Annotated in this window: 53 protein-coding genes, 1 rRNA gene and 1 pseudogene (1 of these 55 running past the window's edge); 39 read left to right on the top strand and 16 right to left on the bottom strand. The window is 69.6% G+C overall.

The window, feature by feature from the left end; all coding sequences use genetic code 11:
• From ACTMVF_RS40355 to ACTMVF_RS40315, 9 genes are all read left to right on the top strand, one after another.
• Nucleotides 1-456: the 3' portion of a winged helix-turn-helix transcriptional regulator gene (locus ACTMVF_RS40355; RefSeq protein ID WP_441276077.1), read on the top strand. Its footprint begins 324 nt before the window's first position; the window shows 456 of its 780 coding nt (coding positions 325-780); the start codon falls outside the window, past its left edge; its stop codon occupies nt 454-456.
• 127 nt (nt 457-583) lie between these two features.
• The gene (locus ACTMVF_RS40350; protein WP_441276076.1) at nt 584-1606 is read left to right on the top strand and encodes a LacI family DNA-binding transcriptional regulator; all 1023 of its coding nucleotides are present in this window, start codon (nt 584-586) and stop codon (nt 1604-1606) included.
• Nucleotides 1607-1874: 268 nt separating this feature from the next.
• Nucleotides 1875-2951, top strand: a complete 1077-nt coding sequence (locus ACTMVF_RS40345; protein WP_441276075.1) for a S1C family serine protease — start codon at nt 1875-1877, stop codon at nt 2949-2951.
• Between the two features lie 24 nt (nt 2952-2975).
• On the top strand, nt 2976-3182 hold the full coding sequence (locus ACTMVF_RS40340) for a hypothetical protein (protein ID WP_441276074.1): 207 nt from the start codon (nt 2976-2978) through the stop codon (nt 3180-3182).
• Nucleotides 3183-3265: 83 nt separating this feature from the next.
• On the top strand, nt 3266-4003 hold the full coding sequence (locus ACTMVF_RS40335; RefSeq protein WP_441276073.1) for a response regulator transcription factor: 738 nt from the start codon (nt 3266-3268) through the stop codon (nt 4001-4003).
• The gene (locus tag ACTMVF_RS40330; RefSeq protein WP_441276072.1) at nt 4000-5439 is read left to right on the top strand and encodes a HAMP domain-containing sensor histidine kinase; all 1440 of its coding nucleotides are present in this window, start codon (nt 4000-4002) and stop codon (nt 5437-5439) included. Before ACTMVF_RS40335 ends, ACTMVF_RS40330 begins: the two co-directional genes overlap by 4 nt.
• A 540-nt stretch (nt 5440-5979) precedes the next feature.
• Complete coding sequence (locus tag ACTMVF_RS40325; RefSeq protein ID WP_441276071.1) at nt 5980-6837, top strand: hypothetical protein; 858 nt, start codon at nt 5980-5982, stop codon at nt 6835-6837.
• 106 nt (nt 6838-6943) lie between these two features.
• Entirely contained in the window at nt 6944-9016 is a 2073-nt protein-coding gene (locus ACTMVF_RS40320; protein ID WP_441276070.1) for a pectinesterase family protein, read from the top strand.
• Nucleotides 9017-9158: 142 nt separating this feature from the next.
• Nucleotides 9159-9950: a carbonic anhydrase gene (locus tag ACTMVF_RS40315; RefSeq protein WP_441276069.1), complete on the top strand. Its 792-nt coding sequence runs from the start codon at nt 9159-9161 to the stop codon at nt 9948-9950.
• Nucleotides 9951-10078: 128 nt separating this feature from the next.
• Here ACTMVF_RS40315 and ACTMVF_RS40310 read toward each other — a convergent pair.
• From ACTMVF_RS40310 to ACTMVF_RS40290, 5 genes and pseudogenes are all read right to left on the bottom strand, one after another.
• Nucleotides 10079-10297 (bottom strand): annotated as a pseudogene (locus ACTMVF_RS40310) (ATP-binding cassette domain-containing protein); the annotation flags it as partial.
• Between the two features lie 212 nt (nt 10298-10509).
• On the bottom strand, nt 10510-11745 hold the full coding sequence (locus ACTMVF_RS40305) for an LmeA family phospholipid-binding protein (RefSeq protein ID WP_441276068.1): 1236 nt from the start codon (nt 11743-11745) through the stop codon (nt 10510-10512).
• A gap of 112 nt (nt 11746-11857) precedes the next feature.
• Nucleotides 11858-13660, bottom strand: coding sequence for an Hsp70 family protein (locus ACTMVF_RS40300; RefSeq protein ID WP_441276067.1), 1803 nt, complete (start codon nt 13658-13660; stop codon nt 11858-11860).
• Nucleotides 13650-14942 (bottom strand): KAP family P-loop NTPase fold protein, encoded by a 1293-nt coding sequence (locus ACTMVF_RS40295; protein ID WP_441276066.1) that lies wholly within the window; start codon nt 14940-14942, stop codon nt 13650-13652. Before ACTMVF_RS40295 ends, ACTMVF_RS40300 begins: the two co-directional genes overlap by 11 nt.
• 272 nt (nt 14943-15214) lie before the next feature.
• A complete protein-coding gene (locus ACTMVF_RS40290) occupies nt 15215-17038 on the bottom strand; it encodes a bifunctional metallophosphatase/5'-nucleotidase (RefSeq protein ID WP_441276065.1) in 1824 nt (607 codons plus the stop codon).
• A gap of 155 nt (nt 17039-17193) precedes the next feature.
• On the opposite strand from ACTMVF_RS40290, the gene mshD reads away from it, so the two are divergent.
• From mshD to ACTMVF_RS40220, 14 genes are all read left to right on the top strand, one after another.
• Nucleotides 17194-18120, top strand: coding sequence for a mycothiol synthase (mshD, locus tag ACTMVF_RS40285; RefSeq protein WP_441276064.1), 927 nt, complete (start codon nt 17194-17196; stop codon nt 18118-18120).
• Between the two features lie 124 nt (nt 18121-18244).
• Nucleotides 18245-18631 (top strand): GntR family transcriptional regulator, encoded by a 387-nt coding sequence (locus ACTMVF_RS40280; RefSeq protein ID WP_441276063.1) that lies wholly within the window; start codon nt 18245-18247, stop codon nt 18629-18631.
• Nucleotides 18628-19515 (top strand): ABC transporter ATP-binding protein, encoded by an 888-nt coding sequence (locus tag ACTMVF_RS40275; RefSeq protein WP_441276062.1) that lies wholly within the window; start codon nt 18628-18630, stop codon nt 19513-19515. The genes ACTMVF_RS40280 and ACTMVF_RS40275 overlap by 4 nt, the downstream gene beginning before the upstream one ends.
• Nucleotides 19512-20516, top strand: a complete 1005-nt coding sequence (locus ACTMVF_RS40270; protein ID WP_441276061.1) for an ABC transporter permease — start codon at nt 19512-19514, stop codon at nt 20514-20516. The genes ACTMVF_RS40275 and ACTMVF_RS40270 overlap by 4 nt, the downstream gene beginning before the upstream one ends.
• Nucleotides 20513-21457 carry a hypothetical protein gene (locus tag ACTMVF_RS40265; protein ID WP_441276060.1) on the top strand — a complete coding sequence of 315 codons (945 nt, stop codon included), beginning with the start codon at nt 20513-20515 and terminating at the stop codon, nt 21455-21457. The genes ACTMVF_RS40270 and ACTMVF_RS40265 overlap by 4 nt, the downstream gene beginning before the upstream one ends.
• 288 nt (nt 21458-21745) lie before the next feature.
• Entirely contained in the window at nt 21746-23983 is a 2238-nt protein-coding gene (locus ACTMVF_RS40260; protein WP_441276059.1) for an RNA degradosome polyphosphate kinase, read from the top strand.
• Nucleotides 23964-25217, top strand: coding sequence for a CHAD domain-containing protein (locus ACTMVF_RS40255; protein WP_441276058.1), 1254 nt, complete (start codon nt 23964-23966; stop codon nt 25215-25217). Before ACTMVF_RS40260 ends, ACTMVF_RS40255 begins: the two co-directional genes overlap by 20 nt.
• Nucleotides 25218-25275: 58 nt before the next feature.
• A complete protein-coding gene (locus ACTMVF_RS40250; RefSeq protein WP_441276057.1) occupies nt 25276-25701 on the top strand; it encodes an NUDIX hydrolase in 426 nt (141 codons plus the stop codon).
• Between the two features lie 247 nt (nt 25702-25948).
• Nucleotides 25949-27076, top strand: a complete 1128-nt coding sequence (gene pstS, locus ACTMVF_RS40245) for a phosphate ABC transporter substrate-binding protein PstS (RefSeq protein WP_441276056.1) — start codon at nt 25949-25951, stop codon at nt 27074-27076.
• A gap of 132 nt (nt 27077-27208) precedes the next feature.
• Complete coding sequence (pstC, locus tag ACTMVF_RS40240; protein ID WP_441276055.1) at nt 27209-28213, top strand: phosphate ABC transporter permease subunit PstC; 1005 nt, start codon at nt 27209-27211, stop codon at nt 28211-28213.
• On the top strand, nt 28210-29274 hold the full coding sequence (pstA, locus tag ACTMVF_RS40235; RefSeq protein WP_441276054.1) for a phosphate ABC transporter permease PstA: 1065 nt from the start codon (nt 28210-28212) through the stop codon (nt 29272-29274). Before pstC ends, pstA begins: the two co-directional genes overlap by 4 nt.
• Nucleotides 29275-29322: 48 nt before the next feature.
• A complete protein-coding gene (gene pstB, locus ACTMVF_RS40230; RefSeq protein WP_274240520.1) occupies nt 29323-30099 on the top strand; it encodes a phosphate ABC transporter ATP-binding protein PstB in 777 nt (258 codons plus the stop codon).
• A gap of 432 nt (nt 30100-30531) precedes the next feature.
• Entirely contained in the window at nt 30532-31368 is an 837-nt protein-coding gene (locus ACTMVF_RS40225) for a hypothetical protein (RefSeq protein WP_441276053.1), read from the top strand.
• Nucleotides 31369-31490: 122 nt separating this feature from the next.
• Entirely contained in the window at nt 31491-31667 is a 177-nt protein-coding gene (locus tag ACTMVF_RS40220) for a hypothetical protein (RefSeq protein WP_441276052.1), read from the top strand.
• 57 nt (nt 31668-31724) lie between these two features.
• Here the strand turns inward: ACTMVF_RS40220 and ACTMVF_RS40215 are convergent, their stop codons facing one another.
• Nucleotides 31725-32087 (bottom strand): metal-sensitive transcriptional regulator, encoded by a 363-nt coding sequence (locus ACTMVF_RS40215; protein ID WP_441276051.1) that lies wholly within the window; start codon nt 32085-32087, stop codon nt 31725-31727.
• Between the two features lie 236 nt (nt 32088-32323).
• On the opposite strand from ACTMVF_RS40215, the gene ACTMVF_RS40210 reads away from it, so the two are divergent.
• The 3 genes from ACTMVF_RS40210 (at nt 32324) to ACTMVF_RS40200 (ending at nt 35816) form a co-directional block, all read left to right on the top strand.
• A complete protein-coding gene (locus tag ACTMVF_RS40210) occupies nt 32324-32944 on the top strand; it encodes a DUF47 domain-containing protein (protein WP_272119415.1) in 621 nt (206 codons plus the stop codon).
• A 9-nt stretch (nt 32945-32953) separates the two neighbouring features.
• Nucleotides 32954-33952: an inorganic phosphate transporter gene (locus ACTMVF_RS40205; protein WP_301999551.1), complete on the top strand. Its 999-nt coding sequence runs from the start codon at nt 32954-32956 to the stop codon at nt 33950-33952.
• Nucleotides 33953-34232: 280 nt separating this feature from the next.
• On the top strand, nt 34233-35816 hold the full coding sequence (locus ACTMVF_RS40200) for an FAD-binding oxidoreductase (RefSeq protein WP_441276050.1): 1584 nt from the start codon (nt 34233-34235) through the stop codon (nt 35814-35816).
• Between the two features lie 110 nt (nt 35817-35926).
• Here ACTMVF_RS40200 and ACTMVF_RS40195 read toward each other — a convergent pair whose 3' ends face one another.
• The 4 genes from ACTMVF_RS40195 to ACTMVF_RS40180 all read right to left on the bottom strand — a co-directional run bounded on the left by ACTMVF_RS40195 (nt 35927) and on the right by ACTMVF_RS40180 (nt 40420).
• Nucleotides 35927-36637: a phosphatase PAP2 family protein gene (locus ACTMVF_RS40195; protein ID WP_441276049.1), complete on the bottom strand. Its 711-nt coding sequence runs from the start codon at nt 36635-36637 to the stop codon at nt 35927-35929.
• A gap of 200 nt (nt 36638-36837) precedes the next feature.
• On the bottom strand, nt 36838-37845 hold the full coding sequence (locus tag ACTMVF_RS40190) for a C40 family peptidase (protein ID WP_441276048.1): 1008 nt from the start codon (nt 37843-37845) through the stop codon (nt 36838-36840).
• Nucleotides 37846-37881: 36 nt separating this feature from the next.
• Nucleotides 37882-39627, bottom strand: a complete 1746-nt coding sequence (locus tag ACTMVF_RS40185; RefSeq protein WP_441276047.1) for a serine/threonine-protein kinase — start codon at nt 39625-39627, stop codon at nt 37882-37884.
• 22 nt (nt 39628-39649) lie between these two features.
• Complete coding sequence (locus ACTMVF_RS40180; RefSeq protein WP_441276112.1) at nt 39650-40420, bottom strand: trypsin-like peptidase domain-containing protein; 771 nt, start codon at nt 40418-40420, stop codon at nt 39650-39652.
• 281 nt (nt 40421-40701) lie between these two features.
• Here ACTMVF_RS40180 and ACTMVF_RS40175 point away from each other — a divergent pair, with 281 nt between their 5' ends.
• The 3 genes from ACTMVF_RS40175 to ACTMVF_RS40165 all read left to right on the top strand — a co-directional run bounded on the left by ACTMVF_RS40175 (nt 40702) and on the right by ACTMVF_RS40165 (nt 41509).
• Nucleotides 40702-40827, top strand: coding sequence for a hypothetical protein (locus tag ACTMVF_RS40175; RefSeq protein WP_441276046.1), 126 nt, complete (start codon nt 40702-40704; stop codon nt 40825-40827).
• Between the two features lies 1 nt (nt 40828).
• Nucleotides 40829-41059, top strand: a complete 231-nt coding sequence (locus ACTMVF_RS40170; RefSeq protein WP_441276111.1) for a DUF397 domain-containing protein — start codon at nt 40829-40831, stop codon at nt 41057-41059.
• A 102-nt stretch (nt 41060-41161) separates the two neighbouring features.
• Nucleotides 41162-41509: a DUF1330 domain-containing protein gene (locus ACTMVF_RS40165; RefSeq protein ID WP_441276110.1), complete on the top strand. Its 348-nt coding sequence runs from the start codon at nt 41162-41164 to the stop codon at nt 41507-41509.
• 329 nt (nt 41510-41838) lie between these two features.
• On the opposite strand, the gene ACTMVF_RS40160 is transcribed toward ACTMVF_RS40165, so the two are convergent.
• Entirely contained in the window at nt 41839-42330 is a 492-nt protein-coding gene (locus tag ACTMVF_RS40160) for a hypothetical protein (protein ID WP_441276045.1), read from the bottom strand.
• A gap of 469 nt (nt 42331-42799) precedes the next feature.
• Nucleotides 42800-43558: a PIG-L deacetylase family protein gene (locus tag ACTMVF_RS40155; protein ID WP_441276044.1), complete on the bottom strand. Its 759-nt coding sequence runs from the start codon at nt 43556-43558 to the stop codon at nt 42800-42802.
• 150 nt (nt 43559-43708) lie between these two features.
• On the opposite strand from ACTMVF_RS40155, the gene ACTMVF_RS40150 reads away from it, so the two are divergent.
• Nucleotides 43709-44128, top strand: a complete 420-nt coding sequence (locus ACTMVF_RS40150) for a hypothetical protein (protein ID WP_441276043.1) — start codon at nt 43709-43711, stop codon at nt 44126-44128.
• Nucleotides 44129-44180: 52 nt separating this feature from the next.
• Here ACTMVF_RS40150 and ACTMVF_RS40145 read toward each other — a convergent pair whose 3' ends face one another.
• A complete protein-coding gene (locus tag ACTMVF_RS40145; protein ID WP_441276042.1) occupies nt 44181-45161 on the bottom strand; it encodes an oxidoreductase in 981 nt (326 codons plus the stop codon).
• A 90-nt stretch (nt 45162-45251) separates the two neighbouring features.
• Between ACTMVF_RS40145 and ACTMVF_RS40140 the strand changes: the two genes are divergently transcribed.
• A complete protein-coding gene (locus tag ACTMVF_RS40140) occupies nt 45252-45854 on the top strand; it encodes a TetR/AcrR family transcriptional regulator (protein ID WP_441276041.1) in 603 nt (200 codons plus the stop codon).
• A gap of 144 nt (nt 45855-45998) precedes the next feature.
• On the opposite strand, the gene ACTMVF_RS40135 is transcribed toward ACTMVF_RS40140, so the two are convergent.
• Nucleotides 45999-46961: an alpha/beta hydrolase gene (locus tag ACTMVF_RS40135; RefSeq protein ID WP_441276040.1), complete on the bottom strand. Its 963-nt coding sequence runs from the start codon at nt 46959-46961 to the stop codon at nt 45999-46001.
• Between the two features lie 205 nt (nt 46962-47166).
• Between ACTMVF_RS40135 and ACTMVF_RS40130 the strand changes: the two genes are divergently transcribed.
• From ACTMVF_RS40130 to ACTMVF_RS40095, 8 genes are all read left to right on the top strand, one after another.
• Entirely contained in the window at nt 47167-47628 is a 462-nt protein-coding gene (locus ACTMVF_RS40130) for a MarR family winged helix-turn-helix transcriptional regulator (RefSeq protein WP_441276039.1), read from the top strand.
• A 231-nt stretch (nt 47629-47859) separates the two neighbouring features.
• Nucleotides 47860-49185, top strand: coding sequence for a S53 family peptidase (locus ACTMVF_RS40125; RefSeq protein ID WP_441276038.1), 1326 nt, complete (start codon nt 47860-47862; stop codon nt 49183-49185).
• Between the two features lie 359 nt (nt 49186-49544).
• Nucleotides 49545-49853 (top strand): hypothetical protein, encoded by a 309-nt coding sequence (locus ACTMVF_RS40120; protein ID WP_003991275.1) that lies wholly within the window; start codon nt 49545-49547, stop codon nt 49851-49853.
• A gap of 207 nt (nt 49854-50060) precedes the next feature.
• Nucleotides 50061-50891 (top strand): hypothetical protein, encoded by an 831-nt coding sequence (locus tag ACTMVF_RS40115; RefSeq protein WP_441276037.1) that lies wholly within the window; start codon nt 50061-50063, stop codon nt 50889-50891.
• Nucleotides 50881-52215 carry a hypothetical protein gene (locus tag ACTMVF_RS40110; protein ID WP_441276036.1) on the top strand — a complete coding sequence of 445 codons (1335 nt, stop codon included), beginning with the start codon at nt 50881-50883 and terminating at the stop codon, nt 52213-52215. The genes ACTMVF_RS40115 and ACTMVF_RS40110 overlap by 11 nt, the downstream gene beginning before the upstream one ends.
• A complete protein-coding gene (locus ACTMVF_RS40105) occupies nt 52212-53768 on the top strand; it encodes an SCO6880 family protein (protein ID WP_441276035.1) in 1557 nt (518 codons plus the stop codon). Before ACTMVF_RS40110 ends, ACTMVF_RS40105 begins: the two co-directional genes overlap by 4 nt.
• 6 nt (nt 53769-53774) lie before the next feature.
• Entirely contained in the window at nt 53775-55190 is a 1416-nt protein-coding gene (locus ACTMVF_RS40100) for an ATP-binding protein (RefSeq protein WP_441276034.1), read from the top strand.
• 15 nt (nt 55191-55205) lie between these two features.
• Nucleotides 55206-56759 (top strand): type IV secretory system conjugative DNA transfer family protein, encoded by a 1554-nt coding sequence (locus ACTMVF_RS40095; RefSeq protein WP_441276033.1) that lies wholly within the window; start codon nt 55206-55208, stop codon nt 56757-56759.
• 25 nt (nt 56760-56784) lie between these two features.
• Here ACTMVF_RS40095 and ACTMVF_RS40090 read toward each other — a convergent pair whose 3' ends face one another.
• Both ACTMVF_RS40090 and rrf read right to left on the bottom strand, forming a co-directional pair.
• The gene (locus tag ACTMVF_RS40090) at nt 56785-57348 is read right to left on the bottom strand and encodes a GNAT family N-acetyltransferase (RefSeq protein WP_441276032.1); all 564 of its coding nucleotides are present in this window, start codon (nt 57346-57348) and stop codon (nt 56785-56787) included.
• A 62-nt stretch (nt 57349-57410) separates the two neighbouring features.
• Nucleotides 57411-57527: ribosomal RNA gene (rrf, locus tag ACTMVF_RS40085) — 5S ribosomal RNA — on the bottom strand.
• Nucleotides 57528-57671 lie beyond the last annotated feature (144 nt).

Raw genomic sequence — 57671 nt, 5'->3', positions numbered from 1 at the left:
CTGCGGCTCGCCATGGGCCGCCAGCAGATCGTCAACGACGACTCCCCCATGGAGATCCGCAACGGCGACCTGTCGGTCGACGAGGCGACGTACAGCGCCAAGCTCAAGGGGCGGGTCCTCGACCTCACCTTCAAGGAGTTCGAGCTCCTGAAGTACCTCGCCCAGCACCCGGGCCGCGTCTTCACGCGCGCGCAGCTGCTCCAGGAGGTCTGGGGCTACGACTACTTCGGCGGCACCCGGACCGTCGACGTCCACGTACGACGCCTGCGCGCCAAGCTCGGACCCGAGCACGAGTCACTGATCGGGACCGTCCGCAACGTCGGTTATCGATTCGTTACTCCCGAGAAGATCGACCGCGCCGCCGAGGAAGCCAAGGCCAAGGCCGACCGGGCAAAATCGGAGGATGCGGACGAGACGACCGTCCTGGACGACGCCGAACTCCGGGCCGAGGCATAGAAACGCACAGCGGACGCTCGAGCGGGGCGCCACCGGCGTTGCTTTCGCACAGCCGGGTGACAGCGGGGCGCCAGGCAAGCGCCTTCACGCCCTGCCCAGAGCGGGTCCATCCGCGTAGACTCCGCGCGTGGCCAAGGTGACTCGCGATGATGTGGCTCGGCTGGCAGGGACGTCCACTGCCGTCGTCAGCTATGTCATCAACAACGGACCCCGGCCGGTCGCCCCGGCCACGCGCGAGCGTGTACTCGCCGCGATCAAGGAACTGGGGTACCGGCCCGACCGGGTCGCCCAGGCCATGGCCTCGCGGCGCACCGATCTCATAGGCCTGATCGTGCCGGACGCGCGCCAGCCCTTCTTCGGGGAGATGGCCCACGCGGTCGAGTGGGCCGCCGCCGAGCGCGGAAAGATGGTCCTCGTCGGCAACTCCGACTACGTCGGCGAGCGCGAGGTCCACTATCTGCGGGCGTTCCTCGGAATGCGCGTCTCGGGGCTGATCCTCGTCTCCCACGCCCTGAACGACCTGGCGGCCGCCGAGATCGAGGCCTGGGACGCCCGGGTCGTCCTCCTCCACGAGCGGCCCGAGGCCATAGACGACGTCGCCGTCGTCACCGACGACCTGGGCGGCGCCCAGCTCGCCGTACGCCACCTGCTGGAGCACGGCTACGAGTACGTGGCCTGTATGGGTGGCACCGCCGAGACCCCGGCGGTCGGCGACCCGGTCTCCGACCACGTCGAGGGCTGGCGGCGCGCGATGGCCGAGGCCGGGGTGGCCACCGAGGGGCGACTCTTCGAGGCGCCGTACAACCGCTACGACGCGTATCGCATAGCGCTGGACATTCTCTCCGGCCCGAACCGGCCGCCGGCGATCTTCTGTTCCACCGATGACCAGGCCATCGGTGTGCTGCGGGCGGCGCGGGAGCTCCGCTTGGATGTGCCGGGGCAGCTGGCGGTCGCCGGGTTCGACGACATCAAGGAAGCGGCGCTGGCGGATCCGCCGCTGACGACGGTCGCTTCGGACCGGTCGGCTATGGCGCGGGCCGCCGTGGATCTCGTCCTCGATGACGGGTTGCGGGTGGCGGGGTCGCGACGTGAGCGGCTGAAGGTGTTCCCGTCGCGGCTGGTCACACGGAAGTCGTGTGGGTGCGCCTGAGAGCTCGGGGGGTTCTGGGGTCGTGCGGCTTTCCGTCGTGTGTGGCTGGTCGCGCCCACGCGGCGGAGCCGCATATTGATACAGCCCCGCGCCCCTGAGGGCGTCGCAGTCCCGTTGGCTTTCCTGAGAGGCTTTGGCTTTCCTGAGAGGCTTCTGAGAGGGCTCCGGCTGCGGCCAGGGGACGCTTTATATCGGGCATACGAGCTTCTGCCGGGCTTCTCAGGGAGCACTCAGGAAGCTCTCATGGTCGGGCGACAGGCTCATTGTCATGACCGAGAGCTTCCGCCGCGACGGCGAGTACGAGCAGTACACGAACCCCCACCAGGGCGCCCAGCAGCACGCCTCTTCCCCCGTGAACCCGGAGTGGCCGCCCCCGCCGGCGTACCAGCCGGCGGCACATGAGCCGACGGGTGAGGCGGCCGGCGGAGCCCCCACCACTCTCCTCACCGAGCCCGTCGCCCAGCCGCCGAAGGCACGGCGCCGCGGCCCGGTCGCCCTCCTCGCCGCCGTGGCGATCGTCGCCGCGGCGATCGGCGGGGGCACGGCGTACGGCATCCAGGAGTTGACCGGCAACGACACCGTCGCCGCCAGCAGCTCCACCAGCACCAACGTCGTCCCCTCCAGCCAGAAGGGCACGGTCGCCGGGGTCGCCAAGGCGGTCAGCCCGAGCATCGTCGAGATCAACGCGACCTCGAACGCCGGGTCCTCCACCGGCTCTGGCGTGATCATCACCAGTGACGGCGAGATCATCACCAACAACCACGTCGTCTCCGGTGCCTCCTCGGTCAAGGTGACCACCAGCGACGGCAAGACGTACACCGCCGAGGTCGTCGGCACCGACAGCAGCAAGGACCTCGCGCTGATCAAGCTGCAGAACGCCTCCGGGCTGACCGTGGCCACCCTCGGCGACTCCTCCGGCGTCCAGGTCGGCGACCAGGTCGTGGCGATCGGCTCCCCCGAGGGGCTGACCGGCACCGTCACCAGCGGCATCGTGTCCGCGCTCAACCGTGACGTGACCGTCTCGACGGACGAGAGCCAGGGCCAGCAACAGCAGCAGGGCGGCGGTGGATGGCCGTTCGAGTTCGGCGGTCAGCAGTTCAACGGCGACACGGGGTCGTCGACGACGACGTACAAGGCGATCCAGACCGACGCGTCCCTGAACCCGGGCAACTCCGGCGGCGCGCTGATCGACATGAACGGCAACATCATCGGCATCAACTCCGCGATGTACTCGGCGTCCGGCTCGGGTTCGTCCGACGCGGGCAGCGTGGGCCTCGGCTTCGCCATACCGATCAACACCGTCAAGTCCGACCTGGCGAAGCTGCGGTCGGGCGCCCAGAACTGACTCGCAGAGCTGAAGGAGAACGTCATGATCAATCAGGTTGAGAAGGTCGAGCAGGTGGCGCACACGACGACCGGCTTCGGTCCGGCCGATCTCGCCCTGGCCCTCGCGATCGCCGGCGCCCTGCACGACCCGACGGCCCCGTCCCGGGCGCCCGAGGTGGCGACCGCCCGCCGGAGCGCGGGCCGCGGGGCCGCCGCGGCCCGCAGCCGCCGCCGTACCGTACGCGGCTGAGAACGTGCGAGGCTGAGGGCGTTCGAGCCCGCTCAGCCCCCGTCCAGCCCTCCCGCCCCACCGCACCCGAGGATCCCGAGCCCATGAGCCCCGCCGATGGCGACCGTGACCCCCAGCGCATCCTGATCGTCGACGACGAGCCGGCGGTGCGCGAAGCCCTCCAGCGCAGCCTCGCCTTCGAGGGGTACGACACCGAGGTCGCGGTCGACGGCGCCGACGCCCTGGAGAAGGCGACCGCCTACCGGCCCGACCTGGTGATCCTCGACATCCAGATGCCCCGCATGGACGGCCTGACCGCCGCCCGCCGCATCCGCGCCGCCGGTGGCACGACGCCGATCCTCATGCTGACGGCCCGCGACACGGTCGGCGACCGTGTGACGGGACTGGACGCGGGCGCCGACGACTACCTGGTGAAGCCCTTCGAACTGGACGAGCTGTTCGCCCGGGTCCGCGCCCTGCTGCGGCGCAGCTCGTACGCGGCGGCGGCCGGTGCGGGCGCGGTGGAGGAGGACGAGGCGCTGACCTTCGCCGACCTGCGTATGGATCTCGCCACGCGTGAGGTGACGCGGGGTGGGCGGCCGGTGGAGCTGACCCGTACGGAGTTCACGCTGCTGGAGATGTTCATGGCGCATCCGCGCCAGGTGCTGACCAGGGAGCAGATCCTGAAGGCGGTGTGGGGCTTCGACTTCGAGCCCTCCTCCAACTCCCTTGATGTGTACGTCATGTACCTGCGCCGCAAGACCGAGGCCGGTGGTGAGCCGCGGCTCGTGCACACGGTTCGGGGTGTGGGGTATGTGCTGCGGCAGGGTGGGGCGGAGTGAGCAGGGTTCTGCGGCGGTACCGGTCGTTGCCCATCCGGACGCGGCTGTCGTTGCTGGTGGCGGCGGCTGTGGCGTTCGCGGTGGCGGCGGTTTCGGTGACGTGTTGGTTCATCGTGCAGGGGAAGCTCTACGACCAGGTGGACGACGACCTCAAAAAGGCGTCGATGAGAATGCCTGGGCAGCTCCAGGACGCTCTGACGAACTGCACTGAGACGCCGTATGGCACCGGTGTCTTCCGGAACACCTACTCGCAGCTGGTCCAGGAGGACGGCACCGTCTGCATTCTCCAGGACTCCGCGGCGACGGTGAAGGTCACCGAGGCCGACAAGACCGAGATCAAGAACGGCAGCACCAACCAGGTCTACTTCCGCAACGGAACCGCCGGGGACGGCACCGATGTGCGTGTGCTCACCCGGCCGCTCGGCCCCACGGCCACCACCTCCGGGGAGACCGGGCCCAACGTCGGGCTCGTTGTGGCCGTATCCCTGAAGAGCACCCAGAAGACCCTCAACGAACTGGCCCTGATCCTCCTCCTCGTCTCCGGCATCGGAGTAGTCGGCGCCGGAGCCGCCGGCCTCGCAGTGGCCCGCGCCGGCCTCCGCCCCGTCGACAAGCTCACCGAGGCCGTCGAGCACGTGGCCCGCACCGAGGATCTGAACATCCGTATCCCGGTCGAGGACGACGCCGAGGACGAGGTGGCCCGCCTCTCCCGCTCCTTCAACTCGATGACCTCCGCCCTGGCCAACTCCCACGAACTCCAGCAACAACTCATCGCAGACGCCGGCCACGAACTCCGCACCCCCCTCACCTCCCTCCGCACCAACATCGAGCTCCTCACCCGCAGCGAGGAGACGGGCCGCCCGATCCCCGAGGCGGACCGCAAGGCCCTCCTCGCCTCGGTCAAGGCGCAGATGACCGAACTGGCCGCCCTAATAGGCGACTTGCAGGAGCTGTCCCGCTCGGAAGGCCAGCGCGGCGAGCGCGTCCAGGTGGTCTCCCTGGAGGACACCGTCGAGGCCGCCCTGCGTCGGGCACGGCTGCGCGGCCCGGAGCTGACGATCACGGCTGCCCTTCAGCCCTGGTACGTCCGCGCGGAACCGGCGGCATTGGAGCGCGCTGTCGTCAACATCCTCGACAACGCGGTGAAGTTCAGCCCGGAGAGCGGCACGATCGAGGTCGTACTGAACGACGGTGTCCTCACCGTCCGCGACCACGGGCCCGGCATTCCCGCCGAGGAACTCCCTTACGTCTTCGACCGCTTCTGGCGCTCGCCGAGCGCGCGTGCGCTGCCGGGCTCGGGGCTGGGTCTGTCGATCGTGGCCCGTACGGTCGAGCAGGCCGGCGGCCAGGTCACCCTGGCTCGCGCCGAGGGTGGCGGCACGATCGCGACGGTGCGGTTGCCAGGGGCGCCTACTCCTCCGCCGGAGGGTCCGTAGGCGGGTCTGCTTCCAGCCAGAAGATCTCCTCCACCACGATTGGGGGGTCCTCGTTGACGCGGGTAGGTGGGGGCGAGCGCCTATGCGATCGGTCGCCCTCTGACCACTCCAGGGCATCCTCGAACCGCGGTCACCTCCCCACCCGCAGGGCACGAGAGGTGAAGGCATGGCGCCCACGCACAAGCGTGGAACATGATCGCGAACGCACACGGCACCAGCCACACACCTCGCCACCCCGCACTCGATGCCCAGGTGTCCAGGTGTCCAGATCTCCAGGCGGTCCAGAACACACGTACCGCTCACCCCGACGCGCGTCCCAACTCACCTATCAGTCAACGAAGTTACACGCACGGAACGACGGCAGGCCAAAGCCGATAAAACCCCACAGACACCCCCGCCCAGCTGTCGATGTCCTGTCATCCTCACCTGATCCCGACCCTACCCGTGAGTTCTCTGCAATCTTCCTGGCTGTCAGACAGGTGCCGACCGGACCCGTCGGCGCCCGTGCACAGCGCACAGCGCAGGAGTGAGCCAACCCCCATGCGACTCATTCGCAAATCGACACTCAAGAAGAGCGCCCTGAGCATCGCCTCCGTCGCCCTCGCCCTGTCCGGCGTGCTGGCAGGCGCCGGCTCCGCCCAGGCGGCCGGCCCCGGCGGTGCCCAGAACGTCCGGGGTGTCGACCCCGGCAACACCGACCTGATGATCGAGCGGCTCTGCAGCCAGGAGGGCAGCCTGACGGGCGTCTACGGCGCCCTCAATGTCGACACCGGCGAGTTCAAGACCCAGGACGAGTACCTGCGGGACGTCATCGGGCTGTGGGAGCCCGCCGGGCCGTGGGAGCTCTTCCGCGGCTGGTGCGGTTACGCACAGGCCTCAACCTGGTCCATCAAGGGCGAGACCGTCCGCACCTCGCCGTGGATCGGCAACCGGGGCTCGGCGGACGACAAGGAGACCTTCGTCAGCAGCTACAGCACCAAGACGTTCGCCAAGAAGAGCGTCGGCGCCAGCATCAGCCTGTCCGCCGCCAAGAGCATCTTCTCGGGCACCGCGGGCGGCAGTTTCACCTACGAGTGGGGCTGGGAGAAGGAGTCCAGGTTCGAGCGCCGCAGCGAGAAGACCATCCCGCCGTGCACCCAGGTCGCCGTGACCTGGACGCCGTACCAACGCGTGGTGCGCGTGAACCCGGTCTTCTACGTCGAGGACTACCAGTGGAACAAGGGCGACGGCGAAGTCACCACGCACACCTGGCGTGGCCGGGACGCGAGCTGGAAGACGATCTACTCCTACGGCTACTACATCGACGGCACCTCCGACAAGCTCCTGCCCAACGGCCAGCCCGACGGCCGTGAGGACAAGGTGGAGGAGAAGCTGGACCCCAACACCTGTGCCAAGTAGGGCATTTGCCGGCAGGGCGGCCCGGTAGGACTCTCTGGGCGGCAACCTTTCCGTGCGGGGCGACGACGACTCTTCGGACCATCCCCCGCACGGAACGGATCGCCGTATGAGTGAGAACCGCAGCAAGGCCCGCCACCGCAGAGGCAAGTCGGTCCTGGCGGTCGGGGTCCCGCTGACCCTGACCGCCGCCGGCACGTTCGCCTACGGCACGGACTTCGGCCTCCTCGGCTCCGGCACCCAGCAGCAGGCGTCCGCCGCGACCGCCGCCGCCCCCGCCTGGGCCACCGCCACCGCTGACGGATTCGCCTCCGTCAACTCCCTTGGCCAGAACGGCACTTATGGCGGCCGCGACGGCCGGATCGTGACCGTGAAGACACAGGCCGACCTGGAGAAGTACGCCACGGCCGCCGAGCCGTACGTCATCGTCGTCGCCGGGACCATCAACATCAGTCCCGTCGGGAAAGAGATCAGGGTTCAGTCCGACAAGACCATCGTCGGGTCCGGGACCTCCGGGCACATCGTCGGCGGCGGCTTCTTCCTCGGGTCCGGCGTGCACAACGTGATCATTCGGAACCTGACCATCCGGGACTCGTACCAGGGCGTCTGGAACGACAAGGATCACGACTTCGACGCGATCCAGATGGACGGCGCCCACCATGTGTGGATCGACCACAACAATCTGCGGCACATGGCCGACGGGCTCATCGACGTGCGCAAGGACAGCACGAACGTGACCGTGTCCTGGAACAAGTTCAGCGACAACAACAAGACCTTCGGCATCGGCTGGACCGAGAACGTCAAGACGGACATCACGGTCCACCACAACTGGTTCCGCGAGACCGAGCAGCGCAACCCGTCCACCGACAACGCCGCCCACGCGCACCTCTACAACAACTTCCTGGAGGACGCGGCGGGCACCGGCATCAAGTCGTCGTACGGCAACTACTCGCGCGGCAGGACAGCGATGGTCCTGGAGAACTCCTACTTCCAGGGCATGAACAACCCCGTCATCAAGGACGCCACCGCGACCCTCGTCCAGCGCGGCAACGTCTTCTCGGGGACGAGTGGCCGTAATGAGAGCGGCGGTACGGCGTTCGATCCGAAGAAGTACTACTCGTACACGCTCGACGCGGCGGCGAAGGTGCCGTCACTCCTCAAGTCGGGTGCGGGGCCGCGCAGTTCCATCGGTACGACGACGACTGCGGCGGCGAGCACCAAGGCCGCGACAACTCTCACCGTCGCCAAGGACGGCAGCGGTCAGTACACGACCGTGCAGGCGGCCGTGAACGCCGTGCCCGCGAACAACGCCTCCAGGGTGGTGATCGCGGTCAAGCCGGGCACGTACCGCGAGCTCGTCAAGGTCCCGGCGAACAAGCCGCACGTCACCATCCAGGGCACGGGCAGCAGCCGTAAGGACACGGTGATCGTCTACAACAACGCGGCCGGCACGCCCAAGCCGGGCGGCGGCACCTACGGCACGGGCGGCAGTGCCACCGTCGCCGTCGAGGCCGACGACTTCCAGGCCCGCAACCTGACGATCAACAACGACTTCGACGAGAAGGCGAACCAGAACCTGAGCGGCCACCAGGCCGTCGCCCTGCGCACCGCCGCCGACAAGGTGTTCCTCGACGGCGTCATCGTCGGCGGCGACCAGGACACCCTGCTGGTGGACACCGCGGCCAAGGACAGGCTGGGCCGCGTCTACATGCGGAACTCCTACATCGTCGGCAACGTCGACTTCATCTTCGGCCGGGCGACCGCGGTGATCGACCGGTCCGTCATCACGCTGAAGAAGCGCTGGGACGGCACCTCGGCGGGTTACGTCACCGCCCCGTCGACCGTCGCGAACCGCAAGGGCATCCTGATCGCCAACTCGACGGTGAACGGCGACGTGTCCGACCGGAGCTTCTACCTCGGCCGCCCCTGGCACGCGGGCGGCGACGCGTCCCTCGATCCGCAGACGACGGTGCGCAACACCACCCTCAGCGCGGCGATCCGCACCACGCCCTGGACCGACATGAGCGGCTTCTCCTGGAAGGACGACCGCTTCGCCGAGTACAAGAACACCGGCGCCGGCGCGGGCAGCGCGAGCAGTGACCGGCCGCAGCTGACGGACGCCCAGGCGGCCGGGCAGGAAATCGCGGACTGGCTGGGTGGCTGGACGCCGACGGCGTCCTGACCCCTGCGGAAACCGCTTAACGTCAAAGCCTGCGCGGGGGAACGTCAAGAGCCGACCAATGATCGATCATGACTTCCCCGCGCTCGGCCATGATTCAGCAAGGTGAATATTTGGTTCGAGTTTCGGGCGTACGTTCCAGTCCGTGAACTCTGACAGATCCGTCGGCTCCGGGCCGACCTCCTCCGCCCACAAGCGGTTCGCCCTCCCCTCGCTCGCCCGCCGCGCACTCCTGCGGGCCGGGCTGACCGGGGCCGCGGCACTGGGGGCCACCGCCGCCCTCGGTACGACCTCCGCCTGCGCCGCCCCCACGGCCCCCACGGCCCCCACCGCCGGCGGCTCCGCTCGTCGCCCCAGCACTCCCGCGGAAGCCCTGCGTGAGCTCGCCGCGGGCAACGAGCGATGGTCCACATTCCGTGAGCGGCACCCCGACGAGTCGCCCACCGTGCGACAGAGCCTGACGACGGCTCAGCACCCGTTCGCCGTCATCCTCGGCTGCATCGACTCCCGCGTGCCGCCGGAGCTCGTCTTCGACCAGGGTCTCGGTGACCTGTTCGTCGTGCGCTCCGCCGGCGAGGTCCTGGACGAGGCGGTCCTCGGCAGCCTCGCCTACGGGCCGCTCGAACTGGGGACGCCGCTGATCGTGGTGCTCGGACACCAGTCGTGCGGTGCCGTGAAGGCCGCCGTCGAGGCGGACGAGTCCGGTGAGCGGCTGCCTGCCCACATCCAGTACCTGGCCGAGCAGATAGCCCCCAACATCGACCACTCGAAGGAGGGCACCGCTCGCATCGACGCGACCATCAACGCGAACGTACGGGCCGTCCGCGCACGTCTGGCCGCCGAGCCGGACTTCGCCGCGCGGATCAGCACCGGCGAACTGGCCATCGTCGGCGCCCGCTACGACCTGGACACGCAGCGCGTCCGCCGGGTCGTCTGACACCGGCACGCGGCAGTACCCGGCATGCCCGGCGTCAGTGGAAGCCGAGCATGCCGGGGGGCGGGAGCCGAGGCCGACGCCCACCCTCCTCACAGCCTGAGGACCAGCGTCTCCTCCGCCGACACCGCCCCGGACATCAGTCGTCGCAGCGGCTGTACGACCTGGCGGGCGGCCACCGAGTCCAGTCCGGCGGTCGGCTCGTCGAGGATCAGGACGGGTGCGGCGCGCAGCATCGCGCGGGCGATCGTGATCCGCTTCAGCCGGCCGCCGGAGAGGGCCGCCGTGCCGGGGGCGACATGCGTGTCGTATCCGTCCGGGAGCGCGGCGACGCCCAGCCAGGCCGCCGCCGGGCCCCAGAACGGCCAGAAACACCGGAGGCGTCCCGGACTTCCCTCATGCCCCACTCCCTTTGCGGTCCCTGCGGACATGGCCGAGGCGGGGCCCCGGAGCGGCGACGCTCCGGTGACCCCGCCTCGTGGCGGGCCTCAGCCCTTGTTCGCGACCGGGCGGCGCTTCGGGGCCTGCTTCTTCGGCGCGGACGGAGCCTTCTGCCGGGGACCTATTTCCCGCCGACCGCCAGGCCGGCCCCTTCCAACCGCACCCTGATCCCGTCCTCCTCCACCCGAACGTCCCGCAACCGCAGCGCCCCGCTCGGCGGCTCGGGCAGCCGGAAGCCCAGGGACAGCTGGTCGGCCAGGACCGGGCGGGTGAGGCGGGGCAGGGCGTCGAGCAGGGCGGGGTCGAAGCCCAGGCGCTTGAGCAGGGCGGGGTGGTCCAGGGCCAGGTCGATGAGGTTGAGGCGCATGGCCTGGTGGAGGAAGCGCGGGGTGCCGGTCAGGTCGGCGAGCTTGGCCTCGTCGCGCAGGGCCTCGCGGACGACGGAGTCGGGCACTCCCAGGCGCCGTACGACCGACGGGATCGACAGCAGTGCCTTCGCCTTGCGGGTCTCATGGGCCAGGCGGGCCGCCGACTCACGGCTCAGGTGCAGGCCGTCCGCGGCGCGGGTGCCCGGCCGGTACGTGGCCAGGTCCCCTATGTCCAGGCGCATTCCGCCGATGTGCGTCGCGATGCCGCGGTCGCCGTCGCGCAGGATGCGGGCCTCGGCGCGCAGCCGCAGGTCGTGTCCGGCGACCGGCAGGGTGCCGCGCGCCCGGACCCGGTCGCGGCCCTCTCCGGTGAACGTCACCTGGGACGCGCCGAGTTCGCGGTTGAGGTCGGCGAAGGAGAGCAGGACGTCGCCCTGCAGCGTCGGGACGTCGGCGCCGCGCACGGCCGTCGGGCCGTCGGTGTCCAGCCGTACGTCCTTCGCGGTTGCCGTCACCTGCGCCAGCGAGATCCGGTCGGCGGCGACGTCCGGGACGGTCACCCTCACCGAGTCCAGCCGCTCATCGGCGAGTTGGGTGAGGAAGGGGAAGCCGCCGATCTCCACCTCGGGCGCCGCGGCCAGGTCGAAGCGGTCCTTGAGGGTGTCCGCCGCTCTGCGCTCGGCGTACAGCAGGGCCCAGCGGTCGCCGAGGGTGAGGAAGCAGGCGAGGACGACGAGGGCGATCACCGCCTTCAGCGCGAGGGGAAGCCCCGCGAGGCGCCCTCGCCGGCGGCGCCGGCCGTTACGGCGGTGGTTGGGCGGGACCCAGGGATCGTCCTGGGCCGCCGCGTCGTCCTGCTCTGTCTGCTCTGTCTGCTCGTCCCGTACGTCCTCGTGGAGGAACTCATCCAGCGGACCGTCGTCCAGAGCGGCCAGCTCCTCGTAGGGGTTTGTATAGGGATGCGTGGTTATGCGGTGGGGGGTACGCATCGATCCATCCGACCATGCGAACGCCCCCCAGCCGCAACCGGTACCAGGAGTATGCGACCCACGTCACTACAGCCCCTTCGGCCCCTCCCCGCATACCGACACGGCAGGAGTTTCAGGGCGAAGTGGGGTCGGAGACGAAGCGCTCGACCTCCTGGGCACGGCGGTCCATCTGCGCGGTGATCTGCTCGGCCACGTGGGTGACGACGCTGGTCACCTCGGCGGGATCGAGCCGCGCGTTCTCCAGTGTCGTACGGATCAGCTTGCGGGCGGCCATCTCCGTCGCCTTCGGGAGAGCCAGCGCGCCTCCGGCGATGGCTCCCAGCGCGCCCAGGTGCGCGAGACGCTTCGAGCTCTGCATCGCAAACTTCATCGCATGGAGACCGAGACCCCCCATGCTTCCGATCGTCTTGAGCACGGACTGGGCACCGCGCAACGTACGCCACATGGGACGGATCCGGGCACTGATGGCGGTGCCGATGACCCCGGGCAGGACGAGCTCCAGCATGAACTGGTCGTCCCTGATGTCGTACGAGCGGCAGATGTCCAGGGCCATGGGGGTGAGTTCGGCATTGAGGCGTACGCGCAGGCGAGCCAGCACCTGGTCCATCCCGGTGAGCCGGCGGATGAGCGCGTCGATGTCCTGTTCGTCCTGGGCATCGGCGTTGTCGTCGTCGGCCCTTTCCAGCAGGCGGGCCAGGAGGGTGTTCCTTGCCTGGTCGAACGCGTCGAGCAGGCCGGCGCGGATCTTCTCCTCGAAGTCCGGCCGGTCCTTGAGCGCATGGATGTCGTGCCGGAACCGCGCCACGTTGACTCGGTGCCGTCCGACGCTGGCGAGCCCCCGGGTCACGGACTGGGAAGGGTCGGTGTCACTCTCGACGGTGGCCTCCGGGAACGCGTCGAGACACAGCCTGCGTGCGACGGGCATACGCGATCCGCCTCCGGTGATCACCACCAGCTCGGGCTCGGTCGCGCCGAGCAGACCGCGCACCTCCGTCAGCACGTCCGCGAAGCCCTCGGCCCAGCCGCCCTGCCCACGTACTACGCGCCCCGGAATGTCCACGCCTCTGAGCCAGCCCAGGGAGGGGCCCAGGAAGGGGGTGAACCGGGGGTCACAGCCGGCCTGGAGATCCTGGAGGCGGACATCCGTCCCGGTGAACTGCGCTTCCTTTGCCCGGCGGCACGCGAGCAGCAGCATCTCCTCCCCCGAGTCGTCCCGGCCAAGAGCCCTGGTGAAGTCTTCGTTGCCCGCGAACGCCTCCCGCACCATCCTGGCCAGCTCCCGGTCGATCACGGCACAGCCCAGATCGGAGCCCACCGGAAGGTTTCTGGGGATCAGGTCCTCCACGAACGTGAAGTCGGTGGTGGAGGAGCCGATGTCGACGACCAGGACCCGGTCGAGCCCGCGTTCCTCCCGCCGTCCGCCTCTTCGGTCCCTGACGTGCACGAGCGCCGACTGGGACTCCGCGACGAGCCGTACGGGCACGTTCATCGACGAAAAGTGCCTGGCGTACGTCGCCACCGCTACGTCGTCCCAGCCCGTGGGGTGACCGACGTACACCGCGCAGTTCCTCCTGACCTCGGGGTGCCGGGACAGGAACTCGGTGAGGAGGATCTGGGCGAACTGGACGGCTTCCGGAACGGCCAGGTCCTCCGGGTCCGGCCGGGACTTGAAGTTGACGCTGAAGTGCAGGACGTTCTGCGCCAGTACGGCCGCTTCGCCGATGACGTACCGGTGTCCGCCCTGGTCCAGGCGCTCGCGGCCCAGGGCCGTCACGATGGTGGCGCCGTCGGTTCCCCTGGTGTAGACCCGCGCTTTGCTCCGCCCGTGCGTCGGCAACCAGCACAGGGAGCTCTCCCCGTCTCCGAGGTCCAGGCCGACCGCGTACCGGATGTCGGATTCCGTGTCACGCGCCACGGGCCACCCCCCGGGCTGCGACCGATCCGCCGGCGACCGTCAACACCTCGGTCAGCAGCCTGATCACGGTGGCCGTCGGCGGCGGGGGAAAGCCGAAGCCCGTGCGCCGCGACGACACCGCGGCGATCAGCCGCCGCACCCCCGGGTTGCTTGCGGCGAGCTCCGCGTCCTGCCCGCCGAGTTCGGTCTTGGCGAACTCGGCCTCGTCGAACCGCGCCCAGACGCCGGGATCGCGCTGGAGGGCGGAGTAGAAGTCGGGGTGCATGATCTGGAACGCGAGAAGGGTGCCCGCGTGCAGCAGCCGGTCGCGCCCCGGCGGGTCGTTGTGCTCGTGCAGCGTCAGGGCCGTGTGGTTCAGGCCGTTGACGAAGCGGCGCACGCGTCGCGGGTTGGCCGTGAAGGCGACCTCGATGAGCTCCCAGAGCTCGCGTGAGCCCGTCAGCGCCGGGTCCGTGACCTCGTCGTGAAGGTGCAGCTGCAGTGCCTCGAACGGGATCACTGGCAGGTGGAACGGAAAGTGGATCAGCTTCTCCAGGTACTGACGGCCGCGGGCGCCGTCCGTGCCTTCGCTGTCGAACCGTTTGGCCGCCGCCTCCGCGACGACCTGATAGTCCATGGCGAGGACGAACACACAGGAGCCCTCTCCCATGAAGAGTTTCAGGGAGTCGAGCACGGTGATCGCCGCGTCCTCGTGGCAGCGGTCAAGGTCGTCGATGAACAGTACGAGCCGACCGCCGTCGGAGTATGTGTTGACGACGTCCCTGAAGTCCTGTTCAAAGCGGTTGACGTGCAGATACGTCTCCACGCCCGGTGCGGTGAGCGCGGTCTGGACGGCGTCGACGTCCTCGGGGGCCAGGAAACCCGCCGTGAGGGGGCCCGCGGTCCTGCGCGCGAGCAGCCAGGCCGCTGCCTGGCTCAGCCGCTTGACCGTGTCCAGGGCTGTGCCGAGCCGCTCCTGCAGCGTCTCCTCACCGGACTCCCGTCGTCTGTCGAGGTCCTGGGCGATCTCGGTGAGTACGGTCTGGATGAGCGCGTGCCAGATCTCGTCCTTCTGGTCGTACTTCCAGGGATTGAACCAGACGGTCCGGATGTCGCGGGCTTTCAGCAGGCCCTCGCAGACCTTCATGAAACTCGACTTGCCCATCCCCCAGGGCCCGAAGACCCCGATAGTCAGCGGCAGGCCCTCCGCGGTCGCGATCGCCTCGCAGAGCACCTTGGCATGGGTGCTGAATCCGAAACGGTCTCCGTCCGGTCCCGAAATCGGGTTGTCGGGCAGCAGCATGTGTTTCCCCCCTCCCCCAAGCCGCCGTTCAGCCTCCGGTCACCGTGACCAAGCGCTGTCGGCGGGTCACTCATGGTGCCCCCGAACAGGCGGTTCGGTGACGGGGTTTCGGCCGAAACACCCCGGTGACCAGGCCGGGATACGCGTTACGTAGGGAGGAGGGAGCTGCGATTGCACCAACGCGGCCGGAGTTCGGCGGGGTCGGTACACGTCGATCCGGCCGACCGTGCGTACCGACCCCGCCCCGCCCGCGCTTGACGCGCGTGTGCTGTCTAGCGCACGACCGTGATCCGGTTCGCCGTCGGCGGCGCGATCGGGTTGGTGGCCGAGGAGTTGGCCGTCAGGTACTTCTCCAGCGCCGTCAGGTCGTCCGTGCCGACCAGGTCGTTCGTACCCTGGCCCAGCGTGGTGATGCCGTCGCCGCCGCCCGCGAGGAAGCTGTTGGTCGCGACGCGGTAGGTGGCCGCGGGGTCGATGGCCGCGCCGTTCAGCTTGACGGAGTCGACGACGATGCGGTCCGCGCCCGTCTTCGTCAGATCCAGCGTGTACGTCAGACCCGAGGACGGTGCGAGGATCTTCGGCGCGGCCGCGTTCGAGCCGCTGACCTGCTCCTGGAGGACCTTGATGAGCTGGGCTCCGGTGAAGTCCTGCAGGTTCACCGTGTTGGAGAACGGCTGGACGGTGAAGCCCTCGGCGTAGGTCACCACGCCGTCGCCCTCACTGCCCTTCGCCGCGAAGGTGAGGCCCGCCCGGACGCCGCCCGGGTTCATCAGCGCCAGGTCGGTCTCCGGGTCGAGCTCCTTGCCGTACGCGAGCTGCGCATCGGCGATGAGGTCACCCATCGGGGACTCGGGGGCGGTGTTGGTGTTGGGGATGTCGGCGGAGATGTAGCCGATCGCACGGTTGCCGATGGGCGCCGCGAGGGTGTTCCACTTGCTGATCAGCTCGGTCATGTCCGGCGCCTTGGCGACGGTCCGGGTGACCACGTGGTTCGCCGACTGCACGGACGTACGGGCGATGTCGCCGGTGAAGCGGTCGTACGTCAGCGTCGTGTCCGTGTAGAGGCGGCCGAAGGACGCCGCCGACGTCACCATGCGGGGCTTGCCCGCCGGGTCGTCGATCGTGCAGACGTACGCGGCGTGCGTGTGGCCGGTGACCAGCGCGTCGACCTGCGGCGTGATGTTCTTGGCGATGTCGACGATCGGGCCGGAGATGCCGTCGCCGGCGCCGGGCGCGTCACAGTCGTAGTTGTACGACGCCGACGCCGGCGCCCCGCCCTCGTGGATGAGGGCGACGATCGACTTCACGCCCTGGCGCTGGAGCACCTTGGCGTACTTGTTGATCGTCTCGACCTCGTCCTTGAACTTCAGGCCCTTCACGCCGTCCGCGGAGACGACACCCGGGGTGTCCTCCAGGGTCACGCCGATGAAGCCGACCTTGACGTCCTTCTTCTTCCACACCCAGTAGGGCTTGAGGATCGGCTTGCCGGTCTTCTCGTCCAGGACGTTCGCGGCGAGGTACGGGAAGTCGGCGCCCTCGAACTCCTCGTCCGTGTAGCAGCCGGCCGTCGGGTGGCAGCCGCCGTTCTGCAGGCGGGCCAGTTCCCTCGCGCCCTCGTCGAACTCGTGGTTGCCGACCGAGGTGACGTCCAGTTCGAGCTTGTTCAGCGCCTCGATGGTGGGCTCGTCGTGGAAGAGGCCCGAGATCAGCGGGGAGGCGCCGACCATGTCGCCGCCGGCCGCGGTGATGGAGTACTTGTTGCCCTCGCGGGCCTGGCGCAGGTGCGTGGCGAGGTACTCCACGCCGCCCGCGTCGATGGTCTTCGTCGTGCCGTCGTGCTGCAGCTCGGTGACCCGGCCGGAGGAGCCGGACGGCGGCTCCAGGTTGCCGTGCAGGTCGTTGAAGGACAGCAGCTGTACGTCCTGGTAGCGGTTGTAGCCGTAACCGCCCCCGTGCCTGGCGGAGCTCTCCTCCGCCGTCGCGGCCGCGGGGAGCGCCGCGGCCAGCGCGCCGGCGGCGGCGACACCGGCGGCTCCGGCGAGGAGAAGGTGAGTACGGCGTCTGCGGCTCTGGTGCACGCGTGACTCGGCTGGCATACGCCCCCCTGTGGGTCGAAAGTGACATGGCCCCGTCGGGCGCAGCCTAGAGTCAACGCGCGTAGCGCGACAGGGGGTTCATGGTTACTTTCTGGTTTCCCTTTGCCCGCCCCTTTGCCGCCACATTGCCGGACGCTCCCCTTACCCTCGTACGCATGACCAGCGACGACACCGCACACCCCCTCCCGACCCGTTCCATCGAGACCCACTCCGCGCTCTCCCCGGAGCAGACCGAGGCCGTACTCGAACTGCTCGCGGAGGCCGCCCGGAACGACGGGCAGCAGGCGGTGTCCGAGCAGGGCCGGCTGCAACTGCGCGGAGGCGCGCGCGAAGGCGTGTCGCATCTGCTGCTGACCGTCGCCGGCGAACTCGTCGGCTACGCCCAGCTGGAGGACACCGACCCCGTGGAGGCCCCGGCCGCCGAGCTGGTCGTCCACCCCTCGCACCGCGGCCACGGTCACGGCCGTGCGCTCGGCTCGGCGCTCCTCGCCGCGTCCGGCAAGCGGCTGCGGGTGTGGGCCCACGGCGGCCACGCCGCCGCCCGGCACCTCTCCCAGGTCCTCGGCCTCACCCTGTTCCGCGAACTGCGCCAGATGCGCCGCTCGCTGGCGGACCTGAAGCTGGCGGACCCGGTGCTCCCCGAGGGCGTGACGGTCCGCACCTTCGTGCCCGGCCAGGACGACGCGGCCTGGCTCGCCGTGAACGCCGCCGCCTTCGCCCACCACCCCGAGCAGGGCTCCCTCACCCAGCGCGACCTCGACGACCGCAAGGCCGAGCCGTGGTTCGACCCGGCGGGGTTCTTCCTGGCGGAGCGGGCGGGCGAACTCGTCGGCTTCCACTGGACGAAGGTCCACGCGGAGGAACGGCTGGGCGAGGTGTACGTCCTCGGTGTGCACCCGGGCGCGCAGGGCGGCGGCCTCGGCAAGGCCCTGACGACGATCGGGCTGCGCCATCTGGCCGCGCAGGGGCTCCCGACGGCGATGCTCTACGTCGACGCCGACAACAAGGCGGCGGTGTCGGTGTACGAGCGGCTGGGGTTCGTGACGTATGAGACGGACCTTATGTACCGAGCTGAGACGTGATGTACCGGACTGGCTCATGAGGGCAAACCGCGTATAACTCCCGTAAGGGGCGGCGTCCTTGACGCCGCCCCTTCTCTTACACCACCCTTTCACTACTCAATTAGTGAAAGGGTGGTGGGACGGAATGGTCGAGTACCGCATCGACCGGCGCTCCGGCGTCGCCACCTACGTGCAGATCGTCCAGCAGACCAAACAGGCCCTGCGCCTGGGTCTGTTGGAGCCGGGGGACAAGCTGCCGACGGCCCGTGAGGTCGTCGAGGCCACCGCCATCAACCCCAACACCGTCCTCAAGGCCTACCGCGAACTGGAACGCGAGGGCCTGGTCGAGGCACGTCGGGGACTCGGCACCTTCGTACGGCGCGCACTGAGCACCGCGCCGGCCGAATCGCCCCTGCGCACCGAACTGGACGCGTGGGCCGCACGGGCCCGCGAGGCGGGGTTGGACCGCGACGACGTGGACGCTCTGTTCACTTCTGTACTGGACACGCACTTCAAGGGGGACGAGTCATGACCGAGACCGCCATCGAGGCGGCCGCGCTGGGCAGGAGGTTCGGGCGGCGCCACAAGGCCGCCCTGGCCGACTGCTCCTTCCGGCTCCCCGCGGGCAGCGTCTGCGCCGTCGTCGGGCCGAACGGCGCGGGCAAGTCGACCCTCCTCTCCCTCGCCGCCGGACTGCTGCGCCCCACCGACGGCACGATCACCGTCCTCGGCCAGACCCCGGCGGCGGCCCGCGAGCGCCTCGCGTACGTCGCCCAGGACAAGCCCCTGCACCCCCAGCTCACCGTCGCCGACACCCTGCGCCTCGGCCGCGAGCTGAACCCCCGCCGCTGGGACGCCCGGGTCGCCGAGCGGATCGTCGCCGAGGGCGACCTCGCCCCGGACGCCAAGATCCGCACGCTCTCCGGCGGCCAGCGCACCCGCGTCGCGCTCGCCCTGGCCCTCGGCAAGCGCCCCGAACTGCTGCTCCTGGACGAGCCGATGGCCGACCTCGACCCGCTGGCCCGGCACCAGCTGATGGCGGCGCTCATGGCCGACGCCGCCGAACACGGCACCACGGTGGTCATGTCCTCGCACGTCGTCGCCGAGCTGGACGGCGCCTGCGACCACCTCCTGCTGCTCGGCGCCGGCCGCGTCCGCCTCGCCGGCCCGCTGGACGACCTGCTGGCCGCGCACAAGCTGATCACCGGCCGGGCCGACGCCTCCCTGGACCCGCACACCGTCGTCGAATCCCGTACGACAGGACGTCAGGTCACCGCACTCGTACGACCCGACGGCCCCCTCGGTGAGGCCTGGCAGAGCACCGCCCCGACCCTGGAGGAGCTGGTCCTGGCCCACCTGCGCGCCCCCGAGGCCCCGGCCCTGCGGCTCGACACCCCGCAGGAGGCCGCCGTATGACCGCCGTGACCCTCGAGACGTCCACCGCCGCCACGCCCACCCGGGGCCCGCGCGGCCTGCTCTGGGCGATGCTGCGGCTGCACCGCTCGGCGCTGTGGTTCTGGGTGATGCTGGTGGCCGTCGGAGCGGGAGCGATGCTGTGGGCGTACGGCCCGGGGGCGGACGCCGCTTGGGCCGAGTACGGCAGGGCGGGCTGCGACGCGGCGACCCCGGGCGGCCTGGCCTGCGACATGGGCAGGGGTGCCGACTACAACCGGTACGACGCCGCAATCGGCCTCGGCTCCGGAATCCTCGCCCTCGCGCCCTTCCTCACCGCCGCCTGGGCGGGTGCCGCGCTCATCGGGCGTGAACTGGAGAGCGGGACCGCCCAGTTGGGATGGACCCAGTCCGTCTCCCCGGCCCGCTGGCTGGCCGCCAAGCTCGCCGTCCCGGCCGCCCTGCTCGTCTCCGGCACGCTCGTCCTCACCCTGGTGCACCGCATGGTCTTCTCGGCGGACGGCGCGCTGCGGCTCGCGGCCGACTCGCGGGTCTGGTACGAGGGCACCACCTTCGAGGCCAACGGCACCCTCGCCACCGCCTACGCCCTCCTCGGCCTCGCCGTCGGCGTCCTCGCGGGCCTGCTCCAGCGCCGGGCCCTGCCCGCGCTCGGCACGGCGGTCGTCGGTCTGGCGCTGCTCACGACCGTGCTCGGCACCCTGCGCCCGTACCTGTGGCCGGTCGAAACGCTCACCGACAAGGACGTGTACCCCGAGTACATCGGCATGGTCGTCGGCGACGGCGCGCTCACCTCCACCGGCGCCCGCGTCCCGGACCCCATCTGCGTCGACGACGCCAAGTGCCTCGCCGAGCACGACATCGTGGGCTTCTACCGCGACTACCACCCGGCCTCCCACTTCTGGCCCCTGCAACTCGTGGAGACCGGCATCGTCCTCGCCGTCGCCGCGCTGGCGGTCCTGCTCGCCTTCCGGCTGCTGAACCGCCGCACCGGAGCCGCCGCATGACCACCACACTCACCGTCACGACGCCCCCGGCCACCGGCACCCCGCGCGGGCCACGGGGCCTGGTCTGGGCCGTCCTGCGGGTGCACCGCACGGCCCTGGTCTTCTGGGGGCTCACCCTGACCGCCGCGACGGCGGGCCTGATCTGGATGCACACGATCGCGGACGACGCCCGCCGGGGAAACGTCCCGTGCGCCGAGCCCGCCCACGACGGCCTCCCCTCCTGTGCCTCGGTCGAGGCGATCACCGTCGACGGCCTCTACTCCGACGGCATCGCCCTGGTCACCACGGCCCTGTGCTACGTGATCTTCCCCGTGGCCGCCTGGGCGGGCGGGGCGCTGATCGGCCGGGAGCTGGAGAGCGGCACCGCCCGGCTCGCCTGGACCCAGTCGGTCACCCCCGCCCGATGGCTGGCCGCCAAGCTCGCGGTCCCGGCCGCCCTGCTCACCGCCGGAACCGGTGCGGTCCTGCTGCTGAACCTCTGGGCCCGCACGGACGACAACCCGAACCTCGTCGGGGACTGGTACGGACCCGACCAGTTCGCCGGCATCGGCCCGGTGGCCGTCGCCTACGCCCTCGCGGGCCTCGCCCTCGGCACGCTCGCCGGACTGCTGCTCCGCCGGGCACTGCCCGCCGCCGGGCTGGGCTTCGCGGCCGCGCTGCTCCTCTACACCGTGCTGGAGCGCTACCGCGAGAACCTCTGGCCGACGGCCACCCGCAGTGAGAAGGGCGAACTCGAGCTGCCCCGCTCCGCCTGGCAGCAGGACTGGGACATCACCTGGGGGCGGTATCCGGGGGAGGGCACCCCGTTGTCCACCAGCGCGACCTTCCACCCCCGGTCCCATTTCTGGCCGCTCCAGTACGTCGAGACCGGAATCGTCCTCGTGGTGGCCGCCGCGGCGACGCTCGCCGCCTTCCGGCTGCTGCACCGCCGCATGCCCTGAGACCTCCGGCCCGTACGTCCCTTCACGGGGGGAGGGACGTACGGGCCGGACATCCCGTCGCCGACGTAGACGCCCGCGAGCCGCCCCCCGCTATCCCACACGCCATGTCTCCGTAACCGTTGGTTCAGACAGCCTTGCGACGCTCACCCAATGACCCCCGCCGTGCCAGAGCCTGCGCCGCCCCCGGAAGGGAGCGCGAGGAACGGGGACGCACGACGCCTCCCCGCCACGCTCCCACCCGCGCTTTCCGACGCGCCCATAAGCCTCGCCACGCGGAACAATGGGCATATGAGCCAGTCCACGAACGCCCAGGCAAACGTCCAGCACGCACAGCCCTCCGTCGGCTCCATCGCGGCGCACCGCCCGCACACGGTCAACTCGGCGGTGGTCTCCGAGCTGGAGCCCGACATCGATGCCGACCTCGACGCGTACGAGGTCACCCAGGTCGACGGTGTCCAGCTGCCCCAGGGCCGCTTCCTGGACCGGGAGCGCAGCTGGCTCGCGTTCAACGAGCGTGTCCTCGAACTCGCCGAGGACCCGAACACCCCGCTCCTCGAACGGGCGAACTTCCTGGCGATCTTCGCCAGCAACCTGGACGAGTTCTTCATGGTCCGCGTGGCCGGATTGAAGCGCCGTATCGCGACCGGTGTCGCCACCCGGTCCGCGTCCGGCCTCCAGCCCCGCGAGGTCCTGGAGATGATCTGGGCCCGCTCCCGCGAGCTGATGGCCCGGCACGCCGCCTGCTACCACGAGGACGTGGCCCCCGCCCTCGCGGAGGAGGGCATCCACCTGGTCCGCTGGAACGAACTGCAGGAGAAGGAGCAGGCCCGCCTGTTCACCCTCTTCCGGCACCAGATCTTCCCGGTCCTGACCCCGCTGGCGGTCGACCCCGCGCACCCGTTCCCGTACATCTCCGGGCTCTCCCTGAACCTGGCCGTGCGCGTCCGCAACCCCGTCACCGGCACCCCGCACTTCGCCCGCGTCAAGGTGCCGCCGCTGCTCTCCCGCTTCCTGGAGGCCTCCCCCGGCCGGTTCGTCCCGCTGGAGGACGTGATCGCCGCGCACCTGGAGGAGCTGTTCCCGGGCATGGAGGTGCTGGAGCACCACGCCTTCCGGGTCACCCGCAACGAGGACCTGGAGGTCGAGGAGGACGACACCGAAAACCTCCTCCAGGCCCTGGAGAAGGAGCTCATGCGGCGCCGCTTCGGGCCGCCGGTGCGCCTGGAGGTCGAGGAGAACATCAACCAGGAGGTCCTGGATCTGCTGGTGCGCGAGCTGAAGATCAGCGAGGCCGAGGTCTACCCGCTGACCGGCCCGCTCGACCTCACCGGTCTCTTCCGCATTGCCTCCATCGACCGGCCCGAGCTGAAGTACCCGAAGTTCGTCGCGGGCACCCATCGCGATCTCGCCGAGGTCGAGTCGGCATCCGCGCCGGACATCTTCGCGGCCCTGCGCAACCGGGACGTCCTCCTCCACCACCCCTACGACTCCTTCTCCACCTCCGTGCAGGCGTTCCTGGAGCAGGCGGCCGACGACCCGGACGTCCTCGCGATCAAGCAGACCCTGTACCGGACGTCCGGCGACTCCCCCATAGTCAACGCGCTCATCGACGCCGCCGAGGCCGGCAAGCAGGTCCTCGTCCTGGTCGAGATCAAGGCCCGCTTCGACGAGCACGCCAACATCAAGTGGGCGCGCAAGCTGGAGGAGGCCGGCTGCCATGTGGTGTACGGCCTGGTCGGCCTGAAGACCCACTGCAAGCTGTCCCTGGTGGTCCGCCAGGAGGGCGAGACGCTGCGGCGTTACAGCCACGTCGGCACCGGCAACTACCACCCGAAGACGGCCCGGCTCTACGAGGACCTCGGCCTGCTGACGGCCGACCCGCAGGTGGGCGCCGACCTGTCCGACCTGTTCAACCGGCTGTCCGGCTACTCGCGCCGGGAGACCTACCGCCGTCTGCTCGTGGCCCCCAAGTCCCTGCGCGACGGCCTGATCTCGCGGATCAACAAGGAGGTCCAGCACCACCGTGCCGGACGGCCCGCCTACGTCCGCATCAAGGTCAACTCGATCGTCGACGAGGCGCTCATCGACGCCTGCTACGGCGCGTCCCAGGCGGGCGTGCCGGTCGACATCTGGGTCCGCGGCATCTGCGCGATCCGCCCGGGCGTGACGGGGCTGTCGGAGAACATCCGCGTCCGCTCGGTCCTCGGCCGCTTCCTCGAACACTCCCGGGTCTTCGCCTTCGGCAACGGCGGCGAGCCCGAGGTGTGGTTCGGCAGCGCCGACATGATGCACCGCAATCTCGACCGTCGTATAGAAGCCCTGGTCAGGGTCACCGACCCGGCCCACCGCGCCGCGCTGAACCGGCTCATGGAGACCGGTATGTCCGACACCACCGCGTCCTGGCACCTCGGCCCGGACGGCGAGTGGACCCGGCACGCGACGGACGCGGACGGCCAGCCCCTGCGCAACGTCCAGGAGATGCTCATAGACGCCCGGAGGCGCCGGCGTGGCACAGCAACACCTTGATCCGACGGACCCCACGGCCGGGGCCGTGACCGGGGACGCCCTCGCGGGCTACCTGCGCGCCCAGGCCACGGAGTTCCTCCGAGCCCTGCGCCAGCACCGGGAGACCGGCGGCGGCGACGGGGGTGCCCCCGCCCGAGCGAAGCCGAGAGCGGGGGACAACGGCTCGGAGCAGTCCGTCGACGCGGCCCGGGCGCTGCGCCGCTCGGCCCGCCGTATCAGCGCCAGCCTGCACACCTTCCGCCCCTTGCTGGACGCCGACTGGTCGGAGGCCATCCGCCCCGAACTGGCCTGGCTCTCGGGAACCCTGGCGATGGAACACGCGTACGCGGCCCGCCTGGAACGCCTGCTGCTGGCCCTGCACCGGTTGTCGGGGGCGGCGGTGCTGCCGGCGCAGCCGGGGGCGGTCGGTGTGCAGGGTGCGGGCGGCGGGTCCGTTGCCGACGCGGTCGGTGTGTCCGGTGCGGACGCGGGGAACGGCACGGCCGAGGCAGCCGCGGGCAGCCGTACGAACGTCGCCGCGGGCAGTCGTGCCGCTGGGGCGGCGTCCCTCCCACAGAAAGCGGCACCCGGCAACGCCGGCCCTCCGACCCACCCGGCGGCCACCCCGGAGCGCGGCACCCTCACGGTCGGCGCGGCCAAAGCGGGCGCCCTACTCGAACGCCAGCTCACCCTGGCCCGGACCCGAGCCCACAGCACCGCCCTCCAAGCCCTCGGCAGCAGCCGCTTCCACGCGGTCGCCGACAACATCGCCTTACTCGCCAGCGAGGTCCCCCTCACCCCCGCCGCGACCACCGCAGACCTGCGCCCCCTCGCGGCCGCCGCCGAGGAGCGCCTCAGCGACGCGGTGACGGCGCTGCCGCTGGTGACCGCGGGCCACCCCTACAACGCGGAGGCCCTGATCCACGGCCTGTCCCCGGACCCGTCCCCGCACCCGCAGGACGCGCCCTGGCACCAGGTCCGCCTGCTGCTGCGCCTGCACCGCTACGCCCGCGAGGTCCTCCACGGCGACACCCGGGTGGACGTACGGCTGCTGACGGCCGGCCAGGCCCTCAACCGGCACCGTGACGCCTCCGAGGCGGCGGCCGCCGCGGCCCAGGCGGCCCGCACCCCACGGATCGCCCCGGCGACGGCCTACGCCCTCGGCGTGCTCCACGCCGACCAGCGGCACGAGGTGGAGGCGGCACGGTTCGCGTTCCAGCAGTCCTGGCAGATCCAGACGGTGGGCGCGCCCTGAATCAGGGGCGGACACGCCCGCATCACAGGGCAGGCACCCCCGAAGGAGGCACACCCAGGTGACTCATGCGAAGGATCTCACCACCGTCCACGCGGCGGGCTGCGTCCTGTGGCGCCGTTCGCCGATAGACGGTGGGCTGGAGATATGCCTGGTCCATCGGCCGAAATACGACGACTGGTCGCACCCCAAGGGCAAGCTGAAACGCGGCGAGACCCCCCTCGACGGTGCCCTGCGCGAGGTCGCGGAGGAGACGGGGCACCGCGCTCGGGCGGGCGCCGAGCTGCCGACCCTGCGGTACCTGGCGAACGGCCGCCCCAAGGAGGTCCGCTACTGGGCGGCCGAGGCAGGCCCCGGAACATTCACCCCGACCGACGAGGTGGACCGCCTGCTGTGGCTCTCCCCCACGGCCGCGCGGGGCCGCCTGACCCAGCCCAGGGACCGCGACCTCGTGGACGCCCTGCTGCGGTCACTGCGCCTGGCATAGTCCGCTACAACCCACCCCAAAGCCTCGGAATGCTCCCGTGTCCTCGACGTAAGCGTTCCGTTACCTCACCGCACCGTCCCCAGGGGTTCACCCCTCGTTCATTTACGCCCTTCGGCGCCTTCACCTGTCCTGTCTAATTTCGGCCTTGCACGGTGACGGACCGCGCCCGACGGGGACGCGTCCGCATCGCCCATTCTTCGCACGCCGCCGAATTCAGGACGGCGGCTCCTGGAAGGAACTCCCTCAAGTGAAGCTTCAGCGCAAGAACCGGCGGGCACTCGCTCTCGGCGCTCTCGCCGTCTCCGGCGCCCTGGCCCTCACGGCGTGCGGCTCCGACGACACCGGCACCGGCGGCGACTCCACCGCTGCCGCGCCCACCGGCAACATCGACTGTGGCGACGCCAGCGGCCAGCTGCAGGCTTCCGGCTCCTCCGCGCAGAAGAACGCGGTCGACGCCTGGGTCAAGCAGTACATCGCGGCGTGCAAGAGCGTGCAGGTCAACTACAACCCGACGGGTTCGGGCGCCGGTGTCACCGCGTTCCTCCAGGGCCAGACCGCGTTCGCCGGTTCGGACTCCGCGCTGGAGGCCGAGGAGATCGCCGAGTCCAAGAAGACCGCGTGCACGGGCGGCGGCCAGGCCATCGACCTGCCCATGGTCGTCGGCCCGATCGGCGTCGGCTACAACGTTCCGGGCGTCGACAGCCTCGTCCTGGACGCCTCGACCCTCGCCAAGATCTTCGACAGCAAGATCACCAACTGGAACGACGCGGCGATCAAGAAGCTGAACCCCGACGCGAAGCTTCCCGACCTCAAGATCCAGGCGTTCCACCGCTCGGACGAGTCCGGCACCACGGACAACTTCACCAAGTACCTGGGTGCCGCCGCCCCGAACGACTGGAAGTACGAGCACAGCAAGTCGTGGGAGGCCAAGGGCGGCCAGTCGGCCTCCGGCTCCTCCGGCGTGGCGCAGCAGGTGAGCCAGACCGCGGGTGCGATCTCCTACATGGAGCTGTCGTACGTGAAGGACGGCATGAAGTCCGTCAAGATCAAGACGGGTGCCGCCGAACCGGTCGAGGCCACCACCGAGAACGCCACCAAGTCCATCACCGAGGCCAAGGTCGTCGGCACGGGCAAGGACCTGGCCCTGGAGCTGAACTACACGCCGAAGGCCGAGGGCGCCTACCCGATCACCCTGGTCACGTACGAGATCGTCTGTGACAAGGGCAACAAGGCGGAGACCCTGCCCGCCGTCAAGTCCTTCCTCTCCTACATCGCCTCCGAGGACGGTCAGAGCGTGCTGACCGACGCCGGCTACGCCCCGGTTCCCGACGAGCTGATCACGAAGGTCCGCAGCACCATCTCGGGCCTGAGCTGACCTGAGTGCGGCCCGCTCCACACGGGAGCGGGCCGCACCGTCCGGTGCACCGCCGCCAGGAGCCGCCGCCCATCCGCTACGGCTCCGCTCGAGAGCCGTCGGACCCGACGACTCCGCAGACCGGAGAACCCGATGGATATATCAACGAAGAGCATCGCATCACCCCCCGCACCTGAGCCGCCCACGACCGAGCAGAAGCGCGCCGCCCGCGGCGCCACCCGCCCCGGAGACCGGATCTTCCTCGCGCTCTCCCGCGGATCCGGCATCTTCCTGTTGGTGGTCATGGCGGCCATCGCCGTCTTCCTCAGCCTTCGCGCCTTCAACGCGATCAGCAAGGACGAGGCCAACTTCTTCACCACCTTCGAGTGGAACCCGACCGGCGACCCGCCGGTCTTCGGCATCGCCGTCCTGGCCTTCGGCACCGTCGTGTCCTCGGTCATCGCGCTGGCCATCGCGGTCCCGGTCTCCATCGGCATCGCCCTGTTCATCACGCACTACGCCCCGCGCAAGCTCGGCGGCCCCATCGCGTACGTGATCGACCTGCTCGCCGCGGTGCCGTCCATCGTCTACGGCCTGTGGGGCGCCCTCGTCCTGGTCCCGAACCTGAACGGCCTGTACGGCTGGCTGGACGAGTACCTCGGCTGGACCGGCATCTTCGAGTGGAACGGCGGCCCCGCGCGCGCACTGCTCACCGTCGGCATCCTGCTCGCGATCATGATCCTGCCGATCATCACCAACGTGAGCCGCGAGGTCTTCCGCCAGGTCCCGCAGATGCACGAGGAGGCCGCCCTGGCCCTCGGCGCCACGCGCTGGGAGGTCATCCGGATGTCGGTCCTGCCCTACGGCCGCTCCGGTGTCATCTCCGCGTCGATGCTGGGCCTCGGCCGCGCGCTCGGCGAGACGATGGCGGTCGCCATGGTCCTGTCGCCGACCTTCGACATCAACGCCAGCCTGCTCGACCCGGGCGGCGGCACCTTCGCCCAGAACATCGCCAGCAAGTTCAACGAGGCCACCGAGAACGGCCGTGACGCGCTCATCGCCTCCGGTCTGGTGCTCTTCGTCATCACTCTGCTGGTCAATGGCACCGCCCGCATCATCATCGAGCGGCGCAAGGAGTTCTCGGGGGCCAACGCATGAGCAACGCAACTCTCTCCGACAACCGCCCGAGCAGCCTGAAGGGCGCCACGCTGCCCAAGTGGTTCGCCTGGGCCGTCGCCGCGGGCTCGGTCGCCGCCGGCCTCGGCATCAGCGCGGCCGCCGGGCTGAACAGCAGCATCCAGTGGGCCCTGATCGCCGCGCTGCTGTTCGTCATCGGGTCGTACGCCATCTCCGCCCGCGTCGAGGGCGGCCGACAGGCCAAGGACCGCACCGCCACCAGCCTGATCTGGGTCGCGTTCCTGCTCGCCGCCATCCCGCTGGCCTCGATCGTCTACGAGACCGTCAAGCGCGGCGTGAAGGTCCTCGACGGATACTTCCTCAGCCACTCGATGGGCGTGATCTCCGACACCGAGCCCGGCGGCGGTATCTACCACGCCCTCCTCGGCACCCTGGAGCAGGTCGGCATCGCCACCGTGATCTCCGTGCCGATCGGTGTGCTGACCGCCATCTACCTGGTCGAGTACGGCCGCGGCAAGCTCGCGCGGGCCATCACCTTCTTCGTCGACGTCATGACGGGCATCCCGTCGATCGTGGCGGGTCTGTTCATCCTCAGCCTGTGGATCGTGATCCTGGGCATGGGCTACTCCGGCTTCGCCGGCTCGATGGCCCTGTCCATCCTGATGCTGCCGGTGGTCGTCCGCTCCACCGAGGAGATGCTCAAGCTCGTCCCGAACGAGCTGCGCGAGGCCTCGCTGGCGCTGGGCGTGCCCAAGTGGCGCACCATCCTGAAGGTGGTCCTGCCGACCTCCATCGGCGGTATCACCACGGGTGTCATGCTCGCCGTCGCGCGCATCACCGGTGAGACCGCTCCGCTGCTGCTGCTGGTGTGGGTGACGAACTTCATCAACGCCAACCCGTTCAAGGACCCGCAGGGTTCGCTGCCGGTGTACATCTACCTGCAGTTCGCGAACAGTGGTGGCCAGGGTCCGGCGTACGACCGTGCCTGGGCGGCGGCGCTGGTGCTCATCGGCTTCATCATGATCCTCAACCTGGTGGCTCGCGGGATCGCCCGCTGGAAGGCCCCCAAGACGGGCCGCTGACGCGGCCAATCAGCGACCCGAACCCCCTCGAAAGAAGCAGTGATTCACATGGCCAAGCGCATTGATGTCAGCGGCCTCAACGCCTACTACGGTTCCTTCCTGGCCGTCGAGGACATCTCGATGACCGTCGAGCCCCGTTCCGTCACCGCCTTCATCGGCCCCTCCGGCTGCGGCAAGTCCACCTTCCTGCGCACCCTCAACCGGATGCACGAGGTCACGCCGGGCGGCCGCGTCGAGGGCAAGGTGCTGCTCGACGACGAGAACCTGTACGGCGCCGGCATAGACCCGGTGGCCGTACGGCGTGAGGTCGGCATGGTCTTCCAGCGGCCGAACCCCTTCCCCACCATGTCCGTCTACGACAACGTCGCGGCCGGCCTGCGCCTCAACGGCAAGTACAAGAAGTCGCAGCTGGACGAGGTCGTGGAGAAGTCCCTCAAGGGCGCGAACCTCTGGAACGAGGTGAAGGACCGCCTGAACAAGCCCGGCTCGGGCCTCTCCGGCGGCCAGCAGCAGCGCCTGTGCATCGCGCGGGCGATCGCGGTCGAGCCCAAGGTCCTCCTCATGGACGAGCCCTGCTCGGCCCTGGACCCGATCTCCACGCTCGCCATCGAGGACCTGATCGGCGAGCTCAAGGAACGCTTCACGATCGTCATCGTCACGCACAACATGCAGCAGGCGGCGCGCGTCTCGGACCGCACGGCGTTCTTCAACCTCGCCGCCGTCGGCCAGCCCGGCAAGCTGATCGAGATAGACGACACGGAGCGCATCTTCTCCAACCCGTCGGTCCAGGCCACGGAGGACTACATCTCCGGCCGCTTCGGCTGATCCGCCGCCAGGCGACACAAACCCCTCGCGGTGCTGCATGGCGGTGCCACCGCGAGGCAGATAAAGGGCCCGCCCCCCGGCTCCCGGGGGGCGGGCCCCTCTCTGTCACCGCCTTCTTACCCCGGCCTCAACCGCCCACATGCCCTTTCGCGTCCGTCCGCGCCAGACTCCGCGCACGTCTCGCCGGCCCTCGCCAGCCGCAGCTGCACTGGGCTGAGCAGAAAGGGCCCTTCTCCACCATGGTCATGCGGTGGTCCAAGGGGTCGCCGTGATGTCGGGAAGAGCTCGGTCCGTCCTTCTGCGCCACACCTGCAACGTTACCCAAGGCAAGTAAGGGCAACGCCCCGCCGTGCGTGACGAGGGCACCTACCCGTCGTTAACCGGAACGACAGGGGGCCCGTGACGGACGTACCGGCTGGGGGTAGGCAGGCGATGACGGAGCGGCAGCACAAGCGGAGGCGCGGGGCGAGCGTTGCGGCCGGGGTCCTGTGTGTCTGTCTGACGGGCAGCGGGTGCGCCCAGAGCGGCGCCGCCGCCGAGGACGCGCGCGAGGGCGAGGCCGTGCAGACCGTGCGGAACGCCGCCGACGCACTCGTCGGCGCCCGCAGTTCCAAGGCCCGTACGTCCATGGAGATGGCCACCGGCGGCACCCGCGTCACCATCCGCGGTGAGGGCGTGTACGACTTCGGCAAGCAGCTCGGGCGCCTGAGGGTCCTGCTGCCGCACGACCCCGCCGGCACCCCCGAGCACCGGCCGATCGTGGAACTCCTCGCTCCCGGGGCCCTGTTCATGAAGAACCGGGGCGCCGGTGTGCCCACCGACAAATGGGTGCGCGTCGACACGCGGTCCCTCTCCGACGGCAACCTCGTCACCGGCGGGGCCACCGATCCCTTCGCCGCCGCCGAGGTGCTGCGCGGGGCGCGGACGGCGGCGTATGTGGGTGAGGACGAGATCGCCGGTACGCCGGTGCGGCACTACCGGGGGACGGCCGACCTGGGGATCGCCGCTCGGGACGCGTCCGAGGGCAACAAGGAATCCCTGGCAGCGGCGGCGAAAGGGTTCGCCACGGATCAGGTGCCGTTCGACGTCTATCTCGACGAGGCCGGCCGGATCCGCAAGGTCCGGCACCGGTTCAGCTTCGTCAACGGACAGCAGAACAACGCCGTCGCCGTGGCCTCGACGACCTTGCTGTACGACTTCGGGGCCCCCGTCGACGTACGGCTGCCGGACGGCGACGACATCTACGCGGGCAAGATCGCCGAAGAGTGAGGGCCGGAGTGAGGGCCGGCGTATGCGTGCGTGACGGGCGTCAAGAACTAGCCCGTCCGTGCCATGCGCGGCGTGTAGGCCGCTCCCTACTCTAGGAAGTCGGTAACGGCAGAGAAGAGGTGATGCACGTGGCTCCGGTCGGCGGTACGGCAGTTCAGGACCACGTCGCCCTCGCCGAGATCGAGCTGTGCGGAGAGCTGATCATCGCGGCGTCGACCGCCCGCGAGGACCGGCTCAGCCTGGAGAGCATCGACGAGGTCCTGAGAGTCGCCGAGGAACGCGACACGTCGGACGAGTGACCATTCTCAGCCACTCCTGCCCCCCGGCGGCCGCCCTCGGCTCCGCACCTCTCGCCCTCAGGTCCGCAACAGCCGCCCGATCGCCTTCGTCGCTTCCTCCACCTTGGCGTCGATCTCCGCACCGCCCTTGAGGGCCGCGTCGGCGACGCAGTGGCGGAGGTGCTCCTCCAGCAATTGCAGGGCGAAGGACTGCAGGGCCTTGGTGGAGGCGGACACCTGCGTGAGTATGTCGATGCAGTAGACGTCCTCGTCGACCATCCGCTGCAGACCCCGGATCTGGCCCTCGATCCGGCGCAGGCGCTTGAGGTGCTCGTCCTTCTGCTTGTGGTAGCCGTGGGTGCCGCGGTCGTGGTCGGTCACGACGGCAGATGTGCCCTCCGCCTCGGAGGGCACGCCCGCGCCGGCCTCGGTGGTCGTCATCGCGTCCTCCAGACGTAAACCGCTTCATATACCCCTACTGGGTATATCGTACCGAACTTTGCTGGGTATAGGGCCTGTGGCCGATGCCGCGAACGGCCGCTGGACTGGACCACTGGGCAGCCCCCGTGCCTACCACTGTGCCCGATGGGCGACACTGGAGGACGGCCCATTAGCCGTGGCCGGATGATGCGCCTAGCATCAGCCTGACCGAAACCGATGCACCTTGAGGACCCCACGTGCGATTTCGTCTGACCCCCCGGGAGACGAGCTTCTACGACATGTTCGCCGCGTCCGCGGACAACATCGTCACGGGCTCGAAACTCCTGATGGAACTGCTCGGGGCGGACAACGCCGGCCGGGCCGAGATCGCAGAGCGTATGCGGGCCGCGGAACACGCAGGTGACGACGCCACGCACGCGATCTTCCACCAGCTGAACTCCTCGTTCATCACGCCGTTCGACCGCGAGGACATCTACAACCTCGCGTCCTGCCTCGACGACATCATGGACTTCATGGAGGAGGCCGTCGACCTGGTCGTCCTCTACAACGTCGAGGAACTGCCCAAGGGCGTCGAGCAGCAGATCGAGGTGCTGGCGCGGGCCGCGGAGCTCACGGCCGAGGCGATGCCGAACCTGCGCACGATGGACAACCTCACCGAGTACTGGATCGAGGTCAACCGCCTCGAGAACCAGGCCGACCAGATACACCGCAAGCTCCTCGCCCACCTCTTCAACGGCAAGTACGACGCGATCGAGGTCCTCAAGCTCAAGCAGATCGTGGATGTGCTGGAGGAGGCGGCGGACGCCTTCGAGCACGTGGCGAACACGGTGGAGACCATCGCCGTCAAGGAGTCCTGAGACCCGCCCATGGACACCTTTGCGCTGGTCGCGACCATCGGAGTCGCGCTCTTCTTCACGTACACCAACGGCTTCCACGATTCCGCGAACGCGATCGCCACGTCCGTGTCGACGCGCGCACTGACCCCGCGGGCCGCGCTGCTGATGGCCGCGGTGATGAACCTCGGCGGCGCGTTCCTCGGTTCGGGCGTGGCCAAGACGGTCAGTGAGGGCCTGATCCAGACGCCCGAGGGCTCGAAGGGGATGGGCATCCTCTTCGCGGCCTTGGTGGGCGCGATCACCTGGAACCTCATCACCTGGTACTTCGGTCTGCCGTCGTCCTCCTCCCACGCCCTGTTCGGCGGCATGGTGGGAGCGGCACTGGCAGGCGGAACAACGGTGTACTGGCATGGCGTCCTGGAGAAGATCGTCATCCCGATGTTCGTGTCACCGATCGTCGGCCTGTGCGCGGGCTACCTGGTGATGACGGCGATCATGTGGATCTTCCGACGCGCCAACCCGCACAAGGCCAAGCGGGGCTTCCGCATAGCGCAGACGGTCTCGGCCGCCGGCATGGCCCTCGGCCACGGCCTCCAGGACGCCCAGAAGACGATGGGCATCGTGGTGATGGCCCTGGTCATCGCCGACGTCGAGGACTACGGCGACCCGATCCCGGTGTGGGTCAAGATCGTGTGCGCCGTGATGCTGTCCCTCGGCACCTACGCGGGCGGCTGGCGCATCATGCGCACCCTCGGCCGCAAGATCATCGAACTCGATCCCCCACAGGGCTTCGCCGCGGAGACGACCGGCGCGTCGATCATGTTCACCACGGCCTTCCTCTTCAAGGCCCCGATCTCCACGACCCACGTCATCACCTCCGCGATCATGGGCGTGGGCGCGACAAAGCGGGTGAACGCCGTGCGGTGGGGCGTGGCCAAGAACATCGTCCTGGGTTGGTTCATCACGATGCCTGCGGCGGCCGCGGTGGCGGCGGCGGCGTTCGGGGTTGTGCACCTGGCGTTCCTGTAGGCGGGGCGGGCCTCACCTCTCAACGCCGGCTCAGGCATCTCAGCCCGTCTGGGGGTGCCCCCTTTGGGGGCGTTTTGAGGAGGAGGCCCGTTCAGGGCCGAAGCGGGGTCTGGGGCGGCAGCCCCAGCGGGGTCGAAGGGGCGGGCGGAGCCCCTTCTGGATGGGACGGGTAGGGGCGGCGGGGGCGAGACCCCCCAGACCGGCGCAGAAACGACCACCGCACCATGGAACCCCGACCCCCACCACCCCGTCTCGTTCCACGTAACCCCCAGGAGGCGACATGGAACGGCGTACCTTCATCGGCGGCGGCGCAGCAGCCCTCACCGCCCTGGCAGCAACCGCCTGCAAGAGCACGGACACAGGCGCAGCCACCGACGCAGGCACAAGCACAAACCCCGGAACGGGCACCCGCACACAAACCACCGCCACCCGCTCCACCACCGCCTCCGCCCCCGCCAACTGGACCGCCCTCGCCCGAGACCTCGACGGCCGCCTCATCCGCCCGGGCGACACCGACTGGAAGTCGGCCCACCAGCTCTACAACACCCGCTTCGACGCCCTGAAGCCCGCCGCAGTCGCCTACGTGGCCCACCCCGACGACATCCGCACCACCCTCGCCTACGCCCGAGCTCACAACCTCCACGTAGCCATCCGCAACGGCGGCCACTCCTACGCCGGCTGGTCCTCCGGCAACAACCGCCTGATCATCGACGTCTCCAAGCTCAACCGCATCCGAGCCTCGGGCACCACCGCAGTAGTCGGCGCCGGCTCCAAACTCATCGACGTCTACCGAGCCCTCGCCGCAAAGGGCGTCACCATCCCCGCCGGCTCCTGCCCCACCGTCGGCGTCTCCGGCCTCACCCTCGGCGGCGGCCACGGCGTGACCTCCCGCGCCTACGGCCTGACCTGCGACAGCCTCACCCAGGCCACCCTGATCACCGCCGACGGCAAGCAGCTCACCGCCAACGCCACCACCCACAAGGACCTCTTCTGGGCCCTGCGCGGCGCCGGCAACGGCAACTTCGGCGTCGTGACGGAACTGCACTTCAAGACCCACCCCGCCCCCCAGGCCGTAACGGCGTTCATGACCTGGCCCTGGTCGAAGGCGGCCGCGTTGATCAAGGCCTGGCAGGAGTGGGGCCCGACCCAGCCCGACGAGATCTGGTCGGCCCTGAGCATCTCGAACCACGTGGGCGGCACCCCCACCATCTCCGTCGCCGCGTTCTCCCTGGGCACCTACGGCGAACTCCAGAACGCGGTGGACCGCCTGGCCGACCGCCCCGGCGGCCCCGGCCCCGCGAGCAACGTCGCCCTCAAGCGCCGCTCGTACGAGGCGGCGATGGAGCTCTACGCGGGCTGTTCCTCCTTCACCACGGACGCGCAGTGCCACCTCCCCGGCTCCACCCCGGGCCGCTCCCCCCAGGGCGCGCTGGGCCGCGAAACGTACACGGCGAAGTCGGACTTCTTCGACCGCTCGCTCTCGTCCGCGGGCATCCGCACCCTGCTGAAGCAGATGGAGTCGGTCCGCGGCGGCTCCGGCAGCATCGCGCTCACGGCCCTCGGAGGTGCCGTCAACCGCGTCTCCCCCACCGCGACCGCCTTCGTGCACCGCCGTTCCCGCATGCTGGCCCAGTACATCGCCTCATGGCGCGCCGGCACGACGGGCTCCACGGCCCAGGCGTGGCTGAAGTCGGCACACGACGCGATGCGGCCGTACGCCTCGGGCGCCGCGTACCAGAACTACACCGACCCGACCCTGAGGGACTGGCGCAAGGCGTACTACGGGGACGCGGCAACGCGCCTGATGAAGCTGAAGAAGCAGTACGACCCGCAGGGCTTCTTCACGTACCCGCAGGCGCTGTAGCCACGTACCGCAGACGGCCATAGCCGTCACAGACGTCGGCGCGCAGCCATCGAAGCCAAGCGCGCCGACAGAGCGAGGCGCTGACACAGCGAGGCACCGCCCCAGCGAAGCTACGCCGCGAGGTCCCGCTCCTCAGCCCCCGCCGACTCCTTCCGAGCCCCCGGAATCAACGCGTCCTGCCCACCCGCCCGGGACAACCCCCGCGACCGGATCAGCCACCCACCCCTCGGCGACCGCTCGATCGCGGACATCACGGGCGTCAGCAGAGCCATGGCCAACGGCGACAGCAGCAGCGCGACAGCCGTACCGAGCGCGAACCCTCCCACCACATCGGTCGGATAGTGCACGCCCATATAGACCCGGCAGAACCCTTCGAGAAGCGCGAGCCCGATCCCGACCAGCCCGAACTTCCGGTTCGCGACGAACAGCCCGACCCCCAGAGCCATGGCGATCGTCGCGTGATCACTCACGAACGAGTAGTCGGTCTTGCCGGACACCAGGACTTCGAGCCCTTGATGGTCGTTGAACGGCCGGGGCCGTTCGACGAACCCCCGTATGGGCACATTCACGAGCACCGCGATCCCGGCGGCCAGCGGCGCCCACACGAGCGCGGCCACCGACGAGGCGGCGTCCTCCGCACCCCGTCGCCGCACGGACCACCAGCACCACACCGCGAGCAGGACCAGGGCGAGCACGAGCCCGTACTCACCGACGTACTCCATGACCCGGTCGAACCAGCGCGGCGCGTCCTTGGCCAGGCCATTGATGTCGTAGAGCAGCTCGACGTCGGGGTTCGACCCGGATTCTGCGAGTCCAGCCATGATGCCGCGGCCCCTTCGTCGTGTCTCCGGCGCATCTTGCGTACGCCGCTCCGCCCACCACCCCCGTGGTTGTAGATCCGGCTACGTCACCAGGAACGCACGGCTCCTGTTAATACGTTCCACACTCCACTGAATGATCACTCAGACGTTATCGAAGAGATACCCATCGCCGCAGCTCAGGGGGTGGGTTCACGCTCCGTCTACACCGTCGTGGGCAGCGCTTTCGCGCCATCTTCGGTGACCCGGGTGGCACCGAAGTACTTCGCGGTGTCGATCGGGTCGAACCGGATCACAGCACCCGTTCTCGGTGCGTCGATCATGTACCCGCCGCCCACATAAATCCCGACATGGTCGATGGCCCGCGAGTTGGTCGGGTCCGTCGAGAAGAAGACCAGATCGCCGGGGAGCAGCTCGCTCCTGGCCGGATGCGGTCCGGCGTTGTACTGATCGTTGGCGACGCGCGGCAGCGTGATCCCGACACTCTCGTAAGCGGCCTTGGTCAGCCCGGAGCAGTCGAACCGTCCCCCGTCCGCAGCAGTACCGTCTCCGCCCCACAGGTAGGGCGTGCCGAGCTTCTTCTGCGCGTAGTAGATGGCCCCGGCGGCCTGCTTGCTGGGGTCGACACGGCTGACGGGCGCGGCGAAGCTCTCCTCCAGAGTCGTGATCGTCTTCACGTAGTTCTGGGTCTCCTTGTACGGCGGCACGCCCCCGTACTTGATGACCGCGTACGCCCCGGCGTTGTAGGACGCGAGCATGTTCTTCGTCGGGTCGCCGGGGACGTCCTTCACGTACGAGGCGAGCTTGCAGTCGTACGACGCGGCCGATGGAATCGCGTCATTCGGATCCCATACGTCGCGGTCGCCGTCACCGTCGCCGTCGACGCCGTGCGTGGCCCAGGTGCCCGGGATGAACTGAGCGATGCCCTGGGCGGCCGCCGGGCTCTGGGCCTTCGGGTTGAAGCCGCTCTCCTGGTACAGCTGGGCGGCGAGCAGCGCGGGGTTGATGGCGGAGCACAGATTGCCCCACTTCTGCACAAGCGTCTGATACGCGGCCGGCACAGCGCCCTTGGCGAGGGTCTTGGCCCCGCCGCCCACGCCGCCCGCGAGGTTCCCGGCGACGACGTAGACCCCGACGACGAGCAGCATCACGAAGCTGAGCCCGGCCGCGACAGCGGCACCCGCCACGATCCATGCCTTACGCACCGTCAACCGCCCCTCGCCCGCCGGGAGTCCGCCCGCGCCAGTTTAGGAGCTTCCCACGCTGAAGCCGTCGCAACCGATGCTCTCGTAGTCCGTCGGGCTGCCGTTGACGTGGTAGAAGACGACCGTCCAGTCACCGGGGTCGTTGGCGACGGGGATCGCGTCAATGGGCTTGCCCGTCTCCGAGTGCCACTGGAAGTCGTCAGGGTAGGTCAGCTCGATGAACCCCCCGGCCTTCCAGTGCGTGTAGATGTCCACCGGTTTGCTGGTGTAGCCGATGGTCTGGTTCGGCGCCTTGTACGGCATGCCCGTCGAGGGGGAGATGTCGTGCGGCGGCTTCACTCCGACGGAGACGTAGTACGGATCGGGTCTCTTGGGCAGCATCTCCGCGTACTTGAACCGGACGGAGATCTTCGCCCTCTCCTGGACGGACGCGGCCGTGGGATCGTCCGCGTCGACCGCGCTGTACTGGAGTTCCTCGGGCGCGCTGACCGCACCGACCTGCGCGCACTTGCGTTCGGAGCTGTTCCAGACATCGACGTTGCGGCGGTTCCGCACGATGTACTCCGGCGCCTTCTGTGCCGCGGACGTGCCGCTCCCGGACGCTGACGCTGACGGAGATGCCGACGCCGAGCCGCCGCCCCGCGCCTGCGACCCGCCGTCCTCCTCCCCCTTCCCGTCCAGGACCCGCAAGGTCACGGCGGACGCAGTCCCCACCACCACCGCGACGGCTAGGGCCACGATCCAGGGCGTACGCCGCGAGCGGCCCCTCTCCGGTACGGCCGTCGGCGCCGAAGGCGCGAGCGTCGGTACGTACGCCGGGACGGCCGTCGGCACATAACCGGGTCCCGCGGTCGGCGGGTACGCCGGTGGCGTCGGCTCCCCGTGCCCCGGCGGCACCAGCCCCGCCGCCACCGCCGCCCGGAGGTCCTGCGGCACAGCCTCGGCATCGCCGCTGAGCCGCCCGTAGAACGGATCCTCGGCGAGCGCGGAGGACACGGCACAGCGCGCGATGACCGCGTCCAGCCCCGGCCGCCCGGCCGGGTCCTTGGCCACACACTCCCGTATGAGCTCGGCCAGTCCCGGTTCTACGCCGGCGATGTCGATGTCCTCGTGCACCGCCCGGTACGACACCGCGTGCATGGGGCCGGAACCGAACGGCGGACGGCCCGTCGCCGCGTAAGCGAGCGTCGCTCCGAGCGCGAACACGTCCGCCGCCGCCCCCACCTGATTGCTGATCAGCACCTCGGGCGCGGTGTACCCGGGCGTCCCCGGCGTGAGCCCCGTCTGGGTCAGGGCCGTGTCCGCCGCGCCACGGGCGATGCCGAAGTCGATGAGCAGCGGCCCCTGCGGCGAGAGGATCACGTTCTGCGGCTTGAGGTCCCGGTGCGTCACGCCGTACCCGTGCACGCTCGCCAGCGCCTCGGCCAGGGCCGCGAACAGTCGCCGCGCGCTGTCGGCCGGCAGCGCCCCGCGCTCCCCCACCGCCTTACTCAGCGTCGGCCCCGACACATACTCGGTCGCGAGCCAGTACGGCGCGTCATCCAGCGAGGCATCGATCAGGTTCGCCGTATACGCACTCCGCACGGCCCGCACCGTCTCCACCTCACGCCGGAACCGAGCCAGCGCCTCCGGATGGTCGGTGATCTCGTCGCGGATGACCTTGATGGCGACCAGCCGCCCACCCGGCGACCGAGCCAGATAGACCTGCCCCATACCGCCCGCCCCGAGCCGCGCGAGCAGCGTGTAGGCGCCTATGTGCGCCGGGTCCCGGTCCTTCAGTGCGTCCACCGAACTGACCTTGCCACAAAGATCAGTTCGTCGGGGAACCCCTTTCCGCTTCCTGATACAGCCCCGCCGCCTCCGCCCCCAACACCACGCTGTACGACACGTCCGCAGTGGCCCCACCCCCGTCGTGCCCGCCCAGCACCCCGACGACCGCCCCGTCCCCGTTGACCCAAGGGCTTCCGCTGGTCCCTCCGCTGAAGCCGGGGCAGGCGATGCGTTGTTGCGTACGGTCGCGAAGGGTCGGCTTGTCGCTGCAACTGATCGGCGTCTCGCGGGAGTTGAGGTAACCGGTGACGGTCACCGCCGTAGCCCCCGTGGCCGTCCCGGTGACGAACCGATTGCCGCCGACGACGTCCTCGACCCCCTTCCCGCCCCGATCGGCCACGACCCCGAACGCCACGTCACTGTCCTCGTCGCGCTCCTTCGCCCACCCCTCCGGCAGGAACCACCTCCCCACTCTCCACACCCCGTACGGCGCCTTGCCGTCCCGGTACCCGGGCACGAACACGAGCTCGTCCGTCCTCCCCTCCAGGCAGTGGGCGGCGGTGACGACGAGGTTCCGGTGAGGGCTGTGGACGACGGACGCGGTGCAGAAGTGCCCGCCGCGGAGGTGAGCGCGACGGTCGACCGCGAACAGGGCACCGACCCGCGCACTCCGCGCCGTCGCCGCGGCGAAGGCGGTCACCCCGAGAGGACCGGCACCGGCGTCGGCGGCCGAGGTGGAGGCCGAGGTGAGGGCGAGGAGGAGGCTGACGGCGTAAAGGGAGAGACGGGAGGTGCGGGCGGTGCGCTTCATCCGGGTCATCGGGGGCATCGGGGACATCGGCACCACTGTGACCGACGAAGGTGAGAGAAGCGTCAGACGCCGTGCGGCTGAGCGCCGTACCCGGGGAAATCGCCGGCAGTGATCTCGATGTGCAGCGGTTCGAGCAACCGCAAGCCCCCCGCTCCCGCAGCACCGAAACGCCTGTCGCGTCGGCGCAGGCCCGCACGAGATGCAGGCCCCGACCGTGCTCCGCGTCGCACGGAGGCACGGCGGCACCCTCGGCTACGAACCCTGGCGGGACCCTCGGGTCCGTGTCCCAGGCCAGTGCGCGTACCCGCTCGGCGCCCAGCGACCCCACCGGCGCGATACTCACGGCCGCCCCGGCCGCCTTCCACGCCCTCCTGACCACCCTCAAGAAAGAAACCCCCTGTGCCTGACATGCCCCCGAACCTCACCTGGGAACGCGCCGCCCCGCCGGAGGCAACCGGCCCCGGCCCCTGGATCGAGATCGCCTTCGGCGAGGGCAACGACGGCGACGCCCCCGTCTACATCCGCGAGACCAGCGACCCGGACAACAACGTGGTCACCACCAATCGCCGCAAGTGGGACGCGTTCGTACTCGGCGTACAGGCGGGAGAGTTCGACCACTTCATCGAGGGGATCAACTAGCCCTCCCCCCCCCGGGCTGCATTACCCGGCAGGTAATCGCTACCGGCAAGCCGTTATGCCACGCTCGTGAGCACAGGGAGCCCGACCGACCGGAAGGACACCATGCCCGCCTACGCGATAGCCCACCTCCGTAACGCGACCGCGCACCCGGAGGTCGCCGAGTACATCGAGCGCATCCCCGCCACCTTCGAGCCGTACGGCGGCCGCTTCCTCGTGCATGCCACGCCGCACGAGACGAAGGAGGGCAGCTGGCCCGGGGATGTCGTGATGATCGGCTTCCCCGGCATCGCCGAGGCGCGGGCGTGGTGGGACTCGCCCGCCTACCAGGAGATCGCGCCCCTGCGCTCCCGGCACATCGAGGGCGACATCATCATGGTCGAAGGCGTCGCGGAGGACTACGACCCGGCCACCACGGCGAAGGCCATGCGGGAGGCACTGGCCGCCGAGTAGCGCCCAGCGAACCAGCCACTGGGCAAGGACAACTCGTATGTGACTACAGGTGGTTGGCATCGAGCCCGAGGCATGACGGTGACTCGTCTCCGGGTATTCGCCTTCCCCGCAGCCGAGTCCGTCACGCCGCTGACAACGATCGAGAAGCCGCGAACCCACCCGGACGCATTCGCCGCCGAAGCCACCGTCTTCGGCCGACTGGAGTCAGGGGGCGAGGTCCGCGCCATTTGCCGGCCGCTGCTCGATGGGCACGGCCCGGCCCGATTGCGGCGGGCCGGGTCCCAGTGGCACACAGGTAGGCTTTTCGCTGCCCCTGATCGAGGTGAGGGTCAGTGACGCTTGTCGTTGTCGATTGCTCGGAAGCTGCCGACAAGCGCCATCGGCACCACCGCCCCGTCGGCGACCGTCGTGCCGGGAATTGCACTGCTCGAGTTTCGGGGCCCAATAGTCGCAATTGCCGGCCCGTTGTCGCATGTAATCCCGGTGAAGAATTCGACGGTCTTATCGCTCTCGTTTCGGACGTTGAAGCTGGTCGCGGGACTACTGATCACAGCGGTGCACACACCCTGCTCGGCTGAAAACGTTCGTTCGTTGACGTGGATCTGTCCGTGATCGTCGTCCTGGTGGTTTCCGTGGTTGTCCCTCTGGTGGCCGAAGTTCGTCTGGCCGTCGCCTCCCTGGGGGACATAGGCAGCGGCCTCCAGCGCCGATGCGGCGGATTCCGGGGCGGAGCTGGAAGCCGAGGCGTAGTTCACACTGGCTGCAGCAAGGACGGCGACACCGACCGAAAATGCGATCGCGACAACGGTACGCGTACGCATTTCGATTCTCCTTCTCACAGGCGTTTTCTCCATCTCTCACGGATGTCAGCCGAGCCTGGCCGACTATGAATGAACATACTGATGTTTAATTCTGTCGCCACCTCAGAAATGTTGGAGGGGTGATGGAAAGGGGCCGATCGGGCGTCCGCAAGCCCGAGGCGCATATGTGATGGCTCATCAGAAGAGCGCAGCGGCCAGTGACTTGGTGTCGAATTGAGCCGCTCGGGGGATCGGACTGACGTCCCATCACACTTCTGCGCGCGTGTCGGGCATTGACAACGTTCCACGCAACGGCTAGATGCCACCCAGACTCATGGATTTGTGCTGTTCAGCGCCCGGCGGCTGGGGCTGCAGCGGGTAGGGGGGCCGGTCGCGGACGGTCTTGGCGGGCCGTCGCGAAGGGGTGCGCCACTCCAGGTCGCCGGCTGAGCCTGAGTTCAACCTGGGCCTCTCGCTCAAGGTCTCCAGCTCAAGGCGTCAGTTCGGTCTGGCCCGACACCGGGGAGACGGCGTCCTGGCGGATGTACCACTCGGTGGCGAGGAACCCCTCCCGGACCTCCGGCGCAAAGCCGGCGAGCAGGCCCGGTGCCGCCCCTCGCTCCACCTCGCTGCGATGGGCCAGTACGGCGGCCCACTTCTGCTTCAGCCAGGGGCTCACGTCGACGGTCGCGGTGACCCGCTCGTCCGGCACCGTGTTCATCGCCTTGCCCGCGCGGGCCAGCTCGCCCAGCGCCCCAAGGGCCGAGTGCGGGTGCGTGGCCAGGTAGAGCGCGCTGGGCTGCCAGGGGGCACCGGCGTCCCGGTAGAGGCGTTCGAGCCCGGCCGACTGGACCGCGAGGGTAGTCACGCGGTGGGTGTGCACGTGGTCGGGATGGCCGGTCACGCCGCCGTAGGCGTCGTGGGTGAGCACGATCTGCGGGCGGAACTGCCGGATGTGGGCCACCAGCCGCCCCACCGACTCGTCGAGCGGCGCGTCCAGCAACCGCGGTCTGCCGGGGGCGGAGTGCGGCAACTTGGCGTCGGCGTAGCCGAGCATCCGCGGCTCACCGGCGCCGAGAATGCGCAACGCCTCGGCGAGTTCGGCGCCGCGCTGCGTGGCCGGGGTCCAGGTCGCCGTCACGACCCCGGTGCGAGCGCCCGCTGCGGCCTGCCGGGCGAGGACTCCGCCCGAGGACAGGGACTCGTCGTCCGGGTGGGCGAAGACCGCGAGCAGGCTCGGCAGCGGCATCCGACGATCACCTCCGAGAAGGGCCTGCCCGGCGACCCTGAGTACGAAAACTCAGGCACAAGGTCATCCGCCACGGCAGACTGTGGGCGATCTGCGGACCAGCAGATCCGACTACCCAACAGATCCAACGGACCATCAGGGGGAACAACCATGAGACGGACACGTCGAGCCCTGGCCATAACCGCGCTGGCGGCCTGCGGGCTGACCGGCCTCGGGGCGGCGCCCGCCGCCGCGTCGGGCGATGTCCTGCTGCCCCACCCCGGGCCGGATGGCCTGGTGTGGGTGGAGGAGTGGACGGGCGACGGCGGGGTCGTGTCGGCGGGCGTGGGGGAGCGCCTGCCGACCGTGCTCACCGTGGCGTGCGAGGGGGACGGCAATGTACAGGTGACCATGTGGTCGCAGGACGCCGAGGTCGCCGCGTTCTCCGTCGACTGTCCGGCCGGGGAGGCAGGGGTCGGCTCGGTGACCATGGACCCCGGCGTGATGCGCGCCGGTTCCTTCCAGGTGGCCGTCGACGCCTCGGCGGACAACATCCGCTGGGCGCTGACCGTGACCCAGCCGGAATCGTGACCCGGCCGATGTAAGCGATGTAAGCGAAGCAACCGTGGCGCCGGGCGCCGCACTACCGCTCGGCCGCCACCCGGCCCGCCCGGCCCACCTGCTCCACCTGCTCCGCCGGCCAGCTCACCCCCGTCAGCTCCTCGGACACCGTCCACAACCGCCGCGCCACCCCCGCATCACTCGCCGCCACCGACCGCCCCACCAGCGTCGGCGCACCTCGCATCTCACCGAGCCCGTCCGGGCCGACGTAGCTCGCCCCGGGCAGATCCTGAGTCGCCGCGTACAACGTCGGCAGCGCACCCGCCCTGTCGTCCTGGGCGAAGAACCTGTTGCCGATCTTCATGAACCCACGCATCACCGGACTCCCCGCATGGCTCTGCAGGTTGGTGGCGGCGTAGCCGGGGTGGGCGGCCAGGGCGCGGACGGGGGAGCCGGACTCCGCGAGGCGGCGCTGGAGTTCCAGCGTGAAGAGCAGGTTCGCCAGCTTCGACTGGGCGTACGCGCGGTTCGGGTTGTAGTCGGACGTCCAGTTCAGGTCCTCGAAGCGGATCCTCGCACCGAACCAGCGGTGGGCACCGGACGACAACGTCACGACCCGGTCGGTGACGTACGGCAGCAGCAGGTTCGTCAGCGCGAAGTGGCCCAGATGGTTCGTGCCGAACTGCATCTCGAAGCCGTCCGCCGTCCGCTGCTGCGGCAGCATCATCACGCCGGCGTTGTTGATCAGCAGGTCCAACGGCCGCCCCTGCCACGCCTCCGCGAACTCCCGTACGGAGGACAGATCCGCCAGATCCAGCCGCCGCACCTCCGTGCTGCCGTTCACCGTCGCGGCTGCCGCCCCGCCCCGCTCCAGGTCCCGCACGGCGAACACGACATGCGCACCCGCTCGGGCCAGCGCGTCCGCCGCCCTGAGACCGATCCCGCTGTTGGCGCCGGTGACGACGGCGGTACGGCCGGTGAGGTCAGGGAGGCTCGTCGCGTCCCATGTCTGCGGGGTCGTCTTGCTCGACTTGGTCGTCCTGCTCGTCTTCTTCTCAGCCATGCCATCGAATGTAGGCGCCGCCAACAATGCTGTCAATGACAACAATGCTGGCAACGCCAACAAAGATGACACCGCCAACATCGAGCTACGATGGTGCGCATGCCCGAGAGTCGCCCCTACCACCACGGAGACCTGCGCTCCGCCCTGCTCGCCACCGCGGAACGCACCCTGCGGGAGAAGGGCGTCGGCTCCCTGTCGCTGCGCGAACTGGCCCGCGAGGTCGGCGTCAGCCACGCCGCCCCCGGCCGGCACTTCAAGGACAAGCAGGCCCTGCTCAACGCCCTGGCCCTGTCCGGATACGAGCGGCTCGCCCAGGCCCTGAACACGGCAGACGACCCCGCGCTCCCGCTGGAGCCGCGCCTCACGTCCCTCGCTCGGGCCTACCTCAGCTTCGCCATCGACAACGCCGAGCTCCTGGAGCTCATGTACGCCCGCAAGCACGACCCGGACGCCTCCGAGCAGATGGCCGCCGCCGTCGAGCAGACGGTCGGCAGCCTCGACCGGGTCCTCGCGGACGCCCAGACACGCGGCGAGATCATCGAGGGCGACCCCGCGGAACTCAACCTCGTCACGGGCGCCGCCCTCCACGGCATGGCCGGCTTCATCGCCGGAGGCTGGCTGCCCCCGGAAGCGGCCCTGGCCGGCGTCGAGGGCCTGGTCCACCATCTGCTGCACGGCTTGAAACCCCGCTGACGGTCGGATTCAACGCCCTGAGCGGCAACACCCTCAGGGGCGCGGGGCCGTGTCGATACGCGACTCCGCCGCGCTGGGCGCGACCAGCCACGACGGACCCGCAGCAGCCCGACAACCGCGCCCCTACGGCGATGACGCCTGCGCTCAACGAAGGCTGAACGCACCCCGCAGGACACTGATCGCCTGCCCAATAGCGGCCTCCGCAGCCCGCGTCTCCCGCAACGCGTTCAGCATCACGAAGTCGTGAATGATCCCCTGATACCGCACCGCGGTGACCGGGACCCCCGCCTCCCGCAGCTTGTTCGCATACGCCTCCCCCTCGTCGCGCAGCACATCGGCCTCGGCGGTGATGACCAGCGCCGGCGGAAGCCCCTGAAGCTGCTCGCCGGAGGCCCGCAGCGGCGACGCGGTGATCTGCGCCCGCTCGGCCTCGTCCGTCGTGTACTGATCCCAGAACCACTGCATCGCATCCCGCCGCAGGAAGTACCCCTCGGCGAACTGCCGGTACGAGCCGGTGCCGAACGCGGCATCGGTGACCGGATAGAACAGCACCTGCTGAACCAGCGGCACATCCCCCCGCTGCTTGGCCATCAGCGTCAGCGCCGCCGACATGTTGCCGCCCACCGAGTCACCGGCCACCGCGATCCGGCTCGCGTCCAGGTTGTTGCCCGCTCCCTCACTGACGACCCACTGCGCGACGGCGTAGTTCTGCTCGATGGCGACGGGATAGCGAGCCTCGGGCGAGAGGTCGTACTCGGGGAAGACCACCGCGGCACCGGTACCGACGGCCAGCTCACGCACGAGGCGGTCGTGGGTGTGGGCGTTGCCGAAGACCCATCCGGCACCGTGGATGTAGATGATCACCGGGAGCACCCCGGTGGCACCCGCGGGCCGGACGATCCGCGCCCGCACCTCACCCGTGGGCCCACCGGCCACGGTGACCCACTCCTCCTCGACCTCGGGCTTCACGATGTCGCCGGACTGCACCTCGTCGACGACCTTCCGGCCCTCCGCCGGCCCGAGGTCGAACAGGTACGGCGGGTTCGCGGTGGCCTCGGCGAAGGCCTGGGCGGCGGGTTCGAGGACGGGGCGGTTGGACTCGGTCATGGCGATCTCCTCGGATCGGGTGCCGCACGCCCCACACACACGGGCAGGCTCTCCCGGCTGGTTCGCCGGGTTCGGCGGCACACCCCGAAAGTAGCGCCCTATTAAGTCGTGCGCAACTTATTAGTACGTCATTTATTGGGGCGCGATACCATCGAGAGCGCTCGAACGATAGGCTGCGACCTCTACGACCGCCCCGGGAGCCCCGATGACCAGCAGCGACATCAAGGACCAGGAACCGGGAGGCTCCCTCCTCCTGGACGACCAGCTCTGCTTCGCCCTGTACGCCGCCTCCCGCGCCGTCACCGCCCGCTACCGCCCCCTCCTCGACGAGCTGAACCTGACCTACCCGCAGTACCTGGTCATGCTCGCCCTCTGGGAACAGGACGCGATTTCCGTACGGGACCTGGGCACCGCCCTTCAGCTGGAGTCCAGCACCCTCTCCCCGCTGCTCAAGCGCCTCGAAGCGGGCGGCCTGCTGCGCCGCGAGCGCCGCCCCGACGACGAGCGCTCGGTCGCCATCCGCCTCACCGAGGCCGGCGCCCGGCTCCGCGACCGCGCCGCCACCGTGCCGCTCGCCATCGGCGACGCCATGGGCCTGACCCCGGAACAGGACGCGATGACCAAGCAGCTGCTCCGCCTGATCACCACGAACGTCGCCGAGAACTGAGCCCCGGAGCGGCCGGAGGGTCAAGCCGAGGCCATCCCCCACCCATCCCCGCGCCATTGATCAGCAATCCCCCACGCCCCTGAGCAATACAGAAGTCAGGATTCCGAAACCCACCTTGTTGTCACGTACCCAACAAGCAACAGTCGTCGGCGGGCCGCCGCCCCCACCGGGAACCACACCGGTGGACCCCCCACCCGCAGGCCTCTTCCCCCACTCACAGGAGGCTGTACGTTGCGTACGACGACCCCCGACTCACCCAAGACCCACGGCAGATGGCGCCGCCTCACCTCCACGGCCGCCACCGCAGCCGCAACCGCCGCACTCGTCCTCACCGGACTCGGCACAGCGACCCACGCGACCGCCACCCCCCAGAAGCCCCCCGCCACCACGAAGGTCACCTGGACCGCCACCCCCTGCGCCACGCCCAAACACAAGGGCGACCTGGCCTGCAACTCGGTCCGCGTGACCGGCGGCACCACCGCCTTCGAGCAGCAGCGAGCGGCCAGGACCGGCACCACCCCCAAGGCCGGTGACGCCACGACCCCCTCCGGCTACGGCCCGTCCGACCTCCAGGACGCCTACGGCCTGACCTCCGCCGCCGCCTCCAACGGCTCCGGCGAAACCATCGCGATCGTCGACGCGTACGACGACCCGAACGCCGAGGCCGACCTCGCCAAGTACCGCACGCAGTACGACCTCCCGGCCTGCACCACCTCCAACGGCTGCTTCAAGAAGGTCGGCCAGACCGGCTCCACGACCTCCCTCCCCTCCGCCGACAGCGGCTGGGCCCAGGAGATCTCCCTCGACGTCGACATGGCGAGCGCCACCTGCCCGAACTGCCACATCCTGCTGGTCGAGGCATCCTCCGCGTCCATGGAGGACCTGGGCGCGGCAGTGAACGAGGCGGTCAAGCTGGGCGCCAAGTACGTCTCCAACAGCTACGGCGGCTCGGAGTCCTCGTCGGACACCACGTACGACTCGACGTACTTCAACCACCCGGGCGTCGCCATCACCGTCAGCGCGGGCGACTCGGCCTACGGCGCCGAGTATCCGGCCGCGTCCCGGTACGTCACCGCCGTGGGCGGCACGAAGCTGTCCACCTCCTCCACGTCCCGAGGCTGGACGGAGTCCGTCTGGAAGACGAGCAGCACCGAAGGAACCGGCTCCGGCTGCTCCGCCTACGACGCGAAGCCGAGCTGGCAGACCGACAACGGCTGCGGCAAGCGCACGATCGCGGACGTCTCGGCCGTCGCGGACCCGGCGACCGGCGTCTCCGTCTACGACTCCTACGGCGTCACCGCCGGCTGGTACACCTTCGGCGGCACAAGCGCCTCCGCCCCGATCATCGCGGGCGTCTACGCCCTCGCGGGCACGCCGGGCACCAGCGACTACCCCGCGCAATACCCGTACAACGCAGCCGGTACGTCCGCCCTCAACGACGTCACCTCCGGCAACAACGGCACCTGCTCCACGTCGTACCTCTGCACCGCCGCTACCGGCTACGACGGCCCCACCGGCTGGGGCACCCCGCAGGGCCTGGACGCCTTCACCGGCTGACCCTCCGTCACCAGCCCTGACCAGCACGGGCCACGGCACCCCGCCGTGGCCCGTTCGTCATGCCGGGATAGCCTTCACCCGCAGAACACGGGCACGACCACTCACCCGACCGGCCGTCAGAAACGGCCCCCGGCGTGAAGAGGGCTAACGACGGAACCACACCACAGGTTCCGCTCAGGCATCATTGCCCGGGGTGACCTGCCGTGATACACAGAGTGACCGTACGAGGTATTCGTACGAATCCCGCCCATCAATGACGCCAAGTCGACATACGACGGCGCCATTGTCGGCGAGAATGAGGCCTGACCTCTGCGCACCGCAGGGGACTGCGGAACTACCCAACAGGGGCGGTGACTTACATGCTGTTTGCGGCCGACAAGGGCGACATCAACACCATCATCGGCGGGATCGCTCCGGACTGGGGCCCCTTCGGCAGCCTGGGCAACGAGGCGAAGGTGATGATCGAGGTCGTGATGGCGGTGGCCATCCTGCTCTGCCTCGGCATCGCCATCTGGGGTGCGGCCAAACAGCGCATCGGTGCCACGGCGCTGCGCGACACGTTCAGCGCGGAGCAGGGCAAGGGTCTGATCATCGCCGGCCTGACGGGCGTCTTCATCATCGGCTCCCTGGGCACACTGTTCACCATCGTGTACGGCATGGCCGTCTAGGCGGCTGCGTCCCCTCCGTCCACTCCCTTCCCTCCGTCCGCTCCGGGCACGCCCGGTCCCCCCAGTCCCCCACCCACCCGTCGTGCCCACCGGCTGAGGTTGCGTCTCCCTGATGTCGAGTCACCACACCGCGCCCATGCGGGAACCAGCACGGCTACCGTCGTACTCCTACGTGTTTTCGTCCGACGTCGAGGGGGCGTACGCGGCATGACTCTCGGAGACGAACGGGAGACCTCCGGCGGTTACGCAGGCACCGGTCAGACCCGCACACGGCTGCCCGAGAGCGGCACTGACGTGTACGGGGGCGCACGGCGAGGCGGCCGCTCGTCGTCCCGGAGCCTGGTCACCGTGGTCGGCGTGGTCGTCCTCCTCATCGCCGCGATCGCCTTCGCGAACCGTGGAGGCGACGACTCCGGTTCAGCGGGCGGGGACGAAAACCAGCCGAAATCCTCGACTACGGCAGCAAGCGGGTCACGCCCGGTGGAGGGCAAGACGAGGGGGATTCCGGCGGGGTTCGCGCATGATGAGGTGGGGGCGCAGTCGGCAGCGGCGAACTACTCGGTGGCCCTCGGCTCGACGGGCATGTTCCAGACGAACACCCGGCATGCCATCGTCGACACGCTCTACACGCCCGACGCCGCAGCCAAGCTGAAGGGCCCGATGGACCAGGCTTACTCGACCGACTTCCTCAGCAAGCTCGGGCTCGATGCCAACGGCAACCCGCCGGAGGGCAGCACGTTCGTCTCACGCGTGGTCCCGGTGGGCACAACGGTCCAGCAGTACGACGGCAACAGCGTCAAGGTCGCGGTCTGGTACATGGGCCTCATCGGCATGTCAGGGGAGAACTCGACCGACCCCGTCACCTCGACGTGGAAGACCTGGACGTTCGACCTGCGGTGGGCCGAAGGCGATTGGAAGATCGTCACGGACTCCCAGAAGGACGGCCCCGCCCCGGTCCCCGGGGACGACAGAGCCGCCGCCTCTGAAGAGATCAGCAAGGCCATCGAGGAGTACGGAGGGTTCACGTATGCGCGCTAACCGCCGCTTCCTCAAGGTCACCGCGGTCTTCGCCGCCGTACAGGCCGGCGCGGTTGTGCTGGCCACCCGCGCCATCGCCGCACCTACACCCACACCCACACCGACGGGGAGCAACGATCCCTGCGACCTCATCGTCGGCGAGGCCAGGAAGTACTGCGAAAAAGACAACGGCTCAGGCAGCCGCAGCGGCGGAACCCCTTCCCTCACCGACCCCACCTCCACCCTCGACCCCCTCTCCTCCCTCGCCAAGGGCTGCGCGGACGCCGCCAGCTGGACCGTCAAGCAGCTCAGCGAGGCCGTGAAGGAGACCGCGAACGTCGACTTCACGAACACCAAGTTCCTCCAGCAGTACGCGGTCGTCTTCGCGGCATCGACGATCCTCACGCTCCTCCTCTGGCTCCTGGCCGTGGCCAAGCGAGCCGTAAGGGGCGTCCCCCTCACCACCGCCATCAGCGAAGCGATCGGCTTCCTCTGGCTCACCGTCCTCGCGTCCGCGTTCACACCGCTGATCCTCTACACGGTCGTATCGGCCACGGACGGCGTCACAGAGGTCCTCGCGAAGGCGACGGGCGACCAGACGGAAACCTTCTTCGGTACCTTCGCCGGCGCCCTGGAGAAGGGCGAGGACATCGGCGGCGGCCCGATCATGCTGATCGTGGTGTCCCTGGTCTCCATCCTCGCCGCCGGCATCCTCTGGCTGGAGCTCGTCATCCGCGCCGCCCTGCTCTACGTCGGCGCCCTCCTCGGCACCGTCGTCTACGCGGGCCTGGTCGACAAGAACCTCTGGGGCCACGTCCGCCGCTGGGCGGGCATCATGATCGCCGTCATCCTCGTCAAGCCGGTCATCGTCATAGTGCTCGGCCTGGCCGGCGCGCTGTCCGCCGACGACGGCCCGAACGCCTTCTCGGCCGTCGTCTCCGGCCTGGCCATCATCCTGCTCGCCATCTTCGCCAGCGCGATGATCTACCGCTTCGTCCCGGGCTTCGGCGACGAGATCGCCGGCTCCCGCAACAACCGCATCATGCGCGGAGCCGAGGGCAAGGCCGCCGCGGTCATCAGCTCCCCGGCGACCCTGGTCGCCCAGGGCATCAAGACACACAGCACCCGCGCCGACAACAACGGCGGCGGAGGCCAAGGCGGCTCCCGCCCGTCCAACCCCGTCTCCGGCGGCGTCGCCGCGCACAGCTCGCGCTCCTCGAACTCAGGCGGCGGACCTGTCCCCTCCGCCGCACCCGCGCCCCGTTCGAGCAGCTCGGTGAACACACCCCACGCCAGCAACACCCGTAACAGCAGCAGCAACCGTTCAGGAGGTGACGGGCGTTGACGACCGAGTCCCACGTGTCCCACGCGGTCACGCCCCGCCGTACATATCTGATCGGCCGCGCCCGGCCGAACGCGATCGTCGGCCGCAACCGCGAGACCGGCGAGATCGCGCTGATCATCGGGGGCGCGTTCCTCGGCATGATGTGCGGACTCCTCGTCCCCGTCCTGTCCCTGCGCATCGTGCTGCTGATGGGCTTCCCGATGCTCGCGCTGGCCGCGGTCTACGTGCCGTACAAGCAGCGGACCTTCTACAAGTGGTTCGAGATCAACCGCAGCTACAAGCGCACCCTCCGCCAGGGCACGACCTACCGCTCCGGCGCCGTCGAGGCCGGCACCCACCTCGACGGACGTGAGGTCGAGGTCGGCCCGCCGCCCGGCATCGGCCGCATCACCTGGCTGGCCGCTCCCTTCGGGCCGGACGAGATCGCCGTACTCCTGCACGCCGACCGCCGCACGGTCACGGCCGCGATCGAGATCGAGGGCCCCGGCGTGGGCCTGCGCGACTCCGAGGACCAGGAAGCCCTCGTCGACCGCTTCGGCACCCTCCTGAAGCATGTCGCCAACGGCGACGGCTTCGTGACGCGCCTTCAGATGCTCGCGCGCACCCTTCCCGCCGACCCGGACGCCCACGCCAAGGACGTCGCCGTACGTGGCGACGTCCGGGCCCCGGGATGGCTGCAGCAGTCGTACGACCAACTCCAGTCGATGGTGTCGACGAGCAGCGAGCAGCACCGCGCCTACCTCGTCGCCTGCATGCACTTCACCCGCGAACTGGCCGCCGAGGCCCAAGCCATGGCCCGCGCCGCCCGCCCGCACGGCGGCAAGGTCGACCGGGACGCAGGACTCGCGGTCGTCATGGCCCGCGAGCTGACCGACATCTGCTCGCGCCTGCAGGAGGCGGACATCCGCGTCCGCCAGCCGCTCGGCCAGGGCCGTCTGGCCTCCCTCATCCACTCCATGTACGACCCGGACCACCCGATCGACCACATCCAGGCGATGACGAAGCGCAACGCCTGGCCGGCCGAGCTGGACGCCATGGAGCCCACGTTCCTGCAGGCCAAGACCCGTGAGTCCTCCACCCGCGCACCCTGGTGCCACGCCACCGCCTGGGTGAAGGAGTGGCCGATGACCCCGGTCGGCGTCAACTTCCTGGCGCCGCTGCTGGTCCACACCCCGGACGTCATCCGAACGGTCGCCGTCACGATGGACCTCGAACCCACCGAGGTAGCCATCGAACGCATGCTGACCGAGAAGACCAACGACGAGGCGGAGGCCAGCCGCGCCGCCAAGATGAACCGCACCGTCGACCCGCGCGACATCGCCGCCCACAACCGTCTCGACCAGCGAGGAGAAGACCTCGCGAGCGGTGCCGCCGGCGTCAACCTGGTCGGCTACATCACCGTCTCCTCCCGCTCCCCCGAGGCCCTGGCCCGCGACAAGCGGACCATCCGGGCGTCGGCCGGAAAGTCGTATCTGAAGCTGGAGTGGTGCGACCGCGAGCATCACCGGGCATTCGTCAACACACTCCCCTTCGCCACCGGCATTCGGAGGTAGGACCTGATGCGGGACCCGCTGTCCGTCCTCACCGACGCCTTCACGTCCTTCCTCTTCGGGAAGGTCGAGACGACCCGGCTGCCGGTGCGCACGTCGACGGGCCAGGCCCAGGCGGTCTACCTCCCGACCGCCGCGCCGGGTCTCGGTGACTCGGGGGTGATCATCGGCCGCGAGGTGTATTCCGGCAAGGGCTACATCTACGACCCCTTCCAGCTGTACGGCCAGCAGCTCCCCGCCCCGCACTGGCTGGTCCTCGGCGAGTCCGGAAACGGCAAGTCGGCTCTGGAGAAGACGTACGTCCTACGCCAGCTGCGCTTCCGCGACCGCCAGGTCGTCGTCCTCGACGCCCAGGGCGAGGACGGCGTCGGCGAATGGAACCTCATCGCGCAGGAGCTGGGAATAACTCCCATCCGCCTGGACCCGATGGCCGCCCTGGACATGGGAATCCGCCTCAACCCCCTCGACCCCGCGATCACGACGACGGGCCAGCTGGCCCTGCTCCGGACGATCATCGAGGTCGCGATGGGCCACGGCCTCGACGAGCGCTCGGGCTTCGCCCTGAAGGTCGCGCACGCCTACGTCAACGAAACGATCGTCGAACGCCAGCCGGTGTTGAGTGACATCGTCGAGCAGCTACGACACCCCGAGCCGGAGTCGGCCGAGGCGATGAACGTCGCCATAGACGACGTACGGGCCTGGGGCCTGGACGTGGCGCTGGTGCTGGACCGTCTGGTCGACGGTGACCTGCGCGGCATGTTCGACGGCCCCACCACGGTCGGCATCGACCTCGACGCGCCGCTCATTGTGTTCGATTTGTCCCACATCGACCGCAACTCCATCGCCATGCCGATCCTGATGGCGATCGTCGGCGTTTGGCTGGAGCACACCTGGATCCGCCCCGACCGGAAGAAGCGCATCTTCCTGGTCGAGGAGGCCTGGCACATCATCAACAGCCCCTTCGTGGCCCAGCTCTTCCAGCGTCTGCTGAAATTCGGGCGTCGGCTGGGTCTGTCCTTCGTGGCGGTGGTCCACCACCTGTCGGACGTCGTGGACGGAGCGGCGGCGAAGGAGGCGGCCGCGATCCTGAAGATGGCGTCGACCAGGACGATCTACGCCCAGAAAGCGGACGAGGCAAGGGCGACGGGCCGGGTACTGGGCCTCCCACGCTGGGCCGTGGAGATCATCCCGTCCCTCACCCCCGGCATCGCGGTGTGGGACGTCAATGGCAACGTCCAGGTCGTCAAACACCTGATCACCGAGACGGAACGCCCGCTGGTCTTCACCGACCGCGCGATGACGGAGTCGTCCGCCGACCGCGACCTGAACGACGACGCCCTGCGCGCCGCCGAGCTGGAGGCGGAGGAACGCGCGGCGGCCTTCGTGGAGCAGCACCTCGGCGACTCCGAATCGACGGTGGCGTAGGGCGAAAGGGGCAGCGTGAGACCGGACGACCACCGAGCACACCGGGACCACAGGGAACACCGGGACGGCCAGGGAGGCATCCCCGACGGCCTGCTCATCGGCATACTCGCCTTCCTTCTCGGCATGACCGTACTGGTCTGGACGGCCACGGGCCTGGCAGCCCTGTTCGCCCACGGCTCCTGGCCCTCAGGCGTAACGTTCACCCACACGCCCCTGGCCATGCGCTCCCTGATCGCACAACCCCATGACATCCCCGGCGCATGGCCGGAGACACCGAGCGGTCAGCTCTCCGGGTACGGCCTGTTCTGGGGGCTGTTCATCGGCCAGCTGATGGTCCTGATCGTGCTGACCGTGTTCGTGCTGGGGACAGTGGCTCGGTGGCGGGCTGTGAGGGCGGGCCGGCGCGTGGGGAAGGCGGAGGGTGCGGAGACATCAGCACCGATACCGCACGACGTACCCGCCCCACACGACGTACCCGCCCCACACGAGGTACCAGCCCCGCACGTCGTACCCGCGCCCAGAATGGAGCCGCTGCCCCAGCCACAGCCGCTGCCGGAGCCGCAGCCGACGCCGACGCCGATGGGGCATTCCGATGCCGACCGGTCGGCGACGGTCCCCACACCCCGCGGACTCAGCGAACCGACGGGGGCCCGGCTTGTCGTAGCCACAAGAGAAGGCCGCCAGCCAACCGCGACCCAAGCCGTCCACGACGCGGAGGGCGCCGCCCTCGTAGTCACGTCGAACCCGGCCCTTTGGCAGGACACGAAGGACGCCCGCGCAAAACTGGGCCCGGTCCTCCTCTACGACCCCACCCACCTCTGCGACACCCCGTCCCGCCTCCACTGGTCTCCCACCACGGGCTGCGAGGACAAACAAACAGCGGTCTCCAGAGCCACCGCACTCCTGACCCCGGTCCGCCCCACCTCCCGCCTGGACCAAGCGGTCAGCGACACCGCAGAAACCCTCCTGCGCAGCTACCTCCACGCGGCGGCGATCGACGGCCGCACCATCCGCCACGTCCACCGCTGGTCCCAGGGCGGCCAGGTCCAGGACGCCGTACGCATCCTCCGCACCAACCCGAAGGCGGCCCCAGGCGCGGCAGGCGAACTCGAAGCCGCCCTCACAGCCCACCCCGAACGCCGGGACATGGCCCAGGAGCTGACGACCCGCGCCCTCTCAGCCCTCTCCACGGTCAACATCCGAGAGTCCTGCACTCCAAACCGAACTGATGCCCTCACCTTGGATTCCTTTGTCCATGAAGCGGGCACGCTTTATGTGGTGGGTGAATCCATCGAGGATCCCCGAGCCAATCCGGGCGCCATGCCACTCCTGACGGCCCTCGCCGCAAGCGTGGTCGAGCGCGGCCGGCGCATGGCCGAACGGTCATCCTCCGGTCGCCTCGACCCACCACTGACGCTCGTCCTGGACGACGTCGCCGCCGTGGCTCCGCTTCCCCAGCTCCCGGAGCTGCTGGCCACCGGAGCGGACCGGGGCATGCCGACCCTGGCCCTGCTCCGGTCCCGCGAACAGGCCCGCTCCCGCTGGCCACACGACGAACTCCCCGTCTAGGCCGGCCAGTTCCCGGCTCAGCTCATCACGGCCGCTCGAGGACGAACTCCAACTCGGCCTCCCCCGGCTGCCCGTCGAGCGGCACCGTGAGCCCGCTCGGCACGAACCCGACCTTCTGGTAGAACCGCTGCGCCCGCCCGTTCTCCTCGTGCACGATCAGCCGCACCCGCTCCACACCCCGCGCCCACGACCACTGCAGGGCGGCGTCGAACAGCACCTCTGTCAGCCCGATCCCCCGCTCCTCGGGCTGTACGAACACGGCCACGACATGCCCCTGCTTCCGCTCCACCGGAAGCCCCGCCCAGTCGGTCGTCCCCGGCTCCTCGACCAGCACGGTCAGCGTCCCGACCCACCGCCCGTCCGGCCCTTCGGCGATGATCGTCTGCGCCTTCTCAGCTCCCTCGCAAGCCCCGGCGGCCCGCTCCTGCCAGAAGGAGTCGGGCTGGGCCACGGCCTCCTCATAAGTCGTCAGATAGGCAATCGGCGCGACTGGGTCCTGCAGCGCGGCAAGCCGCAACTCCTTCGCGGCCGGCCACTCATCGGCGCGTATGGACCGGATGATGTAGGCCCCGGGGTTCGTGGTGCTCATGACGGCCACCGTAGCAACACAAAAAGGCCCACACCGTAAGGTGTGGGCCTTTTCTAAAATTTGTTCGGCGGCGTCCTACTCTCCCACAGGGTCCCCCCTGCAGTACCATCGGCGCTGTAAGGCTTAGCTTCCGGGTTCGGAATGTAACCGGGCGTTTCCCTCACGCTATAACCACCGAAACACTATGAAACTGTCCAGCCGCACCATGCCGTGACCTGACATGGGGCTGTTCGTGGTTTCAGAACCAACACAGTGGACGCGAGCAACTGAGGACAAGCCCTCGGCCTATTAGTACCGGTCACCTCCACACCTTGCGGTGCTTC

The organism is Streptomyces sp. SD31 (assembly GCF_052068475.1).
In the GTDB taxonomy this organism is placed as follows: Bacteria; Actinomycetota; Actinomycetes; order Streptomycetales; family Streptomycetaceae; genus Streptomyces.
This window is presented reverse-complemented; position numbering and strand designations above follow the sequence as displayed.

Bases quoted from the DNA above. Each gene is read 5' to 3' on its own strand.
- pstC (WP_441276055.1), top strand. From the start codon at position 27,209: ATGGATATATCAACGAAGAGCATCGCATCACCCCCCGCACCTGAGCCG.
- ACTMVF_RS40205 (WP_301999551.1), top strand. From the start codon at position 32,954: ATGGACACCTTTGCGCTGGTCGCGACCATCGGAGTCGCGCTCTTCTTC.
- ACTMVF_RS40260 (WP_441276059.1), top strand. From the start codon at position 21,746: ATGAGCCAGTCCACGAACGCCCAGGCAAACGTCCAGCACGCACAGCCC.
- ACTMVF_RS40135 (WP_441276040.1), bottom strand. From the start codon at position 46,961: ATGACCGAGTCCAACCGCCCCGTCCTCGAACCCGCCGCCCAGGCCTTC.
- ACTMVF_RS40110 (WP_441276036.1), top strand. From the start codon at position 50,881: ATGCGCGCTAACCGCCGCTTCCTCAAGGTCACCGCGGTCTTCGCCGCC.
- ACTMVF_RS40100 (WP_441276034.1), top strand. From the start codon at position 53,775: ATGCGGGACCCGCTGTCCGTCCTCACCGACGCCTTCACGTCCTTCCTC.
- ACTMVF_RS40225 (WP_441276053.1), top strand. From the start codon at position 30,532: ATGACGGAGCGGCAGCACAAGCGGAGGCGCGGGGCGAGCGTTGCGGCC.
- ACTMVF_RS40180 (WP_441276112.1), bottom strand. From the start codon at position 40,420: ATGAAGCGCACCGCCCGCACCTCCCGTCTCTCCCTTTACGCCGTCAGC.
- ACTMVF_RS40140 (WP_441276041.1), top strand. From the start codon at position 45,252: ATGGTGCGCATGCCCGAGAGTCGCCCCTACCACCACGGAGACCTGCGC.
- ACTMVF_RS40120 (WP_003991275.1), top strand. From the start codon at position 49,545: ATGCTGTTTGCGGCCGACAAGGGCGACATCAACACCATCATCGGCGGG.
- ACTMVF_RS40280 (WP_441276063.1), top strand. From the start codon at position 18,245: ATGGTCGAGTACCGCATCGACCGGCGCTCCGGCGTCGCCACCTACGTG.
- ACTMVF_RS40345 (WP_441276075.1), top strand. From the start codon at position 1,875: ATGACCGAGAGCTTCCGCCGCGACGGCGAGTACGAGCAGTACACGAAC.
- ACTMVF_RS40220 (WP_441276052.1), top strand. From the start codon at position 31,491: ATGCACGTGGCTCCGGTCGGCGGTACGGCAGTTCAGGACCACGTCGCC.
- ACTMVF_RS40170 (WP_441276111.1), top strand. From the start codon at position 40,829: ATGCCCCCGAACCTCACCTGGGAACGCGCCGCCCCGCCGGAGGCAACC.
- ACTMVF_RS40340 (WP_441276074.1), top strand. From the start codon at position 2,976: ATGATCAATCAGGTTGAGAAGGTCGAGCAGGTGGCGCACACGACGACC.
- ACTMVF_RS40290 (WP_441276065.1), bottom strand. From the start codon at position 17,038: ATGCCAGCCGAGTCACGCGTGCACCAGAGCCGCAGACGCCGTACTCAC.
- ACTMVF_RS40115 (WP_441276037.1), top strand. From the start codon at position 50,061: ATGACTCTCGGAGACGAACGGGAGACCTCCGGCGGTTACGCAGGCACC.
- pstA (WP_441276054.1), top strand. From the start codon at position 28,210: ATGAGCAACGCAACTCTCTCCGACAACCGCCCGAGCAGCCTGAAGGGC.
- ACTMVF_RS40145 (WP_441276042.1), bottom strand. From the start codon at position 45,161: ATGGCTGAGAAGAAGACGAGCAGGACGACCAAGTCGAGCAAGACGACC.
- ACTMVF_RS40275 (WP_441276062.1), top strand. From the start codon at position 18,628: ATGACCGAGACCGCCATCGAGGCGGCCGCGCTGGGCAGGAGGTTCGGG.
- ACTMVF_RS40150 (WP_441276043.1), top strand. From the start codon at position 43,709: ATGAGACGGACACGTCGAGCCCTGGCCATAACCGCGCTGGCGGCCTGC.
- ACTMVF_RS40305 (WP_441276068.1), bottom strand. From the start codon at position 11,745: ATGCGTACCCCCCACCGCATAACCACGCATCCCTATACAAACCCCTAC.
- ACTMVF_RS40335 (WP_441276073.1), top strand. From the start codon at position 3,266: ATGAGCCCCGCCGATGGCGACCGTGACCCCCAGCGCATCCTGATCGTC.
- ACTMVF_RS40195 (WP_441276049.1), bottom strand. From the start codon at position 36,637: ATGGCTGGACTCGCAGAATCCGGGTCGAACCCCGACGTCGAGCTGCTC.
- ACTMVF_RS40295 (WP_441276066.1), bottom strand. From the start codon at position 14,942: ATGCTGCTGCCCGACAACCCGATTTCGGGACCGGACGGAGACCGTTTC.
- ACTMVF_RS40320 (WP_441276070.1), top strand. From the start codon at position 6,944: ATGAGTGAGAACCGCAGCAAGGCCCGCCACCGCAGAGGCAAGTCGGTC.
- pstB (WP_274240520.1), top strand. From the start codon at position 29,323: ATGGCCAAGCGCATTGATGTCAGCGGCCTCAACGCCTACTACGGTTCC.
- ACTMVF_RS40200 (WP_441276050.1), top strand. From the start codon at position 34,233: ATGGAACGGCGTACCTTCATCGGCGGCGGCGCAGCAGCCCTCACCGCC.
- ACTMVF_RS40265 (WP_441276060.1), top strand. From the start codon at position 20,513: ATGACCACCACACTCACCGTCACGACGCCCCCGGCCACCGGCACCCCG.
- ACTMVF_RS40090 (WP_441276032.1), bottom strand. From the start codon at position 57,348: ATGAGCACCACGAACCCCGGGGCCTACATCATCCGGTCCATACGCGCC.
- ACTMVF_RS40165 (WP_441276110.1), top strand. From the start codon at position 41,162: ATGCCCGCCTACGCGATAGCCCACCTCCGTAACGCGACCGCGCACCCG.
- ACTMVF_RS40270 (WP_441276061.1), top strand. From the start codon at position 19,512: ATGACCGCCGTGACCCTCGAGACGTCCACCGCCGCCACGCCCACCCGG.
- ACTMVF_RS40215 (WP_441276051.1), bottom strand. From the start codon at position 32,087: ATGACGACCACCGAGGCCGGCGCGGGCGTGCCCTCCGAGGCGGAGGGC.
- ACTMVF_RS40130 (WP_441276039.1), top strand. From the start codon at position 47,167: ATGACCAGCAGCGACATCAAGGACCAGGAACCGGGAGGCTCCCTCCTC.
- ACTMVF_RS40155 (WP_441276044.1), bottom strand. From the start codon at position 43,558: ATGCCGCTGCCGAGCCTGCTCGCGGTCTTCGCCCACCCGGACGACGAG.
- ACTMVF_RS40160 (WP_441276045.1), bottom strand. From the start codon at position 42,330: ATGCGTACGCGTACCGTTGTCGCGATCGCATTTTCGGTCGGTGTCGCC.
- ACTMVF_RS40325 (WP_441276071.1), top strand. From the start codon at position 5,980: ATGCGACTCATTCGCAAATCGACACTCAAGAAGAGCGCCCTGAGCATC.
- mshD (WP_441276064.1), top strand. From the start codon at position 17,194: ATGACCAGCGACGACACCGCACACCCCCTCCCGACCCGTTCCATCGAG.